The sequence below is a fragment of the Niabella aurantiaca DSM 17617 genome (assembly GCF_000374125.1).
In the GTDB taxonomy this organism is placed as follows: domain Bacteria; phylum Bacteroidota; class Bacteroidia; order Chitinophagales; family Chitinophagaceae; genus Niabella; species Niabella aurantiaca.
Map to the genome: position 1 here is coordinate 57,672 of NZ_KB893644.1, position 57,671 is coordinate 115,342.

General features: G+C 45.7%; 56 protein-coding genes and 1 pseudogene (1 of these 57 only partly in view). 37 read left to right on the forward strand and 20 right to left on the reverse strand.

The window, feature by feature from the left end; all coding sequences use genetic code 11:
- From B160_RS0119445 to B160_RS0119465, 5 genes are all read right to left on the reverse strand, one after another.
- A protein-coding gene (locus B160_RS0119445) for a two-component regulator propeller domain-containing protein (protein WP_018629601.1) crosses the window boundary here: on the reverse strand, positions 1 to 1,077 show its beginning. The gene continues 2,961 nt to the left of window position 1, outside the view; the window shows 1,077 of its 4,038 coding nt (coding positions 1-1,077); it begins with the start codon at positions 1,075 to 1,077; its stop codon lies off the left edge, out of view.
- A 152-nt stretch (positions 1,078 to 1,229) separates the two neighbouring features.
- A complete protein-coding gene (locus B160_RS0119450) occupies positions 1,230 to 2,960 on the reverse strand; it encodes an alpha/beta hydrolase-fold protein (protein WP_169540108.1) in 1,731 nt (576 codons plus the stop codon).
- 368 nt (positions 2,961 to 3,328) lie between these two features.
- On the reverse strand, positions 3,329 to 4,594 hold the full coding sequence (locus B160_RS0119455; RefSeq protein ID WP_018629603.1) for a lysine N(6)-hydroxylase/L-ornithine N(5)-oxygenase family protein: 1,266 nt from the start codon (positions 4,592 to 4,594) through the stop codon (positions 3,329 to 3,331).
- The gene (locus B160_RS0119460) at positions 4,572 to 5,624 is read right to left on the reverse strand and encodes a heparan-alpha-glucosaminide N-acetyltransferase domain-containing protein (RefSeq protein WP_018629604.1); all 1,053 of its coding nucleotides are present in this window, start codon (positions 5,622 to 5,624) and stop codon (positions 4,572 to 4,574) included. The genes B160_RS0119455 and B160_RS0119460 overlap by 23 nt, the downstream gene beginning before the upstream one ends.
- A gap of 18 nt (positions 5,625 to 5,642) precedes the next feature.
- On the reverse strand, positions 5,643 to 6,233 hold the full coding sequence (locus B160_RS0119465; RefSeq protein WP_018629605.1) for a GNAT family N-acetyltransferase: 591 nt from the start codon (positions 6,231 to 6,233) through the stop codon (positions 5,643 to 5,645).
- A gap of 95 nt (positions 6,234 to 6,328) precedes the next feature.
- Between B160_RS0119465 and B160_RS0119470 the strand changes: the two genes are divergently transcribed.
- Positions 6,329 to 7,315, forward strand: a complete 987-nt coding sequence (locus B160_RS0119470; protein ID WP_018629606.1) for an AraC family transcriptional regulator — start codon at positions 6,329 to 6,331, stop codon at positions 7,313 to 7,315.
- Here B160_RS0119470 and B160_RS0119475 read toward each other — a convergent pair.
- On the reverse strand, positions 7,263 to 7,571 hold the full coding sequence (locus B160_RS0119475; protein ID WP_018629607.1) for a sigma factor-like helix-turn-helix DNA-binding protein: 309 nt from the start codon (positions 7,569 to 7,571) through the stop codon (positions 7,263 to 7,265). The two genes, B160_RS0119470 and B160_RS0119475, sit on opposite strands and share 53 nt — an antisense overlap.
- An 85-nt stretch (positions 7,572 to 7,656) precedes the next feature.
- On the opposite strand from B160_RS0119475, the gene B160_RS0119480 reads away from it, so the two are divergent.
- The 24 genes and pseudogenes from B160_RS0119480 (at position 7,657) to B160_RS0119590 (ending at position 26,828) form a co-directional block, all read left to right on the forward strand.
- Positions 7,657 to 7,890, forward strand: a complete 234-nt coding sequence (locus tag B160_RS0119480) for a helix-turn-helix domain-containing protein (protein WP_018629608.1) — start codon at positions 7,657 to 7,659, stop codon at positions 7,888 to 7,890.
- A 155-nt stretch (positions 7,891 to 8,045) separates the two neighbouring features.
- Positions 8,046 to 8,468 (forward strand): hypothetical protein, encoded by a 423-nt coding sequence (locus tag B160_RS0119485; protein ID WP_157558143.1) that lies wholly within the window; start codon positions 8,046 to 8,048, stop codon positions 8,466 to 8,468.
- 381 nt (positions 8,469 to 8,849) lie between these two features.
- On the forward strand, positions 8,850 to 9,185 hold the full coding sequence (locus B160_RS0119490) for a DUF4134 domain-containing protein (protein WP_018629610.1): 336 nt from the start codon (positions 8,850 to 8,852) through the stop codon (positions 9,183 to 9,185).
- A 17-nt stretch (positions 9,186 to 9,202) separates the two neighbouring features.
- The gene (locus B160_RS0119495; protein WP_018629611.1) at positions 9,203 to 10,003 is read left to right on the forward strand and encodes a phosphoadenosine phosphosulfate reductase domain-containing protein; all 801 of its coding nucleotides are present in this window, start codon (positions 9,203 to 9,205) and stop codon (positions 10,001 to 10,003) included.
- A 3-nt stretch (positions 10,004 to 10,006) separates the two neighbouring features.
- A complete protein-coding gene (locus B160_RS0119500) occupies positions 10,007 to 10,315 on the forward strand; it encodes a DUF4133 domain-containing protein (protein WP_018629612.1) in 309 nt (102 codons plus the stop codon).
- Positions 10,316 to 10,355: 40 nt separating this feature from the next.
- Positions 10,356 to 11,702, forward strand: coding sequence for a TraG family conjugative transposon ATPase (locus B160_RS32600; protein ID WP_281163379.1), 1,347 nt, complete (start codon positions 10,356 to 10,358; stop codon positions 11,700 to 11,702).
- 47 nt (positions 11,703 to 11,749) lie between these two features.
- Complete coding sequence (locus tag B160_RS32605) at positions 11,750 to 12,880, forward strand: TraG family conjugative transposon ATPase (RefSeq protein WP_281163380.1); 1,131 nt, start codon at positions 11,750 to 11,752, stop codon at positions 12,878 to 12,880.
- A gap of 10 nt (positions 12,881 to 12,890) precedes the next feature.
- Entirely contained in the window at positions 12,891 to 13,286 is a 396-nt protein-coding gene (locus B160_RS0119510) for a hypothetical protein (protein ID WP_018629613.1), read from the forward strand.
- A gap of 3 nt (positions 13,287 to 13,289) precedes the next feature.
- Entirely contained in the window at positions 13,290 to 13,961 is a 672-nt protein-coding gene (locus tag B160_RS0119515) for a hypothetical protein (protein WP_026309882.1), read from the forward strand.
- Positions 13,948 to 14,607: a hypothetical protein gene (locus B160_RS0119520; protein WP_018629615.1), complete on the forward strand. Its 660-nt coding sequence runs from the start codon at positions 13,948 to 13,950 to the stop codon at positions 14,605 to 14,607. Before B160_RS0119515 ends, B160_RS0119520 begins: the two co-directional genes overlap by 14 nt.
- A gap of 85 nt (positions 14,608 to 14,692) precedes the next feature.
- On the forward strand, positions 14,693 to 15,328 hold the full coding sequence (locus B160_RS0119525; RefSeq protein WP_040680201.1) for a hypothetical protein: 636 nt from the start codon (positions 14,693 to 14,695) through the stop codon (positions 15,326 to 15,328).
- Positions 15,329 to 15,387: 59 nt separating this feature from the next.
- Complete coding sequence (traJ, locus tag B160_RS0119530; RefSeq protein ID WP_018629617.1) at positions 15,388 to 16,665, forward strand: conjugative transposon protein TraJ; 1,278 nt, start codon at positions 15,388 to 15,390, stop codon at positions 16,663 to 16,665.
- Between the two features lie 3 nt (positions 16,666 to 16,668).
- Positions 16,669 to 17,283, forward strand: a complete 615-nt coding sequence (gene traK / locus B160_RS0119535; protein WP_018629618.1) for a conjugative transposon protein TraK — start codon at positions 16,669 to 16,671, stop codon at positions 17,281 to 17,283.
- 11 nt (positions 17,284 to 17,294) lie between these two features.
- Complete coding sequence (locus B160_RS0119540; RefSeq protein WP_157558145.1) at positions 17,295 to 17,792, forward strand: hypothetical protein; 498 nt, start codon at positions 17,295 to 17,297, stop codon at positions 17,790 to 17,792.
- Complete coding sequence (gene traM, locus B160_RS0119545) at positions 17,776 to 19,101, forward strand: conjugative transposon protein TraM (protein WP_018629620.1); 1,326 nt, start codon at positions 17,776 to 17,778, stop codon at positions 19,099 to 19,101. The genes B160_RS0119540 and traM overlap by 17 nt, the downstream gene beginning before the upstream one ends.
- Positions 19,102 to 19,126: 25 nt before the next feature.
- The gene (traN, locus tag B160_RS0119550) at positions 19,127 to 19,951 is read left to right on the forward strand and encodes a conjugative transposon protein TraN (protein WP_018629621.1); all 825 of its coding nucleotides are present in this window, start codon (positions 19,127 to 19,129) and stop codon (positions 19,949 to 19,951) included.
- Complete coding sequence (locus B160_RS0119555) at positions 19,948 to 20,847, forward strand: hypothetical protein (protein WP_018629622.1); 900 nt, start codon at positions 19,948 to 19,950, stop codon at positions 20,845 to 20,847. Before traN ends, B160_RS0119555 begins: the two co-directional genes overlap by 4 nt.
- 144 nt (positions 20,848 to 20,991) lie before the next feature.
- Positions 20,992 to 21,222 (forward strand): annotated as a pseudogene (locus tag B160_RS32610) (DNA cytosine methyltransferase); the annotation flags it as partial.
- 43 nt (positions 21,223 to 21,265) lie between these two features.
- Positions 21,266 to 21,982: a hypothetical protein gene (locus B160_RS32285; RefSeq protein WP_245562249.1), complete on the forward strand. Its 717-nt coding sequence runs from the start codon at positions 21,266 to 21,268 to the stop codon at positions 21,980 to 21,982.
- 144 nt (positions 21,983 to 22,126) lie between these two features.
- The gene (locus tag B160_RS0119570; protein WP_018629625.1) at positions 22,127 to 22,465 is read left to right on the forward strand and encodes a hypothetical protein; all 339 of its coding nucleotides are present in this window, start codon (positions 22,127 to 22,129) and stop codon (positions 22,463 to 22,465) included.
- A 73-nt stretch (positions 22,466 to 22,538) separates the two neighbouring features.
- Positions 22,539 to 23,975, forward strand: coding sequence for a hypothetical protein (locus B160_RS0119575; RefSeq protein ID WP_018629626.1), 1,437 nt, complete (start codon positions 22,539 to 22,541; stop codon positions 23,973 to 23,975).
- 31 nt (positions 23,976 to 24,006) lie between these two features.
- Entirely contained in the window at positions 24,007 to 24,264 is a 258-nt protein-coding gene (locus B160_RS0119580; protein WP_040680171.1) for a hypothetical protein, read from the forward strand.
- A 12-nt stretch (positions 24,265 to 24,276) separates the two neighbouring features.
- Positions 24,277 to 24,576, forward strand: coding sequence for a helix-turn-helix domain-containing protein (locus B160_RS0119585; protein ID WP_018629628.1), 300 nt, complete (start codon positions 24,277 to 24,279; stop codon positions 24,574 to 24,576).
- A 299-nt stretch (positions 24,577 to 24,875) separates the two neighbouring features.
- On the forward strand, positions 24,876 to 26,828 hold the full coding sequence (locus tag B160_RS0119590) for a DUF4365 domain-containing protein (protein WP_018629629.1): 1,953 nt from the start codon (positions 24,876 to 24,878) through the stop codon (positions 26,826 to 26,828).
- A gap of 1 nt (position 26,829) precedes the next feature.
- Here the strand turns inward: B160_RS0119590 and B160_RS0119595 are convergent, their stop codons facing one another.
- From B160_RS0119595 to B160_RS0119615, 3 genes are all read right to left on the reverse strand, one after another.
- Positions 26,830 to 27,768, reverse strand: a complete 939-nt coding sequence (locus B160_RS0119595; protein ID WP_018629630.1) for a DUF5677 domain-containing protein — start codon at positions 27,766 to 27,768, stop codon at positions 26,830 to 26,832.
- 215 nt (positions 27,769 to 27,983) lie between these two features.
- Positions 27,984 to 28,769 carry a hypothetical protein gene (locus B160_RS0119600; RefSeq protein ID WP_018629631.1) on the reverse strand — a complete coding sequence of 262 codons (786 nt, stop codon included), beginning with the start codon at positions 28,767 to 28,769 and terminating at the stop codon, positions 27,984 to 27,986.
- A 1,044-nt stretch (positions 28,770 to 29,813) separates the two neighbouring features.
- Positions 29,814 to 30,908, reverse strand: a complete 1,095-nt coding sequence (locus B160_RS0119615; RefSeq protein WP_018629634.1) for an endonuclease/exonuclease/phosphatase family protein — start codon at positions 30,906 to 30,908, stop codon at positions 29,814 to 29,816.
- 221 nt (positions 30,909 to 31,129) lie between these two features.
- On the opposite strand from B160_RS0119615, the gene katG reads away from it, so the two are divergent.
- The 10 genes from katG (at position 31,130) to B160_RS29740 (ending at position 41,761) form a co-directional block, all read left to right on the forward strand.
- Positions 31,130 to 33,406: a catalase/peroxidase HPI gene (gene katG, locus B160_RS0119620; protein WP_026309884.1), complete on the forward strand. Its 2,277-nt coding sequence runs from the start codon at positions 31,130 to 31,132 to the stop codon at positions 33,404 to 33,406.
- A gap of 366 nt (positions 33,407 to 33,772) precedes the next feature.
- On the forward strand, positions 33,773 to 34,039 hold the full coding sequence (locus B160_RS0119630) for a hypothetical protein (protein WP_018629637.1): 267 nt from the start codon (positions 33,773 to 33,775) through the stop codon (positions 34,037 to 34,039).
- A gap of 48 nt (positions 34,040 to 34,087) precedes the next feature.
- Entirely contained in the window at positions 34,088 to 34,765 is a 678-nt protein-coding gene (locus tag B160_RS0119635; protein ID WP_018629638.1) for a response regulator transcription factor, read from the forward strand.
- On the forward strand, positions 34,762 to 36,021 hold the full coding sequence (locus B160_RS0119640; protein WP_018629639.1) for a sensor histidine kinase: 1,260 nt from the start codon (positions 34,762 to 34,764) through the stop codon (positions 36,019 to 36,021). The genes B160_RS0119635 and B160_RS0119640 overlap by 4 nt, the downstream gene beginning before the upstream one ends.
- Positions 36,022 to 36,126: 105 nt before the next feature.
- Positions 36,127 to 36,543, forward strand: a complete 417-nt coding sequence (locus B160_RS0119645; protein WP_018629640.1) for a PepSY-like domain-containing protein — start codon at positions 36,127 to 36,129, stop codon at positions 36,541 to 36,543.
- A gap of 33 nt (positions 36,544 to 36,576) precedes the next feature.
- Complete coding sequence (locus B160_RS0119650; protein WP_018629641.1) at positions 36,577 to 38,745, forward strand: TonB-dependent receptor; 2,169 nt, start codon at positions 36,577 to 36,579, stop codon at positions 38,743 to 38,745.
- A gap of 45 nt (positions 38,746 to 38,790) precedes the next feature.
- The gene (locus B160_RS0119655; protein ID WP_018629642.1) at positions 38,791 to 39,573 is read left to right on the forward strand and encodes a phosphatase PAP2 family protein; all 783 of its coding nucleotides are present in this window, start codon (positions 38,791 to 38,793) and stop codon (positions 39,571 to 39,573) included.
- 105 nt (positions 39,574 to 39,678) lie between these two features.
- Complete coding sequence (locus B160_RS0119660; protein ID WP_018629643.1) at positions 39,679 to 40,644, forward strand: ion channel; 966 nt, start codon at positions 39,679 to 39,681, stop codon at positions 40,642 to 40,644.
- 30 nt (positions 40,645 to 40,674) lie between these two features.
- Entirely contained in the window at positions 40,675 to 41,004 is a 330-nt protein-coding gene (locus tag B160_RS0119665) for a hypothetical protein (protein WP_040680175.1), read from the forward strand.
- A gap of 208 nt (positions 41,005 to 41,212) precedes the next feature.
- On the forward strand, positions 41,213 to 41,761 hold the full coding sequence (locus B160_RS29740) for a TlpA family protein disulfide reductase (protein WP_018629645.1): 549 nt from the start codon (positions 41,213 to 41,215) through the stop codon (positions 41,759 to 41,761).
- Positions 41,762 to 41,909: 148 nt separating this feature from the next.
- Here the strand turns inward: B160_RS29740 and B160_RS0119675 are convergent, their stop codons facing one another.
- The 3 genes from B160_RS0119675 to B160_RS0119685 form a co-directional block, all read right to left on the reverse strand.
- A complete protein-coding gene (locus B160_RS0119675) occupies positions 41,910 to 43,040 on the reverse strand; it encodes a serine hydrolase domain-containing protein (RefSeq protein ID WP_018629646.1) in 1,131 nt (376 codons plus the stop codon).
- A 103-nt stretch (positions 43,041 to 43,143) separates the two neighbouring features.
- Positions 43,144 to 44,604, reverse strand: a complete 1,461-nt coding sequence (cls, locus tag B160_RS0119680) for a cardiolipin synthase (RefSeq protein WP_018629647.1) — start codon at positions 44,602 to 44,604, stop codon at positions 43,144 to 43,146.
- A 150-nt stretch (positions 44,605 to 44,754) separates the two neighbouring features.
- A complete protein-coding gene (locus tag B160_RS0119685; protein ID WP_018629648.1) occupies positions 44,755 to 45,765 on the reverse strand; it encodes an LLM class flavin-dependent oxidoreductase in 1,011 nt (336 codons plus the stop codon).
- A 519-nt stretch (positions 45,766 to 46,284) separates the two neighbouring features.
- Between B160_RS0119685 and B160_RS0119690 the strand changes: the two genes are divergently transcribed.
- Complete coding sequence (locus B160_RS0119690) at positions 46,285 to 47,514, forward strand: MFS transporter (protein ID WP_018629649.1); 1,230 nt, start codon at positions 46,285 to 46,287, stop codon at positions 47,512 to 47,514.
- Here B160_RS0119690 and B160_RS0119695 read toward each other — a convergent pair.
- From B160_RS0119695 to B160_RS0119740, 8 genes are all read right to left on the reverse strand, one after another.
- Positions 47,477 to 47,902, reverse strand: coding sequence for an SRPBCC family protein (locus B160_RS0119695; RefSeq protein WP_018629650.1), 426 nt, complete (start codon positions 47,900 to 47,902; stop codon positions 47,477 to 47,479). The genes B160_RS0119690 and B160_RS0119695 overlap by 38 nt on opposite strands.
- Positions 47,903 to 48,391: 489 nt before the next feature.
- Positions 48,392 to 48,496 (reverse strand): type II toxin-antitoxin system RelE/ParE family toxin, encoded by a 105-nt coding sequence (locus B160_RS32615; protein WP_018629652.1) that lies wholly within the window; start codon positions 48,494 to 48,496, stop codon positions 48,392 to 48,394.
- A 763-nt stretch (positions 48,497 to 49,259) separates the two neighbouring features.
- Entirely contained in the window at positions 49,260 to 50,870 is a 1,611-nt protein-coding gene (locus B160_RS0119715; protein ID WP_018629654.1) for a Na+/H+ antiporter, read from the reverse strand.
- 402 nt (positions 50,871 to 51,272) lie between these two features.
- Complete coding sequence (locus B160_RS0119720; protein WP_018629655.1) at positions 51,273 to 51,809, reverse strand: SRPBCC family protein; 537 nt, start codon at positions 51,807 to 51,809, stop codon at positions 51,273 to 51,275.
- A gap of 37 nt (positions 51,810 to 51,846) precedes the next feature.
- Complete coding sequence (locus tag B160_RS0119725; RefSeq protein ID WP_018629656.1) at positions 51,847 to 52,353, reverse strand: class I SAM-dependent methyltransferase; 507 nt, start codon at positions 52,351 to 52,353, stop codon at positions 51,847 to 51,849.
- 6 nt (positions 52,354 to 52,359) lie between these two features.
- Positions 52,360 to 52,818 carry a YciI family protein gene (locus tag B160_RS0119730; RefSeq protein ID WP_018629657.1) on the reverse strand — a complete coding sequence of 153 codons (459 nt, stop codon included), beginning with the start codon at positions 52,816 to 52,818 and terminating at the stop codon, positions 52,360 to 52,362.
- Between the two features lie 194 nt (positions 52,819 to 53,012).
- Positions 53,013 to 53,465 carry a DUF1569 domain-containing protein gene (locus B160_RS0119735; protein WP_018629658.1) on the reverse strand — a complete coding sequence of 151 codons (453 nt, stop codon included), beginning with the start codon at positions 53,463 to 53,465 and terminating at the stop codon, positions 53,013 to 53,015.
- A 316-nt stretch (positions 53,466 to 53,781) separates the two neighbouring features.
- Entirely contained in the window at positions 53,782 to 56,925 is a 3,144-nt protein-coding gene (locus B160_RS0119740) for an ATP-dependent helicase (RefSeq protein ID WP_018629659.1), read from the reverse strand.
- A 155-nt stretch (positions 56,926 to 57,080) separates the two neighbouring features.
- Here B160_RS0119740 and B160_RS0119745 point away from each other — a divergent pair, with 155 nt between their 5' ends.
- Complete coding sequence (locus B160_RS0119745; RefSeq protein WP_018629660.1) at positions 57,081 to 57,518, forward strand: nucleoside deaminase; 438 nt, start codon at positions 57,081 to 57,083, stop codon at positions 57,516 to 57,518.
- The last annotated feature ends 153 nt before the right edge of the window (positions 57,519 to 57,671 follow it).

Here is a 57,671-nt window from a genome sequence, read left to right on the forward strand (position 1 = left end):
ACCTAAAATAAAACCACCCTTGTTATCAATCATAATTGCTTTAATATTATTAACCCCGGAACCTGTATAATCCTGTTTCTGAAATTTAAATCCTGAAAAATTAGTATGATTTGTGTTACATATATTAATACCCGAAAAAGAGGTTCCTACAAACAGTATTCCAGTCCTGTTAATGAGTAATGATGTGATACTATTGCTGCTAAGTGAGTTGGGATCATTGACTTCATTTATAAAAAGCGTAAATAAGTTAAAATTTTTATCAAATCTGAACAGACCGGACTGGGTCCCGATCCATATATTCTGTTTTAAATCAACAGCCAGGCAATTTACTACCGTGTTTTTTAAAGCGCCAATCTCATTAACCGTGTTTTCTGAATAAACAAATGCACCTCTATCTGTTCCGATTAACCACTTTCCGGCAAAAAATCTGATGAATCTTACTCCAGTATTAACAAGTGCCGGAAACTTCGTATCAAAACGGCTATATGCACCGGTATTTGTATTAAGAACTCCCAGCCCTTCCGTACTTACTATCCATAATTCTGCGTCACTTTTTAACTGGATATCCCTGACTCTACTTTTTACAGCGGTCTTGACAGGAAAAAACTTTCCATTAGTATATCGAATTAGTCCGGCATTGGTCCCAAACCAAAGACCCTGCCGTTTATCCTCAGCAATACAATAAATATGTCGCTCTCTTTCCGGAATCGAAGAAAAGTAGTCGTAGTGTACGAATTGATCTTTTGAAGGAATATATTTAAAGACTCCGCTATTTTGGGTACCTATCCAGATATCTGAAGATTTACTTTGGTAAAGCGACTGAATTTCATTGGTTGGTATGGACGAAGTATCTGAAGGATTTCTCTTAAATACTTTAAAAGTTTCCCCATCAAACCTATTTAGCCCATTCGTTGTAGCTATCCATATGAAGTCGTTAGCATCTTGAATAATAGCACTAACACTGTTTTTAGACAAACCGTCATTAGAATTTATTCTCTTGAAAAAAACATCTGCGCCTTGGCTATAAACCAAATTTGAAAGCAATAAGACAGTGATAAAAGTGAGCGCTTTATGCAAGATTTACATTTTTAGGTTTTTAAAAATACTTTATAATTACAAAAGTTAGCAAAAACGAAAAATCTTTACATATCAAATGATAACAATCTGATCAGGTTATTAAGATACACAATCTAATCATAGAACATTGTCAGTAAGCAACTGCTGTTTGGTTATTTTTGCGCAATTATCACTGTTATTCTTTTATTACTTTCGAATACAATATTTCTTATAGTAATCAAACCTTTCTCATCTGCCATAACGTAGCCGGTAGTGTTTCCTACTTTAACAGCATAGTTTCTCCCTTTTACTACATGGAAATTTTGCAGCCTTCGAGGTGTTAAATCGACCGATACTTTTTGGGCTGATGCTGTATCTTTTAAATATATTTCCGTACTCCATTTTTCTTTCGTGTCTTGTACGTTTTCCCAATAAAGTCCTCGGTTCATCCCACCTTTCAAATCTCCATCATCTTTATTTCCGTTTCCGGGATCATTATTTTCAGAAAAATTGGAAAAAGCGGGGTAACTCTTGTTAAGAGCCATACGAGGATGGAGTTGAAAATAATTAAGCATATCTTGAGGAGCTTCATGGTACATGTCATGTCCGCCATTATTCCAGTAAGCAACGAACCCAACGCGAGAAGCGTTCATTTGCCTGTAAAACGATGGATTATTAATCCAGGGCATTGATTTATCAGTACGCCCGTTTAATACTACAATAAATGGCAACTCTTTTATGCTGTTTGCAATAAGCTTTTCAGAATTCATTCTATCTAACACGGAGATACCTTCATTGGTCATTATGGTTTCATCACAGATTCTGCCACAAATCCCGTCTAATCTGCCAATCGTTGTTTTTCCATCAATATCCGATTTCCTGGTATATGCGGGTAACGGTACAGTAGCAAAAATTGATGTAAAAACTTCAGGATGATGAAGTCCGATTGAAAGAGCACCAGTGGCACCCATAGAGTTCCCCTCTAAATAGGTTTGAGCGGGATTAGTCCCAAAATACTGCTGTGCCCATTTTACCAGGTAGAGAATATAGCGTTCAGTATAATTAATTACTACGCCATTTTTGGCTTTTTTGGTATCATAAATAAAATTGTTGCAGCCATACCACCAGGTATTGATAGCGCGTACATGATCTCTCTCGTCTGGAGAATAATCTAACGGTCTGCCTACCCATAGCCTGTCATACGGTTCTATTACAATTCCATCCTGTTTTTTGTATACGAAAAATTTTCGGGCCAGCCCCTCTCTCCAGCCCATTGTACTATCTCCAAATAGTAAAAAATTAGATTTACGACTTAATTTTAAGTCCCCGCCCCGTCCGTGTAATTTAATAGTAAGTGATTGACCTTTAGCCGCTCCTGCAGGAGGCGTATTTCCTAATTGAATAGGCATGGGTAAGCCCGATTTAACAATTACCGGCTTTTTAAGTGAATTTTTCCCAGGAACAATACTAAAATCTTCTTTTTCATTGGTAACGGTTGTAACAGCAAAATATACTCCTTTTTCATCGCCGGCACATACAGTATGAACAAACAGGCCAGAAGCAGGATTTAACAGTCTTTGTGGACGAATAGTAAATCCGTGGGATCGGTCAGGTTTGGCATTTTTATCAAAAGAAGCGGGATCAAGCCACCAATCGCAAGCAGAATAAGGTTCAACGTGGTGGCCTATTTGCTTTGCCATTTTAATATTCTTGGCAGTTATTGGATCATCATATTCATATATATTATAATATACATTACCCTTTTGTTCAATTTCGTTCCAGGTTAAAAAAACCTGACCCTGTTGATATATTGCCGAAAGATTAGAAATTTCTAAAGAAGCATTGGCGGGTAAAACACAAAAAATAGAAAATAAACATACAGACGTAGTAGATAACAATCGCATAAAAAGCATTATAGTTATAATAAAAAACTAAATTATAATGCCATTTCTGTAACAATTGTATCAACCGTATCAATTTCTAATACTCTTTTCTCAAAATCAATCAAGATGACCCAAAAAACAAAAATTTTCTTAAAGTTACAGACCTAATATTTCTAATAATGATACAATAGATATAGTCTTTGAGAAATACCTTACAGCCCCGATATTTCCGTTGTCATACTTTCACAAACATTTGCAATTATAAAACCACCTCATAGTGGCGAAATTTAAAAATTTACAACCGCTCTTTGAAATACATATGATTATACTCTTATTTAAGTCACTGCTCAAACCGTTCATTTTTGGATTTTAAAACAGAATTTTCGGTGCTAAATAATCCCAAATTTTTGAAATATTATTTTTCTTTTTGTTTTAAAGTATGCTTTTTTAGATATGGTATTTAGGATTATCGTATTTCGATATGGTCCGAGACTTAGGTCGGCAGCATTAAAGCCATGTGTATCCTGCTCTGCGTTCTGAATAAAAATACTGTCGTACGCATCGATAGAATAATTACGTTTAGCATTATATGTATCATTGGCATTGAGTTGAAGCTGACTTCTCATTGGTGTTAAAAAGTCAGGGAACGTTGAATGGAACCCTGTAGCAAGAACAATTGCGTGTGTATTATGCTCAATAGATTGGCCCAATAGTCGGTGATAAAAATTACAGGTACAATTCCGACCATGCTTTTTTATATCAGTCAATTCGCAATTTGCCTCAATGTGAATCGGAGAAGAATTTTCTTCAATCCATTGTTCATATAAAAGATTATAAATTTCATTAATTAGGTTAGAATTAATTCCTTTATATAGAACACTGTGTTTAGGAAATAGCTCGTCTCGTTTTTCTTTATTCAGCGAAAAGAAAAAATCAATGTACTCCGGCGTGGACATTTCAAGTGTAAGTTTTGAATATTCCATCGGGTAGAAACGCTCAGCCCTTGTAAACCAATTTAATCCCTTTTTAAAGCGATCGCGTTGATGCAGCAGATCATAAAATATTTCTGCTGCACTTTGTCCCGAACCGATTATAGTAACAGAAGGCTGAGATAATAGCCGTTTCCTGTAAAACAGGTAATCTGAGGAATGGATCACATTTTCATGTTCTTCAAGATTAGTGATTTTCGGAATATAGGGAATATCGCCAATTCCAATTACAATATGCTTGGCATAGTAAAAAGTTTTATTAGTTGTTATCTTATAATTCTCCCCGGAAGGCTCAATCAGCGTGCAGATTTCATTGAAGTGAAGATTTTTTAAAAGAGAACAGACCCATTGGCAATAGCCATTATATTCCTTTCTTGTAATAAAAAGCTGCTCGTTTATTCCAAAACGGTACATTCTATTGTTTTCACATAGATAATTTAAAAAGGAATAACGACTGCGGGGATTTACAGGGGTCACAAGATCCGCGTAAAAGGGCACCTGCATACGAGTACCTGGGATCATCATACCTGGGTGCCAGTCAAAAGAAGGCTTACTGTCAATAAAAATGCATTTTAATTGGGATATGTCATCACAGAGTGCTGCAAGGCCTAAATTAAAGGGGCCTATACCAATGCCTATAAGGTCAAAAACTTTTGTTGTGTTCATAGCGTTGTTTAATGCGGTTAATAAAAAAGGTGAGGATATAGGTATCGGCTGTGGTTACCGTCATTACTATTGCGGAATGTACTGCATCCAACTCACGGAAACCGAACACTGGCAGCAGCCAGCAAATCATTACCCATTGGATAAGGTAGATGAGCGTAATATTTTTGCTGGAATAGCTCAGCAGGTCAAAGAACAGGTTGCTTCTTATTCTTGTGGCTATTAGATGCCAGCAACTAAGGCATACCAATACAACGCCCAGATGCCAACAAGTAACATTAACCGGTGTACGGTAAAACCCGTCCGGGTCAACAACGGGATTAAAAAGTTGCCATACAAATCCGCCTGTAAGTAATATAATACCTGTAATTCCACAACGCTTCATTGTTTCGGGTTGATCCTGTTTTAAATAATACCCGATGCAAAGACCGGTTAAAGGATAAACCAGCCAGGGAAAGAGCGGGAAGAATACCTTTGGCGGGCGCCCCGTTGCCAGTCCCGCCAGGTAGTGCAGCACAGGCAAAGCCGGCTGCCTGTCCCAGAGCAGCGGGCTGAGGACTGCAATGGTTGCAGCGCCTACAAAAGCCCACCATTGGTAATTTCTAAGACGGTACAAGCCGTATAAGATACACTGTGCAATAGCTGCAAAGTGCAGGATATCGCCCATGCTGAAAAGCCTTTGAGTAACTGAGTCGCTTTTATGGATGCCGAGCGCTTCCAGCACTCCTGCCGGCAGCCATCCGAACTCATAAGGCCATACAAATTTTAAGGTATTTAATAAATAGCCGAGGATCAACAACCAGAATGCCCTTGCTAATATCGATTTAAAAGTATGGTCTGACTTAAGCGCGAAAGAAACGCCCATCAGCAGCATTAGCATTTGTCCGCCAGGGCCTTCGGCAATGGCGATCAGGAAAATGCCTAATACAGATTTATGTACGATTAACCGGCTGTAGAGCATGCCGGTATGGATAGCGGGTATAAAGAAAACGGTAAAGCCCCGCGCCAGGTCAAGAGAGCGAATACGATTCATATAGCAATGGATTAAGTTTTAAAAGAAAGGATATTGGTCTTTTTTGATGAGGTACAAATGGGCAGATTTATAGGAGAGCTTAATGGGTTTCAGAAAAGCAAAGCCCACTTTCCTTGCCAGCAAAATAGCCTTTTCATTACCGGCGTCCGGTTCTGCATATAGCTTTCCCGCTTCGGGCATTGAAAAGTAAAAGGAAAGAAAGGTTTTCAAAGCGGCTTCAGACAGGCCTTTGGCGGACTGCCTGGGAGGCTGCATTATGAGGTGCAGGCCGCAATCATTATCCCCCGCATTTACATGATCCTGCAATTCATCTGTATGTACCATGTATAGGTCTACCTGGCCTATAAGCTGTTCATTATAAAGAATGACAAACGGATGCGCCCAGGGATGACGCAGCAGCATGTTGTAGGTATCTTCTAATAGTTTCCGCGAACCGTTCATTTGCCAGAACCGGATCGCATAGCTTTCATTGACCCAACCGTATAATATATCCAGGTCCGTTTCCGGGCACAGGCTGCGAACAGAAAGAACGCCCATTTCGGATTGGATAGAAAACAGAATGGACTGCTGTTGAGTTGGTTTGAACCAGGCTGATTGATTTGTGAGCATTGTTACAATTTTTTGGTAAAGGCTGCAAGCTATCTGCACCCTTATCAAAAGTTTGTACTTAAATCAATTAAAAATCAACCTAAATCTATTTTGTTATGACTTTGGAAATTCATGATGGGAATGGAAATCGGATAGAGATCCTGACTGAAATACCCCATAACCTGAAACGCTATGTACTTCCTTATACTAAGCCTTTTGCAATAAAAGGCGACACGTTTAAAGCCCTGACGCTGAAATTTAAGGGGAATGGTTTTGCAGCCTGGTATTCGCGGTACTGGATGGACGATTATACAGTACTTAAAGCCAGGGACGCCATGCCGGTATTGGAATTGCGACTTTCGTTGAGAGGAAGCATTAAAGGCACCTGGGATAAGGTAGATGACCCGTTGCTCCCGGTGCATTATTTTCAAATGAGCTTTGTGCCCTATATTATTACGAAAGCAATATTTGAACACGCTATGGAGTATCACACTTTCGACATTCACTTTGAGCTTCCCTTTCTCCAGGAACTGGGCATTGATTATAACACTTTAGAGCGTTTTATCCATAAGGTCGTTCATGAAGAGCCTGCGGCCATCAGCGACTATCCCCATCGTTGCACTCCTTTAATGATAGCTGAAGTGAATAATATCCTGAATAATTCTTTTACGAAAGCGGGTAAAAAGCGCCTCCTGAAAAATTGTGTGACCAATATTTTGATAGCGGCGCTGGAGGAGGTCGGTAAACAGGAAATGGAAACATTGCCGCTTAGCAAAGATGATATTGAGGCGTTATATTATGTCCGGTCGCTGATCGAACAGCATGTACCGATATATCCGGGAAATGATGTGCTCGTCAGCAAAGCCCGGCCAGCTCTCAACGCTTTTAAGCTCAGTTATGGGTTTAAGCGGCTTTTTCACACAAGCCCGAAAGAATACTACCTGCAAATCAGGTTCAGGATGGCTAAGGAAATGCTACGGGAAGGCCAAAGCGTTTCCGCTGTCGCCGCCAAATTATATTATGAAAGCCCCTCTACTTTTATCAAAGAGTTTAGAAAGCGATTTGGCTATACTCCGGGATTTTATCAAAAACACGGGGATTAAAATAGGCGTACAGCCTGAAGATGCTGATGGTATAATGATTACGCACCACGGAAACTGATTTATTCATAACCCTGGCGATTTCTTTAAAGGAAAGCCGGTTTCGGCAATGAAGGTCTAAGACCTTTGCTGCATCCGGCTTCAGGGTCGCCAGGGCTTTTTCCATCTCTTCATCTGAATAATGACCGCAAAGGTATTCCCAGTAAGCATCTCGCTGTTTATTGTTGTTCAGCTGCACATTAAAGTATTCGTATTGCATAACAGCCGCTTTAAGGCCCACTTAACTATAACTAATTGTCCGCTGCCTGCAATTACCGGAATTTAGCTATCACTAAGTGAAATTAATGAAGCCGGTATCCAAAATTGATAGGTATGCGATCAGGAAAGTGAAAGAACGTAGGATTGCCCTCGGTAAATCTCAATTAGATCTTGCCAATGATATGGACGTATCTGTTGGTTTTATCGGACAGGTAGAAAGCGATAAGTTCAAAGCGCATTATTCCCTTGAACGACTCAATCAACTGGCTAAAGTTCTTAAATGTTCCCTCTACGATTTTCTTCCTAAAGAGCCTTTATAAATCCGGCGCTTAGCCAAAGATATATTTTTTTGCCCATTTCGCTTAGTTATAGATAAGTGAAAGTAAAATAATAGAAACAGGTACATTTTTTCTTTTTATTGGTCTATACTTCGGCCGTTTCACGGCTCATATTTGTGTTCTAAATGACAAACAATATGCAAACGATTATGACCTGGGGGCAGCTACTGACCTGTCTTTTTATATTTCTTGTATGTTATTACGCGGCTGTGCTGGCCTTATGCTATCGCCATGATCTGGTAACGCTGGGCAGCCGCTTTATGAAGCAGGAATTGCGGGACGCGGAAAATGAAAGCTCCGGCGAAGAAAGCGACTATGAAGCCCTGTATACCAGCGTGCATGAGTTAATGAGAGATTGCAAAGATGTGTTTACAAATGTAACCAATGCGCCCATAGATAAAAACCGGTTGATCTCGGATTTGAGCCGCAAGGTAAAGTTACACCCTGACATAAAAGGAACCGCTTTCCAGGTATCAATGTCCAACCATATAGCGCAGGAGGCATCGCACCGGCTGGGGGTTGAGCTGGAAGATGACGAGCTGGAAAGGATCTGGCAGTAGCCGGGAAGATAAGGCCTCCGTTTCCCTTATGTGCGGCATTCGGATAAAGTGGGAAAGATCGGGAGCGGAGGCCGCCTAAATCCTGTCCGCAATGCCTGTCCCTCCTTACGGTGGTCGTCTCAGCCATTGGGATTGGGCAGCGGCAGGTTTTTAAAGAATAGATAATGCCTGGGTTCCGTTTAAGTCGTATTGGTTCAACGGAATATTTAAGCCCAAAATAGTCCTGCCGGCAGCTTTGCCTCTTTGGTTTCTGATCGTCTCTTAAAGACGCAGGTTGCGGCAGGTTTTTAAAAAAGTATCACCTGCTTATAGTTTATAAGACAGTGTGTGAGAAAAAGTGCAGAATGAAGTTCTTATTAATTATAAAAAGCAGATGTGTATATGAAAATGTGGAGCGGGGCTGCTTTTGGCAGCAGGGAGGTGAAGCTATGTGCGGTAGCCTGTGGAGTTCTTTTGCTTGGTAGCGTGCAGGCGTTGGCGCAGGATGGCTCGGCTGGTATTGAAGAAGCCAACACACTGGTGCGCCAGTATTTCGATACCGGCATCAACCTGATGTACGCGGTTGGGGCCGTGCTCGGGCTCATCGGAGCGGTTCGCGTATATCAAAGATGGAGCGCAGGCGATCCGCACACCGGGCAGATTGCAGCTTCGTGGTTTGGAAGCTGTATTTTTTTGGTGATCGTGGCCACCGTGCTGCGTAGCTTCTTTGGCTTATAGACCCCAATGCGCATATTATGAGCCAGATAATAGCAGATGCGATGGAGAAATATAAGCCGGTTAAGATCCTGTTGATGTTTTCAGGTGGGCACGATTCATTGTGCAGCACTCATTACAGCGCGGCTTTTTTGCAGGCCATCGGTCAGGAGTTTACGGTGTATCATGGTAATACGGGTATTGGTATCCGGCAAACAAGAGAATATGTTTACTCCCTAGTGAACAGCTTTAGATGGAGTTTTCAAGAAGGGCATCCCCGGCTGGGAGAAACCTATGAAGATTTCGTCAGGAAGTGTGGCTTCCCCGGACCAACCCGACAAATGCATCAAATCATGTGCACCCGGCTTAAAGAAAGAGCGCTCAGGCAATATGTTACGTATGGTTGTAAGTCTACTCCTCATGCCAGGGAAAACGTGTTATTGATCACCGGGATCAGAAAGACCGAAAGTAAGATCCGCATGGGCTATACACAGCATACACAAAAAGATGGCAGCCGGATCTGGTGTAATCCTATTTTCCATTGGAGCAAACGCGATTGCGATGTTTATATGCAACAGTTCGGGCTACCCCGTAACCCGGTAAAAGACAAAATCTGCATCAGTGGAGAATGTTTATGTGGTGCTTTTGCCCGGAAGGAAGAATGGGCGGAAATCAAAGCGTCCTACCCCGAAGCAGCAGACGAGATTGAACGATTACACCAGATAGCCATTGCTAACGGGCATCCGTGGCCCTGGGCGTCAGGTCCTGCTACGTATTATAAACATAATCCACCGGGGCAAATGAAAATGTTTATGTGTGTTGGATGTGAAAGTAAAAGATGAGTTATGGCAAGTGTGTATCAAATCAACCGAGGCGTTAATCAGCCGGTAATGTTTAAGGGCCTGAAGGCGCAGTATATCTGGTACTTAGGCGGTGGGCTGGTGATACTCCTGATCTCATTTGCCATCCTTTATATCTACGGCGTCAATATGTTTGTCTGCCTGGGAATAATCTTTACCAGCGGCGGCGTCCTTTTTAAAAGAGTATATAGCATGAGCCGTAAATACGGTGAATATGGGCTAATGAAAAAGATCGGCAAACGCCAGGTGCCGAAGCTGATCAAGAATAACAGCCGGAAGATTTTTATAAGATAAAGTGGGCAACCACCATTGTGAAGTAAAGAAAAAAGTGTGTATGAAAAAATGGTTAGGCGACCTCCTGCCCATTATGGATGTGGAGCATGACGCAATTGTAAGCAAACAGGGAGATATCTCTATCGTATTTAAGGTAACGCTTCCAGAAGTGTTTACACAGTCGGATGATAATTATGAAGCATTGCACCAGGGTTTTATTAAAGCCATTAAGGTGCTACCAAAAGAAACAGTGTTTCATAAACAGGATTACTTTGTACAGTCGAAGTTTCAAGCAATTAAGAAAAAGGATGATACTTCTTTTCTTTCGCAAAGCAGCGATCACTTTTTTGAGGGCAGGCCATATCTGGAGCATGACTGTTATATCACGCTGACCAAAAAACCGGCTGGAAGAAAAATATCCAGTTCTGTGTTTTCCAGTTTGCTGCGCCCGACGATTGTCCCGGAGCAAACCGTTAGCCGGAGTGCCTTGCAGGATTTTGAAGACAGCGCCGGGCAGTTTGCAAGAATACTGTCTGATACCGGTGTGCAGCTCGAACGGATCAGGGACAAGGATATTCTTAGTGAACGCGGGCGTGTGGGACTGATTGAGCGCTACTGTACACTGTCAGAACAGCCGGATCATCTGCTGGTAAAAGACCTGCAATTAAAAGACGGGCTGAAGATCGGCGACCAGCATTGCCAGCTCTATACTTTGGCAGATGTTAGCGACTTACCAGCATTATGCGGTTCACGGATCAATTATGATAAATACAGCACCGACCGGACAAAGTTCTCTATTGGTTTTGCTTCCACGCTCGGATTACTGCTTCCCTGTAACCATGTATATAATCAATACATATTTATTGGAGACGCAGGAGTAACCATGAAAAAGCTGGAGAGCAAGCGACTGCGTTTACAGTCATTAGCCGCTTACTCCCGCGAAAATGCGATTGCAAGGGATGCCGTGGGTGATTTTTTAAATGAATGTGTGAGCGAACAGCGATTGCCGGTAAAAGCGCATTTTAATGTGCTGGTGTGGACGGACGAACCCGATGAGCTGAAAGACATTAAAAATAAGGTTACTTCTGCGCTGGCGCAGATGGAAGCGGCGGTAAAGCTGGAAACAGCCGGGGCCGCGCAGATCTGGTGGGCGGGCATTCCGGGCAATGCAGCGGACTTCCCCATGAACGATACATTCGATACATTCTGCGAACAAGCGTGCTGTTTTCTCAACCTGGAAACCAATTACCGGGACAGTGATAGCGAAATAGGCATTCGCCTGGGCGATCGGTTAACCGGAAAGCCTGTGTTTTCGGACATCAGCGATGAGCCGGTAAGAAAAGGTATTTGCACGAACAGAAATAAATTCATATTGGGGCCCTCCCCGTGCCGGGCCATTCTTAACTGAGTGGCCCGGCATATTCTGGATCAGGCAAAAGCTTCTTCACCAACCACATGGTAAGAAGCTATTACGAAGCAGGCGCTCATGTTGTGCTGGTAGATGTGGGGCATAGCTATAAGGGACTATGCGACCTGGTAGATGGGTATTATTTCGCTTATAGCGAACAAGACCCGATCCGGTTCAACCCTTTCTACATCGGTGAGGGCGATAGCCTGGACATCGAAAAAAAGGAGAGCATTAAAACGCTCCTGTTAGCTCTTTGGAAAAAAGATGATGAATCTTTCTCGCGAAGCGAATACGTGGCGCTGTCTAATGCGCTTCAGGGATATTTTGAAAAACTGGCCAGCCCATCCCCAACCCTTCCCGAAGGGAAGGGAGGAAACCCGATCTTTCCCTGTTTTGATACTTTCTATGAATACGTGCAGACAGATTTTATGGAAGCGCTGAAAAGGGAAAATGTTCGGGAGAAATATTTTGATATTGACAATTTCCTTTTTGTACTCAGGCCCTTTTACTCTGGTGGTGAGTTTGATTATCTGCTGAACGCGACAAAGAACCTGGATCTGCTACAGCAACGCTTTATTGTCTTTGAGCTGGATAACATAAAAGATCACGCCATTTTTCCCGTGGTCACGCTGATCATCATGGAAGTGTTCATTTCCAAGATGCGCAAACTAAAGGGTATCCGTAAGATGATCTTAATCGAGGAAGCGTGGAAGGCACTGATGCGGGATGGGTTTGCGGCTTATATCAAGTATCTGTTTAAGACGGTAAGGAAGCATTTTGGAGAGGCCATTGTCGTGACACAAGAAATCGAAGATATCATTTCTTCTCCTGTTGTGAAGCAGGCGATCATTAATAATTCGGATTGCAAGATACTGCTTGACCAAAGTAAGTATCAAAATAAGTTCGATGATATACAGGCGCTGTTGGGATTAACCGAAAAAGAAAAGGCTTTGGTACTCTCTGTCAATAAAGCCAATGATCCGACAAAGAAATATAAAGAGGTCTTTATTTCACTCGGTGGCACTCTTTCAAAAGTCTATCGAACCGAAGTATCGCTGGAAGAGTACCTCGCTTATACAACAGAGGAAAGAGAGAAAGTAAAAGTGCAGCAGTATGCCGCTGAATACGGCAGTATTGAAAAAGGGATTGAAGCACTGGCTTTGGAAGTGACTCAATAAAAAAAAGTTTATGGAAACAAATCAGGTTATCAGGCAATGCCCGGTTTATTTAAGTTTTCTTGTATGTTATATGATGAGCTGCAACCGCATTGCCAATCGTGAAATTTTGGATTTTATTCCCGGCACGTATGTCCGAACTATTGATCATGAATTTGCGACCGGTAAGGACACACTTATTATTACGCCGCTGGAAGGCGCGATGTATAAGATCGTGAAGCGTTCGGGTTTCCGGCGCATCCATAATGGTAAAGAGCTTCCTTACGAACATAAGAAAGAAACCTGGTCCGGGCAGTATGACGTTAAAACAGGTGCCATCCAGGAATTGCAAAACGGCAAGGTCATTTCCTTTAATCCGGATAAAGATCAACTGTTATTAGGAGGCGTAACATATAATAAAGTGAAATAAGTTATGAAGAAAATAGTACTAATGATGACGCTGTGCTTAGGTCTTACATTGATGCCTACACAAAAAAGCCATGCCATTGTTTGGGTGGTGGTAAAAGCTGTACTCGTAAAAGTGATCAAAGCAATGGACCTCGCAGTGCAGCGATTGCAGAATAAAACGATCTGGTTACAGAACGCCCAAAAGACATTGGAGAATACGCTGTCCAAAGTGAAGCTGGACGAGATTTCCGATTGGGTGCAAAAAAATAAAGAGCAATATGCCAAATATTATGATGAGCTGGCGCAGGTAAAGACGGCTATCAGCGGCTACCGGAAAGTGAAAGAGATTATCTCTAAACAGATACGCCTGATAGATGAATATAAACAAGCCTTTGGCCTGTTTAAGCAGGACCCTCATTTTACGCCGGAAGAGATTAATTATATGACCAGGGTTTATACCGGCATCGTGGATGAAAGTGTAAAGAACCTGGATCAGCTCTTTTTGGTTGTTAGCAACCTGGAGACAAAGATGACGGACGGCAGGCGTTTGGAGATCATATCAAGGACTGCTGAAAATATTGACGCCACGCTTTCCGACCTGCGGTCTTTTAACGCGCAGAACATTAAACTCAGCCTGCAAAGAGCAAAGGATCTCAAAGATGTGGAAACGGTAAAAGCATTGTATGGTATTGAATAAATTTTTTATGAAAGTCATTGTGATATTGTGTATTAGTATGATGACGGCATTGGGTTCGCAGGCGCAGGGTATCAAGCAATGGTTCAGCCAGAAGCAAACGCAGACCGAGTACCTGGTCCAGCAGATCGCGGCGCTTAAAGTTTATACGGGCTACTTACAGAAAGGTTATAAGATCGTCCAGGACGGGTTAAATACAATTGGCGATATCAAGGACGGGCATTTTAAATTAGACCAGGCTTTCTTTGACGGGCTGAAAATGATCAATCCTAAAGTCCGTAATTACAGCCGGGTAGCGGATATCATATTGCTGAACATACGATCGGTCGAACTGTCCGGCAAAGCAATGAAGAGTGCCCGTGGTAGCAAACTGTTTTCCGGTGAAGAGCTGGATTATGCATCGCAGATATTTAATAAGGCGCTGGACGGTTGCGCGGAGCTGACCGAAGAACTTACGCAGATCCTGACGCCGGGTGAACTGCAACTCAGCGATGACGAGCGTATAAAAAGGATTGATGGGGTCTATGCAGCAATGAATGACCGGTACCAGTTTATCAATCGTTTTTATGGCGATCTGCAATTATTGCAGGCGCAGCGAAACAGGGAGTTAACAGACGCCAAAGGCGTTCAAAAAATGTATGGGCAATGAAACAGAGCATGAGAAATTTCTTTTTCGGATAAATAAAATTAATGCGATGTTCCATCCGACCATTAAAAACATAAAAAAGATACGGATGAAAAAATGTATTTTAATAATAACGATATTCTTTTGCTGGATAGCATTTGTACCCTCTGCATCGGCGCAGGCGGCGGAGCTGGAGCAACTGGCTTTGAATATTGAAAAGCTGGCGCAGTTCAAACAGATCCTGTCAGATATGAAAAAGGGATATGAAATCCTGACGGGCGGTTATAATACGGTAAAGAACATTTCGGAAGGCAATTTCAAATTGCACCAGGTGTTTTTAGACGGATTGATGCAGGTCAGCCCCGCAGTGAAAAAATACAAACGGGTAGGCGACATTATCAATTACCAATTGCGGCTGGTAAAGGAATACAAGGCTGCCTTTAACCGTTTTAAACAAGCCGGTTGGTTTAAACCCGACGAGATCGACTATATGGGTAAGGTGTATGGCAAGCTGGTAAACGAAAGCCTGGAAGCCCTGGATGATCTGTTGGTCATTGTTACGGCAAACAAGTTAAGGATGTCGGATGAAGAACGGCTTTCAGCCATCGATGATATTTATAAGGATATGTCGGACAAGCTTGAGTTCCTGCGCCGGTTTAACGACCAGGCGGAAGTACTCAGCTTGCAGCGGGCCAGGGAAATGAAAGACGTAAAGACCCTCCGGGGCATGTACGGCAACCCCTGATCATTTCGGGTTGTGTGTGGATGGTATGGATAGTGGAGACTGGTAAAATTTGAAATGAAATGAGGAAAGTTTGGAAAGCTGCGGCTCTCACCGCAGTAGTGGGCATGTTATTGCCATTGACAGGAAATGCACAGAGTGAGCTCAGTGATTGGGCAGGTGAAATTCAAAGCCTGCATAGCGTGTTGGACCAGTTGCACGCGGAAATGCTGCCGCTTTGCTCGGAGCTGATCGGTGTGGGACGGGGCATTGCAGGCTTTGCCGCATTATGGTTTATTGCCGCCAGGGTATGGGGTCATATCTCCCGTGCGGAATCTATCGACTTCTATCCTTTATTCAAACCGTTCGTGATAGGGTTCGCGGTGGCTTTTTTCCCCGCCTGTATTGCGCTCATCCAGGGCGTGATGCAGCCGGTTGTTAATGGCACCAAAAACATGGTCGAAAAATCAGACGCTGCCATTGCGGTATTGCTTAAACAAAAAGAGGAAGCCGTCAAAAATTCCAAATACTATGAGATGTACGTGGGACCATCAGGCGAAGGCGACCGCGACGCCTGGTATCGCCACGCCTACCCGGACGAAGATCCATCAGGAGAAAGCTGGATGGAAAAGATCGGTAACAATATCCGGTTTGCGATGGCAAAGGCAAGCTATAATTTCCGCAACAGTATTAAAGAGGCCATAGCTGAAATTCTTCAATTATTATTTGCCGCTGCCTCTCTTGCCATTAACACTATGCGGACTTTCAACCTGATCATTCTTGCGATCCTGGGGCCGCTTGCTTTTGGATTAAGCGTATTTGACGGGTTCGGCAGTACTATCCGGCATTGGCTGGCCCGTTATATCAATGTTTTTCTTTGGCTGCCTATCGCCAACATTTTCGGCGCAGTCATTGGAAAGATCCAGGAGCAAATGCTGCAAATTGACATCAACCAGATTGCAGACGCCGGTGATACTTTTTTTAGCCGGACTGACCTGGGCTATATGATCTTTTTGATCATTGGTATCCTGGGATATTTTTCTGTGCCGAGTATTGCCAACCAGATCCTTTGGGTGGGCGGCGGCGATTCGCTTACCGGCAGGGCTACCGGCGCAGCCGGTATGGCGGCAGGCGCTGCAATGGCCGCAGGTGGTATGGCGACCGGTGTAACCGAAGCTGTTGCCGGCAGGGCTGTCGCCGGAGCCGGTAATATCCTGAAAGCGCCTTACAATATCCACCAGGGTTATTCCGGTAACGACAAGGGTTCAGGTACGGCTGCTAATATCGGCAGCAAGGTAGGGAAAGCCGGGGCGTATATGTATGATAAATTAAAAGGGGGCGATAAAAAGGAAAAAGAATAAGATATGTTCAGGAAGATGAAAAATATTGATACGGCGTTCCGATATGTGCGTTTGTTTACATTGGTTATTGTAACCGGGAACCTGTTGTTATGCGGATATATTGTTTACCGTACTAATGTTACCCTTACAGCAAATAAAGGGAAAGTGTATGTGATGGTAAACGGCAAACTGGTAGAAGCTGTCGCTATGGAACGCAATATACCTGTTGAGCTCCGGGACCATATCAGAACTTTTCACACGCTTTTCTTTACGCTTTCTCCCGATGAAAAGGCGATACAGGCGCAGATCACTAAAGCGCTGTACCTGGCGGACGGTTCCGCCCGTAGGGAATACCAGAACCTGAAGGAAGCAGGTTATTACAGCAATCTTATTTCGGGCAATATTTCTCAAACAATAGATATTGACAGTATCGAGCTGGATATGGGTGTAACCCCTTATAAGTTCCGGTGCATCGGGCGGCAGTATATTACCCGGCCTACTTCGGTGCTTACCCGCAGTATCGTTACACAGGGGTATGTGCGTACCGGGATGATACAAAGTGATAACAATAGTCATGGGTTCCTGATTGAGCGTTGGGAGATCGTCAGCAACAATGATATTAAAACTGAAAGCAGGTAAAATAATGAGCCATGTTTAAATTATTCAGGAGAAGAAAGGTCAGGACTTCGGTGATGTATGGGGCGTTTCAAAAACTGGGACAGGTTGTGGAACGAAAGCAGCGCAAAGCTGCGGACTATCTGAACCAAAAAACAGCTACGCTCTCGCGCAGGCAGGCGGTTACGGGCCTTATTATTTTCTGCCTAATGTTTGGCGGCAGTTCTGCCTTTACCATTTGGCACTCTTTGAGCTCGCCCGGCAGCGCCATAAAAATACAGTCGATGTCTGTATCCCGACATTCAATGACTCCTGTTAATGACGCACGTATGCGGGTAGAGCTGACCAGCAGCGAAATGGAAAGTATCCGTCTGTTCCGTCGTTACCTGGACAGTTTACAATTAACCAGGTCCGGGCGCATGATCTATGACAGTATTGTAAGGGTTCGTCCAGGGTTATTTGACAGCCTGGCTTTTATCGAGCAGGCATATCATGAACAATTAAAAACAAATGAAGATGGAAAAGAAAAATGAGGAGAACGGAAGTCCGCAGTATTCGGCGAAATTCCTGCGACAAAGAAAGTTTTTATTGGTAGCGCCGGTACTGGTCGTGCCATTTTTGATCCTGCTCTTATGGACAACCGGCCTGGTCGGAAATGCCAAAGCAGAGACGAAATCCGGAACAGCGTTCCAGGGGCTTAATCTAAACCTGCCCTCTGCTGCACCCGCTAAAGACAGCAACTGGAACAAGCTCAAATATTATGAGCAAGCCGATAAGGATTCTGCGAAACTAAAATCGCAATTACGCAGCGATCCTTTTTATAACCAGTTGGACCAGGAAGATGAAGAACCGAGTATGAAGGGCGTATCAGAAGCTGATTACAGCGAGATGTTGTACGGCCATGAACCAACAGGTTCTTATAACAAGCAAGACAAAAATGAGCGAAAGGTTTATCAGAAACTGGCAAGGCTGCAGCAGGAGATTAACCGGGAACCTGAAAGCGGGGCTCTCGTTCCAGCGGCAACCGCATCCCCGGTTAGCAGCGATATCAGCCGCCTGGAAAATATGATGCAGCAAATGCAAGGCAGTAAGGAACCTGATGCAGAGCTGACTCAATTAAACGGGATGCTCGAAAAAGTGCTGGACATACAAAACCCGGAGCGGGTACAGGAAAAAATACGCCAGCAATCAGAGCAAAATAAAAAGCAGGCGTTCACCGTGCAGGCCCCGCAAGAAGATGTGGTCTCCGTCCTGGAATCCAAAAAGAATGTATATGACCGCACAGATAGTTTACCGGGACCCATGCGGGAACTGGTTAACGGTAACCGGTTTTATTCTTTGGATGAGGCCGCTGTGCAAACACAGGCCCGGCGCGCTATTTCAGCAATGATCCCGGAAACCCAAACACTGGTAAGCGGAGCGACCGTGAAGATGCGGCTGCTGGAAGATGTATATATAGCAGGCATCAAAGTGCCCAAAAATCATTTCGTATATGGCAAGGCCACGTTAAATGGGGAACGTTTACAAGTAACCGTTTCTTCTATTGGATACGATAATAATATACTTCCTGTTGCCCTTGAAGTATATGATAAAAAGGACGGTCTTGCGGGAATAGGCATTAAGGGCGCTATTACACGGGATGTTGCTAAAAACTCGGCCTCGCAATCATTGCAAGGGCTTGGTACGCTTAATACTTTGGACCCGTCCTTTGGCGCCCAGATGGCCACAGCCGGGTTAAATATGGCGCAGAACCTGGTAGGCAGAACAGCGAAGCTGGTAAGGGTCACGGTTGAAGCGGGCTACCCGGTACTGCTAAAAGACGATAATCAAAAAGACAAATAATTTTTAAAATCTAAATAGAATTGTGATGAACAGAATTTGTGCAGCAGGGTTAATGAGTGTATGTTTTTTATTTGCCCACAAAATAACTAAAGCCCAGGACGCTGATCCAACAACGGCAAGTATAAAGCCTTATGAGATAGCCGTTGGTTATAACCAGACCACCAACCTGATCTTTCCTTATGCCGTTAAAAGCGTGGACCGGGGTAGCAGTTCAGTATTAGCTCAGAAAGCCAAAGGCGTGGAAAATATTTTACAGTTGAAAGCGGCGGATGAAAATTTTGCTCCTACTAATGTATCGGTGGTTACTGCCGATGGTCGGTTCTATTCTTTTGTATTAAGCTATGAAGACCGGCCGCTGCACCTGAATATCAGTTTTGCAGGCGATAGGCCTGTTCAGCTTGCCGGTGAAGCGACCAATGCGCATGAGTTGGAAAACGAGGCTTTCCGGGTTATGGGTACGGCCCGGTTTATGGGATTAAGGCAGAACAATCAATCGCTTCGGTTACAACTTCAGGGCGTTTTTCTTTCCGATAACAATCTCTGGTTAAAGCTAAGAATGGATAATCGCTCGCAGGTAGATTTTCAACCGGCCTATATCCAGTTTTTCCTGCGCGATAAAAAACGTTCCAAACGCACGGCCCTCAATGAAACTGAGATCACACCGCTGTACCTGCCAGACTATAAAATGGTGAGGGGCAATAGTTCGGCAGCATGGCCGGTAGGCTTTAATGCGTTCACGGTGCCCCGCCATCAGCGTTTACTCATGCAGGTTGCCGATGCAAGCGGCGGGCGTATGATCGTGTTGCCTATAAAAAGTCCGCGTTTCCTAAAGGCCCGGAGATTGCATTGATCCTTTCAGTTCAAAGCAGCAATAATGCTGCCTTTAAAGTATTTTTTATTCACTGCCGGGTTCCGGCAGTCGCCGGGACAATTGGCGCAAATCCAATTAAAATGAAGATATTTCAATCTATTATAATAGCATGTATTGTAGTTGTTTTTTCCGTTGGTTGTCAGAAAAATGAAAATGCAAAACCGCCCATTCCGGTACCTGACAATGAACCGACCAATCAAATGAACCCTTATGATGATTTTGGGTACTGGCATAACGTTATCCTGGATTCTATTGAACAGGAACGGAAGACTGGCAGGTGCGGCGGTTTTACAGGTTCCTGCAATTATATCCGAAAGTTCTACCGGATGAAAAACTGGCCGGAGTTGGCGCAGGACCATTTTAATGAGATCCCGCAGATAGTGGTAGATGCTTCCGCCGATATCTATGGGTTTATTGACCGATCACAGTGGAGCGATGCAGTTAAGACAAAGCTGGTGCAGCTTATTCAAATCCTGGTAGATGAAGGGGATGATAGCTGCACTTATGCCTGCCTGAAAAATAAAGTCAAAGACTTCGAGGAAGAGGTATTGCAAACTAACTTATCAGCTATTGATAAAGAAGTGATCTTAAAAGCTGCTTCCGTTGCAAGGTACTCTGGATACCGGTGGATGCAACGTCCTGAACTAAGAGAAGGTTACGATCATAATGTATTGCTCGCACAATTTCAATCCAATGGGCTGGCCGTTAATAGAGTTAACGCAATGGGAGACCGCAAGCCTAATATCTTCCAAAGGATCGGTAAATGGATAGCAGTAACGGCAATGGATGTTGCCGGGGCAATTGGCGATCTAAGCATTGCCAGCGGCGCGGAAACCAGCGATTACATTTCTCACATGATAGATATGACGAGTTAAAAAAGATGGGAATTGATAGCAATGCGCTGACGATAAAGGATAAAGTTATTTTAAGCAAGGATAAACAAACGAGGAAAATGAATAGTGATGCGACATGGAAGTTTATTCAGCGGGATCGGAGGGTTCGACCTGGCCGCTTCCTGGATGGGATGGGACAATGCGTTCCATTGCGAGAAAGACCCGTTTTGCAGGAAAGTGCTGCAATACTACTGGCCGGAGGCGGTAAGTTATGAAGACGTCTGCCGCTTCGATGCAACGCAGTATCGAGGAACTGTTGATATTATCAGCGGGGGCTTTCCCTGCCAGCCTTTCAGTACAGCCGGACGGCGAAAGGGCACGGAAGATGACCGGTACCTCTGGCCGCAGGCTCGCCGCATTATTGAACAGGTCCGGCCTCGCTGGATCGTTCTTGAAAACGTTGCTGGACTGTTCACCATTCTGGAGCCGGAGGGTTTATCTGAAGTGGAAATCAAAGCGGTTGAGCTTTTTTGTGCGGACAAAGCACAGCCGCAGACCAGCGCCATTGTCCGGCTTCAAAAGCGCGTCATTGGAAGCATTATATCAGAAATCGGGGCAGCAGGATATGTACTACCGCAGCTCACCGATGGCACGCCAGTCGTTTTGTGTATTCCAGCTTGCGCCGTCAACGCACCGCATCGGCGCGACAGAGTATGGTTTGTTGCCCACGCCGACGGCGCAGCAGATCGACAGTATTGTGATCAACCTAGAAGAAGGGATGATCAGCCAGCGGACGAACAAGCAGGGCAAAAAGCGGCAGCAGTCGCTGAAGGACGCGCTGATCGAGCATACCCTGCGATGGGGCCTGATCCCTACGCTGACAGCGATGGACAGCAACGGTGCGACCGCCCGGATGAAGTCGACACGCGTAAGGCCGGGATATATGGCAGGGGTAACGCTCAGTCGGCTGATCGCTATGCTGCCGACCCCGGTAGCCAGGGACTGGAAGGGACCGAAGGCCAGGGAGTACAACGGAAAGGTGGACAGTCTTCCCGGTTCGCTGCAATTCCTGGCTGGGATGAATGGCCCGCTCAACCCGCAGTTTGCGGGGGAAATGATGGGATTCCCCGCGAACTGGACGGTATTACCTTTTCTAAGTGGCGAACGGAAAGCGTAAAGGCATACGGCAATGCTATCGTGCCGCAGATCGCACTGGAACTGTTCAAAGTGATCGGGCAGTTGGAAAAGGTATTTAATCATTAAAAAAAGTAATTGTCATGGACGGGAATGAAATGAGACGATAAATAATAAAAGATATGCGATGGAAAGGAAGTTGTTGGAAGGGAAATTATCCCGTGAGGAGGCACAGGAATTAAAAGAGATGCTCCGTATTGAAAGAGAAAAAGGGAATAGGTTGGCCGTAGTACCGACAGAAAAAGACCCGATAACCAAAGGAGATATCACGTACTATGCAACGGCTTTCGATGCGTGGCAATACATCGAGCGACAGCCTGGGCAGGAAGACTTTTATGTTCTTCGTTTGGTGATCCTGCTGCAAGATGAGGTTGACCGGATACTTGGAATTAAACAGGCCTGGTTGCAGCAGCAACGACAGGAACCCAAAGAAAATTCATCGCATAAACGTCGCTTGTCACGATAGTCGGGCAAATTATAATGGATATGAGATCAACCGAGGGTTGGAATGTTTTACCGTTTCACCAAAATGAAGAGCTATGTTAATAGAGCAGGAGGATTTTAAAAGCATCTATGATCTTTTAAAACAACAGCAGCGATATGGCGCATCGGATGTTTTTTATATACCGGAACGCGCGGTCACATCCGAAAATCTGACATTTTGTAATGGATTGGGGGATATCGCGTTGTTCTATCATCGTCATCCTCGCGACGCAGATTGGTATGATTCCATAAAGGTTGATTCCGCAGTTGAGGCAATGGAAAAGATTGAAAATGGTAAGATCGTTCCAAAATTAATTAGCGATGATTTTACCGGTGAGCAGTTTTTGGACCTGCGCAGTATTGTAAATAACATGGAGCTGGTTAACCAGTTACGGTACAAAATGCAACATGCCGATTGGCGCCATGAATATTCGGATGATTTTAAGGTGGCCGACAGGGGAAGAAAAGAGTTGATGGGCATACAAACGGACCTGAAGAAATTAAGCAGCTCTCCTGAAGGCCTGGAAACAGCGGTTAAAATGTGGAGGCAGTATGTTCCTCCTCATAGCGTAAATGCACCAGATTTTCTAATAAAAAAAATTGATATTATGGACGAGAATGAAAAGAGCTTTAACGAGAACCAGTTTCGCCGGGTAGGTGCGGACGAAGCGTTTACACCGGACGTAATAAAGCAGATGCAGGACGGAGCGCCGGTGATACAAAAGTCTTTCGTTAAGGAGTATGAGGATGGGAATATGGAGGGAACGCTTCATTTAAAAAAGTCTCAGACATCGGATCATTATTTTATGAACAAGATAGAGGCGTCGACGCAAAAGAACGGCGAAGACGCGCCCCGCAGCCAGACCTTCTATCTTTCTTCCCGCAGGCAGCCCGATGGAGATAACAAGGGCGAGCAGATCAAGGTAGAGAACCGCTATACGCTGAAAGCTATTTTCAACGCTTTGCAGGGAAGGCCGATAGGCGTTCTGCAAACGACAAAAGATGGCGATGCCGAAAGGGTCTGGGAGCGGATCAATTTTAAGAAAAAGCTGGAGAACGGCAACCACGAGGTAAAACGGCATTACCCCAGTTATGGCTTTGACCTGGACAAGACCCTGGCAAATTATTCCATTAAAGAGATGCGCAATGAACAATATGCTGATTCACTGAAAGATTCACTGTACAGAGGGAACCTTCAAAAAGCGACATTCATTGATAAAGACGGTTATGAAGAAAAGCTGTACGTGTCGCCTAATATCAGTCTGGGTTCTATGAATGTTTATGACGAAAACAAAAAACGGGTACCGGATGAAAAGCTGGTGGAAAAAGGATATATCTCGCAGGAGTTTGCGCAGCAATTAAAGGAACGCATTGCGGAGATTAACCGGGAGCTAAGGCCGGAGCGGCAACAAGAAAAAGAAGCTGCGAAGCAAAAGGAAACGCAGCAGCAGGAAGTAACGCAAAAGAGGGTTCCCAAACAAAAGGTCCGCTAAAGTGCAATTGAGTGATCTTATATACGGGTTTATGGATGCGGTTAGCGATGATCCGCGGATCAGCCCTGCCCATATTAGCCTGTACCTGGCGATACTGCATTTTTACCGGAAGCAGGATTGGCAGAACCCGGTCTGTGTTTTTGCAAGGGAGCTGATGCAGCAGGCCAAGATCGGCTCTTCACGGACTTATCATGCCTGTTTAAAGGATTTAAAGGAAGGAGGATACATTAAATATGTTCCTTCCTATAATCCTTTTTTGGGGAGTTTGGTTTATTTGAAAGATATATAAAAGAAAGATAGGATGCAGCGAATGCAAATTTTAATACCTGTCGATATAGATGAATTCTGGAAGCAGATGAAGATTTTATTAGGTGAAGTGCTTTTGGAAAAGAGTGTTACTTGTCCAGATGACCAGAGCGACAGGAATATGAAACTAATAAAAATCAAAGATGTCTGCCGGTTGTTTCAGGTTTCAAAGCCCACCATTTACGATTGGATGAGAAAAGGGCAACTGCGATCCGTAAAAATTGGATCCAGGCGTTTCTTTTTGGCAAGCGACATTAAAGAATTGATTGCGAATAACAGCAACTCCAACCACTAATTTATCAAATTTAGGAGGTGCATTTGGTTCAATCACTGCTATCTGTTTCTCATACTAAACATGTACCAAGCATTAACACCACCGGGTTCCGGGATTTGGTGTGTCAGACCTTCAGGTAATGGATCTGGATTCTTTAAACCGTCATCAATACCTGCATCCGATTTTTGCCGTAGTAAGGTATGAGACAAATATTCTCAATTTCTTTTCAAATCCGCACTCTGCTTTCCGCAAATTTACCATATACCTCCAAAACTACCCTATCCGTTGATGATACTATCTTCGTATTTAAAAGAGGTATTATGGCAATTAATGACAAGCCAAAGGTTGACCCTTCTGCTATGAACTCTGCTCGATCAGAGCGCAAATTGAACGATTGGCTAAATGAAGATTTTGGGTTTATTCTGCGAAAAGAAACTCCCGACAAGGGATGCGACTATATGTGCGAACTGATGGAAGGTGATGAAGCTACAAATTTAAAATTTCCCATTCAGCTAAAAAGCATTCAATCCCCGGAGCTGGCGCAGAATAGTACTTATATTTCCTACCCCATGCTGACTTCCCGCCTTGGGTATATGCTAAATTTGCTGCCTACCACAGGAATCATTGTACTGTATGATGTTTCTTCGGAAAAACTATACTATGATTTCTCCTGTAAGATTTTCGACAGGATTAATAGCGACAGAGGTTCTGGGAAATGGACAAGGCAAGAGTTTGTCAATATCCATGTGCCTATAGCTAATCAGATAACGGAAGAAACGATCAAAAATTTGCATGTATCCTTAAAAACTATATTTGATAATGCTGCGAAAATGCAGTTAGCCAACGGCGGAAAATATGAACTGCCGATAGTTGATATTCCAGGTGATAGGCCTTTTGATTGGAATAACAAAGAACACCTGAAAGGTGCATTAAAGCAATTCGGACTAGCGCTGCTTACCCACTTTGATTTAGCTCCTGTTTTTCACTCTCTTTGCCAATTCACCCAGCAGGAGATCGAAACCAATAGGGATCTACTTATATTAGCTTGCATAGCATATGGGGAGACAGGTCACTTTTACCAGTCAGATCTTTTTATCAGAAAGCTGAAACGAAATTTTGATCTTGATGAAGCAGAAAGAACGATGATCGATTATGCCGAAAGCAAGAACTTGATGCAATTGGGCCGCATTACTGCCGCAGATTTTATTCAGAGGTTGGAAGAAAACAAGCCACAGATACGTGATATCCATAATAAATTAATTATGCGGATCAATCTGCAGCGGCTTCATATCATGGATATTAAAGAATTGAATCCAACGCCACCGGACATCACCGCTGAAATGGGCAGTATCTTTGAAACGATTGAGATGAGTGGGCTTGACGAAGAAATAAAAGATATGCTTACGCTTTGGAACGCAGAACAAGAATCTCACTTGATCACACATCAACTTCACCTTGATTTTCTTTCCTATACGCTTTCGCAAACAGTAAACAGTGACCTACCGATGGAAGAACGCAGACAAATGGCCGATCGGTTCATAAGCAGTGAGACCCTATTTCTAAAAAGAGTAGACGCGATTTACAAGCGAGCATTTGACAAGCAGCATAAACATATTATGGCTACGGCGCTTTCACTACTCGCAAGGCATTTCATTTACAAGCTATTTGCGTTCATCAGTCAAGGCGCACCGTTTCCTGAACCAGAAGAACAGCACAAGAAGTTCTTTAATTTTGCTTTTCAAGCTTATCAACTTTTTGCAGAAATTTCACAACTTAAGGATGCGCACTATTGCCTGTCGAATGCGCTTGAAATTATGTATTCAGCAAAATACTACACCAATGCCCCTGTCGATGAAGATTTTGAAAACCTGATGGCAGACAAAGACCGGATTGAAAAACATCTGATGTTGGACACCTATCCTCTTCAGATACCGATCTTAATCGAAAAGGTAAAAAAGAATGCAGAAGAAAAAAAGGATAATAGCCTGGTTGGCCTCTCGGATAACCAGATTCAACAATTAGCCAAAGTGCTTTTTGCTCCTTTCAGATTTCCTCAAGGACGATTTATCCATCTTCTCAATGAACTCCGCGCTACTCAGTTATTTCAGCAGCGCTGCAGTGCCTCAGATATCAGCCTCCTTTATTCCTATGATGACAACCCCAATAATCGTTACAGTGAACCGGTGTCATTTGTCCTCAAAAATAGAACGACAGGGTTAGAATCCCTTCCATCAAAAAATATAGATGCCTTACTTACATCGTGGGGGTTTTGAGTCAATTAATTTTCATCCCATAGCTGTTATTGTCCTTTAAGTACTGTTTTAATTCGGGGTGAATGCGGACTACCTCCTCATCGAGGTAATTCTGGATAAATGGCGCTATTTCATATTGACAGTTTTCGGGTGGTTCCATTCCGCAATTCATATAGTCAGCCATATCAGACGATGAAATTAAAGTCGCATCTACCATTATCATTAATACCAAAAAGAATGTGGTTATATAGGAAGTTCGGATGCATACATTCTTAAAGTAAGTATCAAGATCCTTATCCCAAGGGCGAATCATATTGTGTGCTGTAAATTGCCAACCATTATTGTGAACATAATTATTTAGCTTTTGGCTAAGTTGTTCCCAGTATCGCTTAAGATTGTAGCTAGAAAGTATTGTATCGATATTGTCGTTCTGCTTCAACACCTTCATATAATTTTCGAAACTCAAAATCCTTGTTCTTATCTTAGAGGGCAGTTCATTTACCTTATTCCTCAACCAGGCCGAAACCGCCTTTTCATCATCGGTCATGTTGGGATTAAAGCGCAGATTTGAAAATGACGATAAAAACTTGTCGGAATCTGTCGTGTTAATATTCTCTACATCTGCCTCAACAAAAGATTCACGTCGATTTATAACACTTAAAACGTAGACAAACATAACCAGGTCATCTCTTAGCCTTCTGATCAGCATATTGGCATCGGCAAAACTTCCTATCGAACAACAAAGCTTGATACTCCTTAATGTTTGAACGGCGTTATCTAGCAGATCTATATTGAAAAAGTGTATTTCGCTATCCGTAAATAGGGAAATAATTCGGCCATTGTAATTTATTAGGTTGGAAAGGCTATTCAAGAAGGATGTGCTTTTATCAAACTCTTCAACAAATGTCTTATAGCTTTCAGTATCGCCAACTTGTCTTTCGGGACTTAACTCGAATTCCATATTCTAATATTTATTAACCTATCAGCTCCGACAGAATGTTCAATTTAATGGATTAATTCGAATATAACGAAACTAACTACTCCAAACTGCATCTTATAATTCCACCTGTCTACTTTCCAACCCATTCTTTAACAGCTTCGCTCTGGCTGATGATTACCAGTTCCTTCGGGTGGCTCAATGATAAGCGAGCAGTTCCAATAGATTACTTTAGCTTTTTAGCGAAATTTCCGAATGACTGTGCAGGCGTAAAGTAAACCTTCCAATTCCCCCCTTAATTTGGCACGATCAAGGGTCGAATCATTATCGTTTTCAATTAAGCGTTTTTCAAGTTGTTCTTTTCTTAGGATCAATTGTTCCAAGATAGTTTCAAAAGACTTTTCAGAGCTCATCAAAAGACCTTGTATTTCACGCTCTCCTTTTGCTAGGAAGTGCATGTTTTTTATGTAATCGTCAAGAAGCACTAGGAAACTGTCTGAATCGTAAAGAAATTGAGTTGTAAGATGCAGGAATTGCTGAAACTGCTCTAATGTAATTGGAGTACCGTTCTTTCGAGAATCCGGCCTGTTTTTATGCCCATGCTCGGTGTTCACCCTCATCCAAAGATCTTCTACGCTGTCTCGAAAATCTATTTCAATTTTAAATCGCTGCTTTTCATTTCCTGAAAAATACCGAACAATGATCCAATCTTTTGATTTCAAATGAATATAACACTCGCCTTCATCCAACTTGGACTCATAAATATGTTTCACTGCAAGCGAATAGTGGTCCATAAAAACTTCACGGAGAATCTGTTTCACTTTTGTAAATTGATCGCTGGCCGGCTTTCGTATATCTCCCTGCTTTAGCTTGGTCACTGCAACAGATATGTATTGATAATGTTCTACCTCTTCGTCCACTTCCACTTGATAGTCCGGGTTCCACCGGATCAACTGCGGCATTTGTCTCGAACTCCATCCGTCGTCCACTTTTCTTGAATAATAGTATTTGTCTTCTTTAGCCATGTATCGGGTTTGGCAAGAAAGTTAAATATTATTTCTTGCTTTAGAAAAGAGTAACAGGCCTTAGTTAATCCTTGATAGCAGTTACAACAACTGAGATTTTTTCACTAATGACCCGCCAATAAATATGGTTATAGGATACTGATTTTTTCTTGGACAGTATGTCCGTTTTTTTTATCTTGCAAGCACTGCCTGAAAAAGGGTAATTGTAGTAAGTTCTTGTAAAATAAGGTTAAATAACCCTTACTTTTTTTGTTGGATTTTTTTACAAAAAAGTACGTTTACTTTTTGTACCCCGCCTTTCCAAACCCAACGCTAACAAGGGTTTGTACTTTCTGTATCGGAAAGTGAACGGGTTATTTCAGTTGACGCCATTTTACATCATTTTTATGGATGTCTTGTACCTCTTTTGTACCTTTTGCCAAAAGTTCATTGAACAAAAAGGGTATTTTGGAAAGGTTGGGTAGAGGACGGCAGCTACAGGCAGTTCCAGTCATTAACTGGCAGTTCGCGGCAGTTCAAGTCATTTAGCGATCTACTAGCATCCTAAAGGAACGCATCAGAAAGACAATGATGTTCAGGGCAAGAAAGAAGTTCCTTCCGTCTGTCAGTTCTGCAGCCTTGTATATCTGGTATCTGCACTTCATCCGGACTCCTCCGCTTTGAAAAGTATCCGGAATGGTTTCTAGAATAATAGGATCTCCGGCAGATGAATGCTGATCTTTGGCGGAATGCTTTTGGTTTGTTGTCCTTAGAAGCTGTTTAAAAACAGATGGGTTTAATTATTTCCTGGGAGTTCTATCTTTGGAGTTGCTTAAACTTTTTCGGGCTGTAGCAAACAGGCAGCCCGATGGAGCTTTGTACCGCCTCGTTGATCCATGTTATCGGCATAATGCCCTTAAAGGGCCGGCCCCTGGGAGCCTCTACTGATAAAAAACCGGGAGTACAATTTTTGACCCCCATCGGGTCGGTATATTGAAAAAGTCGAAGCAGCTTCTTGGGGTTCTGGTTATACGGAACCTGTTTAGCGGTGAATATTGGATTGACCTAAGAGGGACTTTCGCTCTGTTGCGGCGGGCGTTGCCGGGAGTCCAGATAATCATCGGTATAATCGATGCAGATCTCTACCCACATGGGCAAGTGGTCAGACATTTGGTAAGTGCGCCAGTAGGTCTTGTAATAGGCGCTCTTGTTGGCACGGGGCGTGCCTGCTGCCGTCGTCTGGTAGGCTTCGCCCATATCTTGGACATATGTTGTTTCATCGGCTTCCCGGAACACTACATCATAGTAGTCAAATACACCCGCCTTTCCGGTGGTATTAAAGCGCCCCGGCCTTACTTTAAAAGCGATCTGATCGTAAAATTTGTTCTTTAAGGCATTGGAAGGCAATTGCTGCAATTCCGGAGGAATGACAAATCCGGCATTGACAATGGCTGCATAAGTGGAGTCGGCAGGCCGGTAAATATTGAAGTCGCCCAATAGTATATTGTTGTTGGACCACTCCGTTGTACCGTCTGCCCGTTTGGACAGGGTAGAGGCGATCGTTTGTATTTCACGGACCCGGTCGGGATTATCCGGTTGGTCCTCGCCGTATAAAATATGCACTGTGGTCAGCTGGAAGTTGGTCCAGCCGGCTGTAAAGCCGCAGGTGTAAGGCGTACGTGCCAATTGTTGTATGGGTTCATAAACTGTCTGTCCTGTTTCTGGGTCCTTTCTCTGGAAGGGCGGCAGCACCAATTCTCCCGCCAGACCGCCAAATTTTACTTTCCGGGTATCAAATACAAAAGCCAGCCGTTCTTTGTTGCCCTGGCTGCCGGCTGTAACATCGGTAATAACATAGTGCCAGTTGCTGCCTAAGAGCTGTATTAATTTTTTGAGTGCCTGCAGATCATCCCGTACTTCCTGGATAGCAATGATGTCAAAATGGGCAACGATCTCCGCGATATAATAAAAGGATTCCAGCAACCTTGCTCCATAAGCAGGAGAATCAAATTCCCGGATGTTCCAGGTTGCCAGCAGCAGGTTCCCTTCCAGCTGTTTGGCGGGCACTTCTGCTTTCAGCTTCTGGCGCAGTGCCAGCAGGCGTTGCAATGTGCGTTTGCCGGCAGGAGTGCCTGCCTGAATATACTGATAGAACGGCATAGCAGTGATTTCATGCAAAGGTAGTCATTCGGCTATTTCGATTCTTTATATTTCAGTTAATATATACCTGGTGGTGACCTCTTTTGCTAATAGATTACGATGATGTGATGATAAATTTAATCGATAAAATTTATCACGTAAATGCCCTAAGTTTGTTTTGCCTTTTACAGGGAACGATCACTGTAAGGGAGGACACTATCAATAACAAAAACTTTATAAAAATGGAAAAAGACGCAAAGGACATCAGCAAATGCCCGTTTCATAATGGCGCCTTAAAGCAACACGCTGGCGGAGGAACCAAGAACCGGGATTGGTGGCCCAATCAGTTAAGACTGAATATTTTAAGACAACATTCTTCCCTGTCCAGCCCAATGGAGGAGGATTTTAATTATGCGGAAGCCTTTAAGCGCCTCGATCTGGAAGCGGTGAAAAAGGACCTTCATACGTTAATGACCGATTCGCAGGACTGGTGGCCGGCTGACTTTGGACATTATGGAGGATTATTCATCCGTATGGCCTGGCACAGTGCCGGAACCTATCGCGTAGGTGATGGCAGGGGCGGAGCCGGCTCCGGGCAACAGCGTTTTGCGCCATTGAACAGCTGGCCGGATAATGTAAGTCTGGACAAAGCCCGGCGTCTGCTCTGGCCCATCAAACAGAAATACGGTAAAAATCTGTCCTGGGCCGATCTGCTGATCCTTGCCGGCAATGTGGCGCTGGAGTCAATGGGCTTCAAAACCCTGGGTTTTGCTGGCGGGCGCGAAGATGCATGGGAGGCGGCCGAAGATGTATATTGGGGATCGGAGACCACCTGGCTGGGCGGAGATATACGTTATGGCCATGACGGTTCTGAAGGAGTGGAAAAAAGCGGTGGTGTTCTGGTAAGTGACGACGATGCAGATGGACAGATCCATTCCCGCAACCTCGAAAAACCGCTGGCAGCGGTACAGATGGGTCTGATCTATGTAAATCCTGAAGGCCCTGACGGAAACCCGGATCCGATTGCCGCCGCAAAAGACATCCGCGATACTTTTGGCCGTATGGCTATGAATGACGAAGAAACGGTGGCCCTGATCGCCGGCGGTCATACATTTGGGAAAACACACGGTGCTGCTCCGGCCACGCATGTAGGTAAAGAGCCCGAGGCTGCCGGCATAGAGGCCCAGGGACTGGGCTGGAGCAACAGTTTTGGTAAGGGTGCAGGTGCGGACACGATTACAAGTGGACTGGAAGTGACCTGGACGCAAACACCCACAAAATGGGACAATAACTTCTTTGAAACCCTTTTTGGCTTTGAATGGGAGCTGACGAAGAGCCCGGCCGGTGCCCACCAATGGGTGGCCAAAGATGCAGAAGCCATTACGCCCGATGCCTTTGATCCGGCTAAAAAGCACAGACCCACCATGCTGACCACCGATCTTTCCCTGAGATTTGATCCTGCGTATGAAAAGATATCGCGGCACTTTTTAGAAAACCCGGATGCCTTTGCAGATGCTTTTGCCAAAGCCTGGTTCAAGCTGACGCACCGCGATATGGGACCACGTAGCCGCTATCTGGGCCCGGATATTCCGGAGGAGGAATTCATATGGGAAGATCCCATCCCGGCAGCGGATCATGCGTTGATCAATGCGGAAGACGAAGCGGTGCTGAAGGCAAAACTATTGCAGTCCGGTTTGAGCATCGCCGAGCTGGTATCCACCGCCTGGGCCGCTGCCTCCACCTTCCGGGGTGGTGATAAGCGGGGTGGTGCCAATGGCGCCCGGATCCGGCTGGCGCCGCAAAAGGACTGGCAGGTGAACAACCCGGCACAATTGCAAAAAGTGCTGCAGGTGCTGGATGGTATCCAAATGGAATTTAATGCCGCGCAAACAGACGGTAAAAAAGTATCCATAGCGGATCTGATCGTGCTGGCCGGTGCAGCCGGTATTGAGAAAGCCGCAAAAGAAGCCGGACATCCGGTTACGGTTCCTGTAACACCGGGTCGTATGGATGCATCACAGGAACAAACTGACGTGGATTCCATGGCCTTTCTGGAACCGGCAGCGGACGGCTTCCGGAACTACCGTAAGATCCAATACCCTGGTTCTACAGAGGTACTACTGATCGATAAAGCACAGCAACTGACGTTTACAGCGCCAGAGCTGACCGTGCTAATGGGTGGCATGCGGGTACTGGACACGAACTTTGACGGGTCAAAACACGGCGTGCTTACAGAACGTCCGGGACAGCTGACCAATGATTTTTTTGTAAACCTGCTGGATATGCGCACCGCCTGGAGAGCCGCATCAGAAGACCGGGAATTATTTGAAGGCTACGATCGTGGCACAGGCGCAGTTAAATGGACGGCAACCCGGGCCGACCTTGTATTTGGTTCTCATGCCGAGCTGAGGGCCATCGCTGAAGTATACGGAAGCGCTGATGGCCAGGAGAAGTTTGTAAACGATTTTGTGGCGGTGTGGGCTAAAGTGATGGACCTGGACCGGTTTGACCGGAGATGATTTGAAATACCTCTGTTTGGATTTTATAAAAAGGCAGTCTGGAAACAGATCGCCTTTTTTATTGGCCGACCATGGTGCTATATTTAAAGATCAAGAGCAATAAACCATCTTTATTTCTATGTCGTGCTTTGCCGCCGGGTAACAAAGAGAAGCGTACATATGGTTTCCCCGCCGGCAGGACCGGAACCGTGGATGAATAGCCCGGAACGGGCTGTCATGGAAGGCTCTGGGGCTTTTACAGACTACTTTTTTAATTGTAAACGTACGGATGTTTTTACGGAGAAGGGCAACGCCGTTTGTATAATTTTTTGAATATAAAACAACAAATACCAGTAAATTTGGGTAGAAACGATTAAACGATATTCTATGTTTGAAAAGTTGATTCCCAAGGAGGCGATAGAGCAATATCATATTATCCAGGCAGAGGAAGACCGCAGTATTCATTGGAAACAACATCTGAGTTATGCCGTGCGGCTGGGTAATGAATTTAAGAGCAAAACGACCGTTACATTCAATACAACCGAGGGGCCCCAGTCTGTGGAAACAACCGTATGGTCACTCACGGAAAATCATATTTCATTAAAAGGGGGCATCCTGATTCCGCTGAAGAGCATTATTGATGTTCATTTTTAGTGCCGGAAATTCAGTTTTCCTTCAGCATTATTAGTCAACTTTGAGGGTATGAATATCCTGATTGTTGAGGATGAACCTGCATTGAGCAAAAGTATCGTTACTTACCTGAAGCAGGAGGGTTATGCCTGTGCGGTAGCGGTAACCGCGTCGGATGCCCTGGCGAAAACCGAGGTATTTGATTATGATTGTATCCTGCTGGATATTATGCTGCCCGATGGAAGTGGCCTCGACCTGCTCCGGACCCTGAGGCGGGATAAACGTATGGATGGGATCATTGTGGTTTCTGCCAGGGACGCGTTGGATGATAAAATAGCCGGGTTGCAGCTGGGTGCGGATGATTACCTGGCTAAACCCTTTTATCTGCCTGAACTGAGTGCGCGCGTGGCTTCCGTGATCCGCCGCCGGAAATTTGAGGGCAGCAATGAGCTGGAGCTGAATGAAATCAAAATAGATACGGCTTCCCGCATGGTAAGGGTACATAACAATGTGGTGGACCTTACAAAAAAAGAATTTGATCTGCTCATTTATTTTATCGTTAATAAGAACCGCGTATTATCCAAAACCGCTATTGCGGAACATCTTTCCGGGTCGGATGCCGATCTGTTCGAAAACTTTGACTTTATTTATGCGCATATCAAAAACCTCAAGAAGAAACTGGCGGCTGCGGGTGCAGATGACTACCTGAAGTCGGTTTATGGAATGGGGTATAAATTTGAAGTGCTTTGAAGCTGATCCATTATATATCCACGCGGTACAGCCTGTACACGATCTTACTGGCCATTTTATCGGTACCGTTATTTTATCTGCTGGTGCAGCGTATCATGATGTATAACCTGGATGAATCGCTGGGATACCAGAAGAACTGGATCCAGAAGAAACTGGAGACCGGCCCGCCGGAAGATTTTACTTCCTATAATAATAGCGTGATCATTGTTCCTACGAAAGATACTGTGGTCCGGGACAGCTTTTACAACAAAGATATTTTTATACCGGATGATGATGAGATGGTAAAGCACCGGGTATTGGAATCGGTGATCGGTGTAAATGGGGTGTACTATTCTCTCCAGATTCAAAAATCCATGTTAGAGGATATGGATCTTGTACAAAGTATCTCTGCATTGCAATTTGTTTTTATTCTTTTCCTGCTGGCGGGCCTGTTTCTTATTAACCGTAACCTTTCCCGCAATATTTTGAGGCCCTTCCAGGATACCTTGCGCAAGCTGGCGGATTACCGGGTAGACAAACATCAAACCCCTCAGTTTGAACGGACGGCTATACAGGAGTTTGGCGAATTGAACCGGTCGCTGGACGCACTGTTATTGCGGAATGCCACCCTTTACAAGGCGCAAAAAGAATTTACGGAAAATGCAGCCCATGAAACACAGACGCCATTGGCCATCATTCAAAGTAAGCTGGACCTGTTGCTGCAAACACGCGTAAACGGGGAACAGGCGGGACTTATTGAAGAATTGACCATTAGCATTCGAAAGCTTCAGAAGTTGAATCGTACCTTATTGTTGTTAACAAAAATCGAGAACAACCAGTTCCCGGAAACGGAATCCATTGATATTAAAACGGTGGTCATGCACACGGCCGATCAATTTGCAGACATGGTCACAGAGAAGCAGATCCAACTCGAAACCGGTCCGATGGAAACCTGCCGGGTAGAAGCCAATGGACCGCTGATCGATATCCTGGTCAGTAATCTTTTTTCAAACGCGTTTCGGCATTCGACATCGGGGGGTACAATCAGGATGTCATTGACGCAACATACTTTTACGGTAAGCAATACCACCTCGGGTTCTGCATTGAACGGGGAGCAGATCTTTCAGCGGTTTCAAAAACAATCAATGGATTCAAGAAGTATGGGGCTGGGATTGGAGATCTGCAAACAGATCTGCGAGTTGTACGGGCATCAGCTTCAATACCGTTTTTTGGAGCAGCAACATTATTTTTCAGTTTCCTTTCTTAGCGCCTCCTAATTTTTTGTTAACGGAGAGCCAGGTTGCAGAAATTCCATTTTTCTACAGAATCACTTCCCAATTTTATACCGTCCGATTTTTATCCTACGCTAAAAAATATTAAAAATGAAAACGAAGATCTTACTGGCCGGCCTGTTTGCCGGCATCAGCCTCATGGGCTTCTCTCAATCGAAAAATGTTCCGGCTGCTGTAAAAACGGCTTTTGAGCACCAGTATCCCGGCACCAAAGCCAAATGGGAACAAGAGGATGGCAATTATGAAGCGGCATTTACCAGCAAAGGCGTAAAAACAAGTGTGGTATACGACAAAGACGCCAGGCTGATCGAAACCGAAACGGCCATATCCGGAGGTGCATTTCCCAAAGCTGCAAAAGATTATATAACCCGGAAAAAACTGGGCACTGTAAGCGAAACCGCTAAAATAACAAAGGCAGATGGTACCGTAAGTTATGAAGCTGAAATAAAGAAGACGGATTATTTATTTGATGAAAAAGGAACTTTTTTACGTGCACAAAAAGATTAGCCGGTAGACGCATAATAAAAACGAACGCATACGATGTACAGGATTTTTGTTTTGTTGGCGGGGTGTTTTTTTAGTTTGAATATCCATGCCCAGTCAAAACTGCGGTTTCAGTTTCAACACTCGGTTTCGAATAAGGCGGTTCCGGGCGTTACCGTTTCTGAGGACGGAAAAGCAACAACCATTGCAGATACCAGTGGCGTTGCTGCTTTACAGGTTCCTGCAGGAGCGCATCATTTTTCTTTTTCTGCGGTAGGGTATGAAAAAGCACAATTAACCATCCATATCACGCATGACACAACGCTGGTCATAAAAATGGGTGCTCTTGCTAAGGAAATGAACGAAGTGGTGATAGTGGCTACCACCCGCAATAAACAATCCATTGAGAATGCGCCTATAAAGGTGGAAGTATTGGGAAAAGAAGAAATGAATGAGGAAAACGGCATCCGGCCGGCCAATATCGCCAGTATATTGGGGGATGTAAGTGGTGTGCAGATCCAGCAAACCAGCGCTACATCGGGTAATTCCAATGTGCGTATCCAGGGGCTGGACGGAAGATATACGCAGATCCTGCGCGATGGAATGCCCCTGTATGACGGCTTTAGCGGCGGGTTTGGAATTCTTACCATTCCGCCGCTGGATCTGCAACAGATCGAACTGGTAAAAGGATCGGCTTCTACTCTATACGGTGGTGGCGCTATTGGAGGATTGGTCAATATTATTTCGAAACGGCCAACGGCGGCGCAGGAAGGAAGCATTACGCTGAACCAGACCACCTTGAAGGAAACCGATGTCAATGTCTATTTGTCGAAACGGTATAAAGGATTTGGGTATACGCTTTTCGGAGGGTATATACATCAGAACCCGGTGGATGTAAACAAGGATGGCTTTTCGGATGTGCCGAAGCTGAATAGTTATAATATACATCCGCGTTTGTTTTTCTATCCAAAAAATACCACCGTTATCCTCGGTTACAACGGGAACGTAAATAATGCGAAGGGAGGGGATATGCAGGTGTTAAAGGGACACTCCGATGCCGTGCACCAGTATTTTGAGCAGAACAATACCACCCGTCATACCGGCGAACTGGTAGTGGAGCACCATTTTGACAGTGGCAAAAGCCTGTATTTTAAAAACACGGTCAGTGATTATACCAATAATTTTGCCGATGCCCAATTGAACTATAAAGGCGATCAGCTAAGCTATTATAGTGAACTGTCCACACTGATCCCTTATGGGAATAAGAGCAGCTTTGTAGGCGGGGTAAACGTAACCGGCGACCTGTTCAAGGCAACGCATCAAAATCAGTTCATCCCGATCGCTTCGCTGAGCAATAATACCATCGGGGCCTTTGCGCAAAATACCTGGACCATAAAGGATCAGGCTGCGTTGGAACTGGGTCTGAGGGATGATTATCACCAGAAATATGGCAACTTCTTTTTGCCAAGACTGGCTTTTTTTAACCGGTTTAATGCGCATTGGGCTGCACGTCTGGGAGTAGGTTGGGGCTATAAAGTGCCCAATCCTTTTACACCCTGGTATATGGATTATACCCCGGATAAAATTGCTGCCCTGCCGGCCGATATCACGCCTGAAAAATCGGTGGGGTATAATGCGGAAGTAAATTACAAGCTCGACTGGGATGAGGGAAACAGCCTGTTCATAAACCAGGCCTTCTTCCTTACACAGATCAAAGATCCGATCTACGGAACCATTAACCCGGATGGATCGCTGTTATACCAGAACGGGAATAAAAATGTACTCAGCCGCGGTTTTGATACCTATGTAAAGACCAGGCTGAATGAATGGGAATTGTATGCCGGATATACCTATACCGTAGTAACGCGGAACTATCTGCCACAGCAGCAATTTATGCCGCTGACGCCCCGGAACCGGATGTCGTTTGTACTGGCCCGTGATTTTGAAACGGCCGGATTAATGGCCGGACTGGAAGGCTCTTATAATGGAAGCCAAAAACGGCTGGACGGATCCGGTAATCCCGGTTATATGTTTATGGCAGCGGTGATTCAAAAGCAGCTGGGCGATCATGTAACCGTGGTGTTGAACTGTGAAAACCTGCTGAATTATAAACAAAGCAATGTGGAAGCCCTGTATACCGGGTCTGTAACCGATCCTCAATTCAAACCGTTATGGGCGCCCATTGACGGAAGGGTGGTCAACCTGTCACTCCGTCTTAAATTGTAAGCACCAAAAGTTACATCCGGCTATTAAACCCATAAAAATTTACGGATGAAAAAAATCATATTCCTTTGTCTGTGTTTTGGTTTCTCCTTTTCGCTGTTAGCCCAGCAGGATTCCACGGCATCGGTGGCAGACACTGTTCCGGTGCGATCCCGGGAGTTGCCGGCCTCCGGCAGCCGGGTCCGGTTAAAGCAATTTGTTGCGCCGGCTATGCTGATCGCATTGGGCGGACTGGCAGATGGCACGAACCTGCTCAAAGGATTGAATCAAACAACAAAGAATGAAATTGTAGAAGATCATCCCGGTTTTGGAACACATATCGACAATATGCTGGAATACTCGCCCGGCGTTGCGGTATTTGCATTGCGGGCACTGGGAATAAAAGGAAAAAATACGCTGGGGCATGAAGCTATTCTATATGCCATGTCACTGGGTATAAATGCGGCATTGGTTACGCCGTTAAAGCATATTACCAATGTAGAGCGCCCGGATGGCAGCAACCGGTTATCCTTTCCTTCCGGCCATACGTCAACCGTATTTGCCTCGGCGGAGTTTCTCCGTAGAGAATACAAAGATGTATCACCCTGGTATGGTATTGGCGGCTATTTGGCTGCAACGGCAACCGGTATGCTCCGGATGTATAATAACCGGCACTGGCTAGGGGATGTGGTGGCGGGCGCAGGGTTTGGCATTGCCTCCACTAACCTGGCCTACCTCTGTTACAATAAGCTGCATATCGGACAGAAAAAGGGCCGGCAGGGCAGTACCACGTATTTTTATCCCGCCGTTTCCGGCAGGTCGTACGGAGTCGGGCTGGTAAAGAACTTTTGATGGGGATACCCGTTCGGGGTTTGATCTTATCCATTGCGAGCCATCGTTTTTTTCATAAATGCAGCTGGTGCCCCATAATCGGATTTATTTCAATAATTTCACCCTATGGCAATGGGAAGAAAACGGGCACGGGGCACAACGGTCGACAATACCGGGTTGAATACTGCGGTAACGGCAAAATATGCCCGCTTTATCAATAAAGACGGAACGGCCAATGTGATCAACCGGTCGGGTTCCATGTTTGATAAGTACAGCATTTATAACTTTTTGATCAACCTCAAAAGCTGGAAATTCGGCTTGCTCATCATTGGGTTTTATACAACCATTAACCTCCTGTTTGCCATTATCTATTACCTGTTTTGCATTCCACACCTGCAGGGACTGGTAAGGGGAACGCCGCTTGAGACTTTTGAAGAGGCCTATTTCTTTTCTTCGCAAACATTGACCACGGTAGGATATGGCCGTATCAGTCCGATCGGATTTATCACCAATACCATTGCTTCTATTGAGGCCCTGGTGGGCATCCTTACCCTGGCCATTATTACCGGGTTGCTGTATGGCCGTTTCGTAAAACCCCGGGCCTATATCCGTTTTAGCAAACATGCGGTCATTGCTCCGTTCCGTGAGGGGAAGGCGATCATGTTCCGTCTGGCACCAATAAAAAATGCCATGCTCAGCGAGGTATCCATGCAGGTTACGGCAAGCATGCTTGTAAATGAGAACGGTAAGGACAGCTACCGGTATTTTTCCCTGCCCTTGCAATTCAATACCATTAATTCGCTGCATATATCCTGGACGGTAGTGCATCCGATCAATGAGGAGAGCCCGGTGTACAATATGACCATGGCGGAGCTGGAACAGGCCGATTTTGAAATGATGGTCTATCTGAAAGCCTTTGACGAAGACTTTTCCAATACGGTGATTGCGCGTACCAGCTATACGTACAGTGAGTTGGTGAATGGTGCGAAATTTGTTCCCGTATATTATGAATCTGCGGAAGGAAAGGGGACGATTGTGGAGTTATCGAAATTGCATGAATACCAGCGGCACCCGGAGGCTTCCATCGGATGATATGCCGTATTTCTTTACATTTGCGTGGTCTTGAAAATACTGCACCATATTATCTTATATAGTTTGCTGGCAGCAGGCATCCTGCTGTTCAGCATACCCCTGCTCAGACCGGCCTGCAAGCGGCTGATGCACCAGGTGAATACGACTGTTAAACACCGTGTTCCTGCCGGTGATATGGAAACTCCGGCCTCTTGTGGTGTTGCGGGTATCGCGATTGAACCGGTTGTGGTAGAATATGCGCTGCCGCTGATCGCGTTGATCTTGAAGCAAAACTACCCGCCGGCCAAGACCCGCTTTCCCGCAGATCCGTTTCCCGAATGCATTGATGCGCCTCCGCGGAGTAGCGCTGTTATGGTATAAAATATGAAGGGTTGCCAATGGTCGCCTTATGGAGCATAGTCATTCTGCCCCCGATAGCGATCGGGGGTGTTTCAGAATCTATTAACAGATAACCATTTTTAGAGACTGGAACAATCCCGAATCTTCGGGCCGGCACGACAAAGTAGAAGGCTTTTGATACGGCATCCGGACATAAATCGATCTTAATTTAACAAATAAAAAATAATTAATGAAACTGAATACAATTATACTGATGATGGGCTTGGGTATGGGCACCCTTACAGCCTGTAAAAATGAAGCAAAGCAAGATGCGGCAGATACGGCAGCCGTGCCTCCTAATGTGGAAATGAATACCGCACCGGCAACACCTGTGGTATCTCTGATGCCGGCATTTAAAATGTCCGACGAGAAAGGGCAGCCGGTAACCCTGGAATCCCTGAAAGGGAAAAAAGTGGTGGTAAATATCTGGGCCTCCTGGTGCCCGCCCTGCCGCGCGGAAATGCCTTCGATCCAGAACCTGTATAAAAAAACGGATAAAGAAAAAGTAGCCTTTGTATTACTATCGGTAGATGATCAGATGGAAGATGCCGCTGCGTTTAAGAAAAAGCAAAATCTGAATATGCCGATCTTTTTCCCAGGAGAGCAATTACCGCTTTTATTCAATGTACAGGCCATTCCTTCTACCTTTATTTTTAATGAAAAGGGGGAGCTGATCAAGAAAATGGAAGGCATGGATGATTATGATACCCAGGAATATGTAGATCTGCTGAAGGGGTAGGAACGAAGATACAACAGCTGAGCGGTTAATAAGGAAATGACGTTTTCCTTATTAACCGTTTACTTAAATATATGTTACTAGTAAAAAACCTATGCCCAATCTCCCTCAGTCTTCCCATCGCCCAAAACTGCAAAGCTGCCAATAACAATTATTTCACCATCCCGTTATAAAGCGCATTAATAATATCATACAACAACGCCACCATTGATTTCTTATACTGCGGAATACAACCATTGGTAATGACCACAAACCCAAACTTCTTTTCCGGTTGGAAAAACATGCTGCTGTACAGGCCATAGGCGCTGCCGGTATGGCCCACCATTTTTTCGCCATCGATTAAATTTTCGGTAGACCAAAGCGCAAGGCCATAGTTTTCTTTATCAGACAGTTTGGTCTGCATGGTCCTGCTGCTGGCTTCGCTGATGATGCGTACATTGTTGGATGTGCCGTAGTTCATATGCATCATCATATACCGGGACAGGTCCAGCGCCGAGATCTTCATGCCACCGGTAGGGGAAAATATGGGTGTGTTGTATCCCCTGGTATAACTGGCCAGTTTTGCTTTGGGCGATGCATAGGCTGCCGGCGCCGCTTCAAATGCTTTTGTAGAATCATTGTACTCGTAAAGGGGAACCAGACGGTCGCGCCCCAGTGAATCCACTACATAACCTCCGTATAAATGTAAGGGCTGCAGGATATGGTTTTTTACGTACTGATCAAACCGCTCTCCGGAAATCCGTTCCAGGATAGCCCCTGCCATATTAAAGTTCAGGTTACAGTACTGGTACCCTTCCCCGGGTTTGTAATCATTATAGCACCGGGCCCAGTCCGGGTTTTTTTCGGGATTGATAGCATCCAGTGTAAAATAGCCATTCTTGTCATTAATGCTCGAAGTGTGGGACAGGATCATCTCCAGCGTAATGGGCACATCTGGGTACTTTGGATTGTTTACCTTGAAGCCCACCAGCTTGGTCACCTCATCTGTCAGACTGATACGGCCCTGCTCCACCAGCTGCATCAGTGAGGTGGCTGTAAAAGATTTTGAAATAGAGGCGATGCGGAAGATATCGGTGTTCCGGACAATGGTTTTATCATCGGGGTTTTTATATCCGAAAGACTTATTGTATATGATCTTATTGTCTTTTACTACAGCAACAGATAAGCCCACCGCGCGGTATTGTGCCATTAATTTCAACAGCCTGGTTTCTACCGGTTGCTGGGCTTTGGATTTTAACGGTATTATGCAGGCGGCAGCGGCGATCAGCAGGAAAGATTTCATTATTGACGATGGTTTTGAAAAGAAAGATACTATTAATATGAAAATTGAGCAAACAGACAGGAGCCGATAATGAAAATGAAGAAGCATTCCTAAACCCGGCATATTATAACAACGGAGATAACAACCGGCAGGTTTTTTCAAATAGTTGTATATATAGCGGCCGGTTCAACCATTTTTCAGCATCGATCTGTTCCGCATCCAGCAGGTCGTTTTCAAATGCCTGTGCCAGCTGATCGGCAATGCGGGCATCATAGACGAGCGTATTGACTTCAAAGTTCAGATCAAAGCTGCGGTGATCCATATTGGCCGTGCCCACCATTGCGAGGTTTCGGTCCGATACCAATGTTTTGGCATGAACAAAGCCCTTCTTATAGCGATAGATCTCCACGCCTGCCTCCAGCAAGGTGGCATAATAGGAATTGGCGGCCGTATTCACCAGCAAAGAATCAGAGATCCCTGGCACCAGGATCCGGATCCGGATACCGCTGTAAGCCGCTACGATCAGGGCCTCCATGATGCTTTCGCCCGGGATAAAATATGGAGTAGTGATCAGCAGTTCCTTTTTAGCCAGGCTGATGGCGCGTAGAATGGCATAAAGAATGGTTGGCTGGTCGGAGTCCGGGCCACTGGCCGCCGTTTGTACAAGAACATTCCCCGGGTGGTATAGGGTATGCGGGGCGGGAAAGAACTGTTCATTGATCGAGAGCCGGTCGCCGGCGCAAAAATTCCAGTCGGCCAGGAACAGGTATTGCAGGTAATAAACACCAGGTCCGCGGATCATCAGGTGCGTATCGCGCCAGTACAGTTTGTTATTGAACGCGGGCTTGTTCCAGTATTTATTGCTGATATTGATGCCGCCTACAAATGCCGTATGACCGTCAATGATGATGATCTTCCGGTGGTTGCGGTAGTTCAGCCGGTTGGCAAAGGCAATAAAAATGATCTTGTGAAAGGGAAAGGCTTTTACACCTGCTTGGCGCAGGCGTTTGACCATTTTTCTCCGGATGGAGTGACTGCCAAAATCGTCATAGATAAAGCGGACTTCCACGCCCTGTTGTACTTTTTCAATGAGCAGATCAGCAATGGTATTCCCGGTTTCGTCGTTCTCGTAAATATAATATTCGATGTGGATATGGTGCGTGGCTGCGCGCAGTTGCTCCAGCACCCGGGGAAATTTTTCTTCACCGTTGAGCAGGAGCTCTACCTGGTTTCCACCTGTGAGCGGACTACCTTCTTTTAGCAGGTAATGAAACAGGCGGTCGTTATTGGCCACGGATACCTTGCCCTGGTCATATGCTTCCAGAGAAGTGGTCTGTATCCGGTTGTTTAGTGATCGCTCCATGGTCTCGTTCATCTGCAGCTTTTTGCTATAGAGCTTTCTTCTCCGGTAGTTGATGCCAAATGAAAAGTAGGTAAACATGCCGATCACCGGCAGGAAGATGATCAGCAGCAGGTAGGCCAGTGTTTTGGTAGCGCTGCGCGTGTCGTAGATCACCCGCATGCAAACCAGGATCACCAGGATCACATACAATACTTCCGCCACAAGAAGCCAACTCCAGTTCATAACTGTAAGTTAGCTCAAGGAATTTAAAATAATGCATGTAAAATGTAAAAAGCAAACGGTCTACAGTGCAGGAGCTTCCTTTTTTGAAAGCTAGTCAACACTTCTATATTCCGGTGTTCCCTCAGTCTCCCCGTCCCCTCTTAAGAAAAATCACCCCTCACTAAAAATATCCTTCAGCAACGAATAGGACCGCAGTTTCTTTTTCTGATCGAATACCTGGGAAATCACCATCAGCTCCTGTATTCCGGTCTGCTCAATAAAATCAGATAGCTCCTCTTTTACCTTTTCTTTACTTCCAAAAAAGGCATTGGACAGCATATGCATCACTCCGTATTTCTGTTCCGGGGTCCAGAGTTTTTCCAATGCTTCATGGGTAATAGGAGGTTGCAACGGCGCGCGGCTATTAGTAAAAATGCCCAGGAACATCCGGTAAAGCGAGGTGGAGAGCGCTGCTGCTTCGGCGGTGCTGTCAGCAACAATGACGTTTACACAGGCCATCGCGTAGGGCTTGCTGAGCACTGCGGAAGGTCTAAAGCGACTCTGATAGATCTCCATCGCCTGCATCAGTTGCGCGGGGGCAAAGTGCGCGGCAAAGGCATAGGGCAGTCCCATTTCCGCGGCCAGGTAGGCACTGTCGGTACTGGATCCCAGTACCCATAAAGGAATATCCACGCCCTCGCCGGGGAGCGCCCGTACTTTGGAGTGACTGTTCTCTTTACTGAAATATTGTTGCAGGGCTTCAATATTGCTTTTAAAATCATAGGGTATGTTTACCGGTGCCTGGCGGATGGTCATGGCCGTGAGCGCGTCGGTACCGGGTGCCCGTCCCAGCCCTAGGTCAATCCGGTTAGGGTACAGAATACCGAGGGTGCCAAATTGTTCGGCGATGATCAGCGGTGAGTGGTTGGGCAGCATAATACCGCCGGATCCTACGCGAATGCTTTGCGTGCCGCCGGCTACATAGCCAATGAGGATCGAAGTAGCAGCACTGGCCACGCTTTCCATATTGTGGTGCTCGGAGAACCAGTACCGGGTATAGCCCAGTTGTTCGGCATGGCGGGCACTTTCCAGGCTGCGTTCAAAGCTTTGTTGTAAGGTATCGCCCTGGCAAACGGTAGCCAGGTCCAGGATGGAATACCTGATGTTTTGTAAACGGCTCATATCTCCGGTTTTACTGTTTGCACCCGGCTTTTCCGGGAAACAGGCAAGTAAAAGAACAGTTGGGGAAGAAAAAAGTTTTAGGCCACGAAGACTCAAAGGCAAAAAGCAGCGCAAAGCGAGGCGTTATGCTTCATCCCTCTTTCTGCCCTGTCTCATCAGTCTCCCCGTCCCCAAACAAAATACCTGGCTCCCAAATACATGTTAAAAGCACGCTCATAATATTACTTTTGTCCGCTGTTTTATCCGCATTGGCAGTAACGGCATCTTTGCAACTCCATAAATGATTTTCTCAATTGCCTTTCATTTAACCCATTGTGAATGAGTAATTAATAAGTCGTTTTCTAATATCTATAACGACACCCACCACCCATAATAGCAGTTGGGTATCATACTGCCGGTGGTATTTTGTACCCGTAAAGCCAGCTATTAAAAGTACTTTGCGTAGAGTGGTTTATGTTTGACGAGTGATAATGTGTACTAACTACACATTTTATTAACAGACGATCTTCATTAAAAGCAATGAATAAAAAATTATTTCCCCTGGCCCTCGGTGGTCTGGCTATTGGAACAACAGAATTTGTGATTATGGGACTGCTTCCGGACGTGGCGCAGTCGCTGGGCGTTGAGATCCCCGTTGCGGGCTATCTTATTTCCGCCTACGCGCTGGGTGTGGTGATCGGTGCGCCGCTGTTAGTGGCCCTGTCCGCCAAGTACCCGCCCAAACGGATCCTGATCGGGCTCATGGTCCTGTTTACCCTGTTTAACGGACTGTCGGCATTAATGCCTGGTTTTTACAGTTTGTTCTTTGCTCGGTTCTTTTCCGGTTTGCCCCATGGTGCGTTCTTTGGGGTAGGGGCTATCGTGGCTTCGCGGCTGGCACAGGAAGGCAAGCAGGCCCGGGCCATTGCCATGATGTTTACCGGACTTACCGTAGCCAACCTGGCCATGGTGCCGCTGGTTACCTTTATCGGGCACCAGTTTAACTGGCGACTGGCCTTTGGAATGGTATCTTTTATCGGTGCGCTCACCATCCTGTTCCTGCACCTGTGGCTGCCCGCCATGCCGAGTATGAAAACCACCGGCCTGCGGGAAGAACTGCAATTTTTTAAAACAAAAAAATCCTGGCTCATTATTGCCATTACGGGTATCGGTTTTGGCGGATTATTTGCCTGGTTCAGTTATATAGCCCCGCTCATGACCCGTGTATCCGGTTTTAGCGAAAGTTCCATTTCCTATATCATGGTGCTGGCTGGTGGAGGCATGGTGGTGGGCAACCTGGTAGGCGGTTATATGGCCGACCAGATGAAGCCCATTAAGGCAGCGGCGATCCTTTTTTCGTTAATGGTGGCCGCGCTCATTGCCGTATTCTTTTTCTCCGGTAACCAGCCGGTATCCCTGGCGCTTACCTTTATCTGCGGGGCGCTGTCCATGGCGGTGGGTACCCCGGTAAATGTGCTCATGCTGCGTTCGGCCAAAAAATCGGAGATGATGGCTGCTGCTATTATGCAGGCGGCTTTTAACGTAGCCAATTCATTAGGCGCCTACTTTGGCGGTATCCCGCTGAAGCATGGATTCGGGTACCAGTATCCTTCACTGGTGGGTGCGGTAATGGCCTTTGCCGGCCTGGGGCTTTGTTTTATTTTTATCCGGCGCTACCAGCAGGAACGGGCCGTTAACAAGGTGCCCGCAGCCGTAGCTGCTACCACCCGCATCATTGCTCCAGAAAGCCGCGAAGCGACCTGCCCATAATTTCCTTCCAGCCCTGTTCATAGTTTTCTTTTGCAAAGGCCTCGCCCCCATCTGCCAGTTGCTCAATGCCCGAATGGGTAAGCAATACGCGGGTCTTGTCCCCATCCGGGAACAGCTCCCAGGTAAGCAGGGAAATGCCCTTGCTTTGCTCCGGGTGCGTCCAGGTATGCTGAAACGTTTGCAGGGGAACGATCTCTGTAATGGTGCACCGGTGCAGAAATTCTTGCTTTTCACTTTCGTAAAACTCAAAGCTGCTGCCCACTTCATGCCGGAAATCAGGGATGTTAAAGTACCAGCTTTTCATCTGGTCCTTATCCGTAAGCGCCAGCCACACTTTTTCTACCGGCGCGTTATAGGTTTCTTCATGTGTTACGGTTTGCGGCTCCATTTTTTTTATAAAGTTAACACGAATCCGGAAAATGCCCCGGTCAGGCAGGAGCGTTGTTCAGTCAGGGGATTATTTGGGCGTGTCCCCGGCCCTTCATCGCATCCCCATAAATCGTGCCCAACATACGGCCGGGGTCGGGCCATGCCGGGGTTCCGTGCTGCGCACCGGCTGCTGTTAGCGGCCGCCCTCTATATCCCTCACACGGAACTGCCCGTTCCCTTAACCCGGTTTACGGATGAAGAACGATCCGTATGTCACGCTGCGCTTGTCGAAGCGTGAGCCTGCAGTAGAGTCAAACATTAGAAATATACAATTTCTGACACGCTTGTTTTAACCACTTTCCAGTTTTTGATTAGTACTCCCAATCCATTTTCTATTCCCAGGTACAATCAAACTCAATTGCTATAGTTCCTTCTTCGCAATCCTGTTTATTTTGAATATGAACAATTGCAGGCGTTATAATAATGATCAGGAAGGGTACAAACTAACTCATTTATATTTTTTTCCGGGATCCCTGCTGGTATGGAAGATAGACACGATGGTAACAATCTTTTTCCTTCGGGCTATTTTATAAATCAGCAAATAGGGGAACACATCACAAATTTACTGCTTTTCCGGTAAGTATTTTATCCTTGAAAGTGGGGCGGTATATTGTTCATTTTCAGTGCTGTTAAAGTTCTCAGGTTCCCAGCTACCGGTGAAAGGCCAGCCTCCTTTGTATTAGGCTGTTTGATATACCAACGCCGGATTCGCAAGGCTCGATATACCTGAACCAGGACCGGAGATCCCCCTGACTGAAATGTACCGTGCCTACGGCACTCCGTCACTTATTAGTGGGTTGTATCTCCGGAATAAATTCCGGAGTTGAAAGAAGGATCAGGCCGATGGCCTTCTGTATTCCATTCGAAGGGTAAGAGGCATCGCATCGGCTGAACCATCACCGCACGGGGCACGGGCTTCCAGGGATCTATGTAAAGATCGGCCACGGGGAAATAAATGCCTTCTTCTTTGAATTGGAGCATTGGTGTTTGTATTCAATTTCTTCCTGCAAATGACTGGCCAATTTATGGGTTGCGGTCATGCTGAACTTGTTTCAGCATCTACATGTCATTCACATAGACCCTGAAACAAGGGTGACCATAATCGTGTTTGTGATCCACTCATTGATTTTATGCTCTACGGCATGGCAAAGTGAAGGTTTTGAGCCAATAGCCCGAGGTCGAAATTTATCATCGCCCCAACCGTAGCGGAGCGGCCCTTACGGAATTATCCAAGCAAAGCAATTTTATGAATTCACCTATTGAGGATGATCAGCAGGGTTTTCCCGACTACGCTCGAAAAGACGAAGTTTCTACCATTAATGTTCAAACCCCGTGATCTTGGCTTCCTCCAGGTCCAGCTGCATTTCCTGGCTACGGATCACGGCGTCCTCAAATTGCTGTTCATGCCGCAGGCGCAGCAGCTGGTGCCGTTGTACCTGTATCAGCTCACGCGCAATGTCTTTATTCACCGTGGCCACTTCTGCATGATGCGCAGATGTGGCGATACACTGAAGTTTATTCGATAACAATTCCAGGTCGGTCTCCAGTTTTCTTTTCTGATGGTTCACTAGGGAGTTTTGTGCCACCTGCTGCTGGTAGTTACTGTTAATGGCCGTAAGCGCGGCATGTTTCAAACTGGCCTGTATCATTACCTCCTGCTTTTCCCTCGGCAGCACTTCATCAATTTCTTTAATGTTCAGCCATTTGATGAACAGGGGCAGGAGCAGACCTTGTCCAACCAGCGTGAGTACAATGATCACGAAGGTTACAAACAGCAGGATATCCCGGTGCGGGAAGGCCTCGCCGGAAGGGAGCAGCAGGGGAATGGCCAGTGCCGATGCCAGCGATACCACACCCCGCATGGCCGCAAAGCTCATGAGCAGGGGCGCACGCCAGCCCGGATCGGGTTCCGTTCTGCGGATCTTTTTTGAGAACCAGCGGGGGGCGAAGGCGATGAGGTAACACCAGGCAATGCGGGTGGCTACAATAATGCCGCCCAGGATCACGGCGTATTTAATGCCATCGGCAATAGAGTAATTCTTCATGCCCTGCACCACAACCGGCATTTCCAGGCCGATCAGGATAAAGATAAAGGCATTGATCAGGAAGATCAGGGTACTCCAGACATTCACAGCCTGTATGCGGGTGGTATGACTCAGGAAGCAATGGGAGTGGTACGACATCATCAGCCCGCCGGCTACCACGGCCAGTACGCCCGAAAAATGAAGGCGTTCCGCTACAATGTACATCACATAGGGCACAACAAGGGTAAGCACGGTATCAATATTGGAGTTGGACCGGATCCGGTTGAGGAGCCAGGCAAAAAGAAAGCCAACGGCCAGTCCTATCAGGATGCCCCCGGACGCCATAATCAGCAGGTCCTTGAGCGCATGATACCATACAAACTGGCCGGTCATTACGGCGGCTAAAGCAAATTTAAAAACGATCAAACTGGAAGCATCATTCACCAGGCTTTCACCTTCCAAAATAGTAATATCGCGTTTGGGGATCTTCATATGCTTTAAAACCGATGTAGCGGCAACGGCATCGGGAGGTGAGTTGATGCCGCCCAGCAGGAATCCGAGCGCGAGGGTGATCCCGGGGATGAGAGCAGATGAAGCCAGGGCTACCACCAACGCGGTAAGGAACACCAACCCGAAAGCCAGCAGGAAGATCGGCCTGCGCCATTTCCAGAAATCCTTCCAGGATGTGAACCAGGCTGCTTCAAAAAGGATGGGCGGCAGGAAGATGAGGAATACGATATCCGGGTTGATCTGCAACACGGGCATACCGGGAGTCAGACTGATGAGCAGCCCGGCAATGACCAGGAAGATGGGATAGGCTACTTTTAACCGCTGGCCCAGAATGACCAGCAGCATTACGGCTATTACAACCCCGATCGAGATGAGTAGGTAGTCATGTATCATATATTCTGTTTGATTGGCGGTTCGTGTTTTTAAACACCTGAGGTTTTAATAACCACGGGCGGTATCTTTTTGTTCAATACAAATGTAGGGAACCCGCTGCATCAAAAAAGAGCACGGGTTTTTGTCATCAAACTGTCTGTAAGTGCCACATAAAAATATGCTGCTACCTGTCTGCCCGCCCGGGGTCCAGGGCACTGTTGATAATGGAGATATTGTAAAGGGTATTATAATCTGAAGCGGGACGCATAAAAGAGCGGGTGATACATCCGTTAAGGTTACAAAACAGTCACGAGGCGCGGCTCATTTTTGATCCTGCGATAAAAGAAAGACGAATGAAGTATTTTCCATCCGCTTCTGCGTGATTATTTTGAATATTCGGGTGAACTTTCCGGACGGCTTTAACTACTGTTCTGCCAGTTTTTTCAGTCGCTCTAACCCCGTTGTAAAATCCGGATCCATCATTTTCTCCATGTTCATAAACAGTTTTACAATGCGGAACGGATAAGGCATCTCGCTGCTAAATCCCCAGGTGGCCTTGGTGCCGGTACCAGCTGCTTCCAGCTTTACGTAAGCCTGTGCGTCGCTTTCGTAAGGCGTATAAAATTTAAGATCGGTTTCGATCAGTGATGGAGCGTTCAACGAGCGAATGGTCTGACAACCCCTGCCTACATCTTTTCTTTGGCTCTCCCAGCAGAACCGGGCGCCGGGGGTGCCATCGGTCCCTTCATTTGTTTTCTTCATCGCCGGATCTTTGCTTACAAAGGGGCTCCAGGTGTTCATGGCTGCAAGACTGCTGACATGGGGCCATACCTTGTCAACAGGGGCATTGACGGCTACTGATTTTTCAAATTTGATTTTGCCGTCTACAAACGCGGCTACCAGGAGTACCAGCAAAATGAGGGCTACGATCGCCAGTAGGATTTTTTTGAGAATACGCATGTTTTGACTTTTTATCGTTAGAAAATGAATTTTTGCCTCAAGCCGCGAAAGCAATGGCGTACATGCCTTCTCCATGATACACAGAGGGCCTGGTGCCCAGCAGATGAAAATGTTTAAAGCCACATTGAGCAGCCAGCTGCGCTGCCTTCGAAAATGGAATGGGAAAGGGCACCCAGCTGCTGGAGATGCCGGTGTTGTATTCCACCAACGCGATTAAGCCTTCTGGTACCAGTTGCTGCCGGAGTCTTTTTATCAACGCCAGCGGATCCTTGACGTAATGCAGGGAATTGGCCATCAGGATACCGGAAAGCGGAGGTACCGGGAGGTCTTCTTTCTCAAAATCGAGCCGGAAAAACCGGATGCCGGGCGCATTAAATACCTGCTTGCTTTTATCAAAGGCATAAATAGTGCTGTTTGCGGGGAGGATTCCGGACAAGGCATGGGTAAAGGTGCCGGTTCCGCAACCGAGGTCTGCCCAACGCAGAGGTGCCCCGTGGGAAAACGGCAGCTGTGCGATCAGATTTCTGGCCTCCCGGATGCTCATTTCTTGTCAGTGTTTGTTTTTTTGGACCTGTTTGTGAAAGGGGAGATACATGGGCAGTGCGGCAGACCCGTACCAGCTATAGATACTGGCCTTCAGCAGCCCGGCTTTAATGGCCGGGTCCGCTTCCAGCAGCGCCAGGGTTTCTTCTTTGTTTTGAGTCGTGAAAATAAACAGTCCCCTGTATTGCTCGGGGTTTTTTGCAAAGGGACCTGCAATGATCAGTTTGTTGGCAGTAACCAGTTTGTCTATATTTTCCATATGTCCCTTGAAAAGCGCCGACAGTTTTTCTTTATCGGTAATAAGGCTGTCGCCGGTTTTCAGCAATACGAACTGGTACGCACGCATGCCGTATGCATCAGCACCGAGGCTGTCTGCCAGGGATTTGCGGTAACTGGTATCCTGTGATCCTGTTTGAGCACTGCCTGCCAGCGGCAGCATTGCCAGGAAGAATAATAATCGTAGCATGTATGCAAACGTTTTTATGAACCTGCTTTCGTGTGAAGGACTCCGTACTACTAAATTACGTTTTTCTGCAGGACTTCCGTTGCATTTTCCCATAGTTCGTTGTTCCCCTGGGGTGAAGGAAGGCCCTGCGCCTGAAAACCTGGAATGCCGGTGCAATTGTAAAAACTCCCGTAGCTGTAGTTTAAAATCTGCGGTTATACTGCAAATTGGGTTAAATGATGATCCAGGTGCTTGGCAAACAAATTGTTCCATTCTGCCTTTGTAAGGTCCCCAAAGGAATGAGATGCTTTGCCATCAAAATAGGCTTCTCCCAGTTCCTCCGTCTGGCGGATATAGCCGGTCAGCCGTTCTTTTTCTTTTTCAAAATCGTGTGGACCGGTGATCAGAAAGTGCGGGGCTGTTCTTATGTTGCGTTTATACGGGACCTCGTTTACGACTGCTTTTTTGATAAAAGTTTTCATAATCCATTTTAAAAAGCCTTTTGGTTTGGGATGTTTTTCTGTGTAGACTGTTTCGTACATCACGCAAAGGTGTGCTAGCATCTGGTCTACGCTCATTTTACCCCATAAAGGCTTGCTTTCAGGTGTTAATTGCTCAATGCGGCTGATCATATATTGTGCGCCTTCGGGGGAAAAGATATCGGTCATAAGCGAAATGGATTTAGGGTGTAAAAATAGGCATTCTTTGAATAGGCAGGCCATAGCGGGGCACCCGGGTGCATCTCAAATTGTCGCAGTCCTGCTGAATTTATTTCAGCATCTATGCATATGGTCGTTCCATAGACCCTGAAACAGGAATAGATCCCGGGACAGGCCCGGGATGACATCTTGGGTGACATTGCGTTTATGCGAGCGCGACAATTTAAAATGCACCCGGGCACCGTGCCGCGTCCACCGCTTCTTTGCGTCATTGCGTGAAATAAATGAGCCGCAATGGGGGTGGACTATTGGTTCTTCGTGGTAATCATTCTTCATCTTCATCAATCGCTTCCAGATCGGTATAAAGCTGGTTATCCTTTACAAAATTGCACCAGTGACAATCTTTTTTTCCGCAGCCTTTGTAGAAATCACGGTTCTGGATATGTTGCCAGGTTTCCCGGATCTGCTTCCGGACGATCTCAAGATGCTCGGGAAGAATATGGATCTTTTGTTTAATGAAGTTCTTTTTCTCATCCGGTTCAATAAAATCAAACTCGCTACTGGCAACGGTCCAGCTCTTTGCATCATAATGATCTACCAGTAGTTTGTAAAAAACGGCTTGCCGCCAGTAATCACCCCCGTTCGGATCTTTTTCGGATGGGGGCAGCAGTTTGGGCCGTGCATATTTAACATTACCGGTTTTATAATCCACTACATTGACATCCTTGCCATTGAATTCCAGTTTATCTAGCTTGCCTTTTAAGGGAACACCATCTACCACCACGTTCTTGATGTTTAGCTCCACTACCACCACTTTATTCCAGGCATCGATATAGTTGTTGTAGTATTCCGGTAAGATGATACCGCCCTGCTCCATCCGGCGTTTGAAGGATTCCCTTGTAAAGTTCTGCCGGTGACGTTGCATGTACCATTTAAAATCTTCATAGAGCGACTGCACCGGCGGAAAGACATTGTTGGCGTTCTCCCGCATCTTCCGGAAAAAGCGTTCCAGCGCAAAGTGGATGGCGCTTCCGAACTCCGTATTCTCATTTTTACCGGAGGGAATGCGGATCAGGTTCTGGTAGTAAAACCGCAGCGGGCAGTCCAGGTAGCTGTTGAGCGCTGTTACATTCATCACGAACCGGTCTACCAATGGAGTAATGAAATCTTCTTCGCGTTGTTCAATAGAAGGTGCCTGGGCCGTAAATTGCAGCATCCGGAATTGAGTCATATCGGTTTCCGGTATGGACCGGTTCCGGATCCCGAGCTCGTGTTGCTCCAGGATCTCCGCTATAAACATGGAGGGTTCCAGCTCCTTTCCGGCATTGTTCCGCCTGGCCCAGGAAATATGCAGATGCTTTTCTGCCCGGGTAAGTGCTACATAAAATAGCCGGCGTAGTTCTTCGGTGGAGCTTCCTTCCGGTTGCGTGCTGAAAATGGTATCGGGAAGTTTAAAGATCGCGGGAAAGCTCTTCTTTTTTTCCCAATAGGAAGCGTTGGTGCCGGCCAGGAACACATATTCAAACTCCAGCCCTTTACTTCCGTGTGCCGTTAGCAGGTTTACACCTTTATCATTACCGATGGTGCGTGTCATGGCCAGCGGAACTCCTTCTTTTTCCATGAGGTCGATGATTCCGATCAGGCCGTCCAGACTGAATGCGGGGTTGCGGCTGTTCTCTTCTTTTACAAAATCAAAAAAGGCGGAGAGGAACTGCATCAGCTCTATTTTCTCCGGATGCTGCATCACATAGAACAGTACACCTGCATTCCGGATCACGCTTTCTACCAGCTGCTGCAGGGTAAGGTTAGATACATCGCTGATCAGTTGTTCATACGTAATGCTGAACTGTTTCAGTTGCGGATGAATGCCGGTGTCAAAAAGATCTTTTGGCGGCCGGTTGGCTTTCTCGGAAAGCAGCTGGCGAAGGGAAATGGCTTCGCCTTTAAATTGCCGGTTATTCACTTCTACATTGAGCTTTGCAATTTCAATAGGCGGGATCTTATAAAAATCGTAATGCAATAATTCAAACAATAACTCATCGCCACCGTAAGGGATATCATGCTCGGCATTGAGGTAGCGGAGGGTGGTGATCATTTTTTTGATGAGCGGATCCTGCAGCAGGTTGACGGGGCGCTTACTAAAAACAGGCACCTGCATCAGCTGGAAGTAATTGGATAGTTCTTCCCCGTACTTGTTTTCTTTATAAATGACGGCAATGCGGCCGGGTGCTACCCCTTCCCGAATCAGGCGGTCCACTTCCATACAAATGCCGGCCATCTCCTCTTTTTCGCTGTTGTATTCAATCAGTTCCGGTAGGGTGGTCAGGTGATTGATGGTTGCGTTAGCGGCCGCCAGCTCTTTGCTCAGTCCGGGGAGTTGGGTTACCAGTCGCTCTCTGTTCCCGGAGATGACCGATTTGGACACATCCAGTATGGGCTGGATGCTCCGGTAGTTGTTGGTCAGCACAACGGTCTTTAATGCATCTTGGTATTGCTGTGCAAAATCGAGCATATTCTGCACGTTGGCGCCCTGGAAGCGATAGATGCTCTGGTCATCATCGCCCACCACAAACACATTGGGCTGTTCCCAGTAATTGATCAGCAGCTGTACGATCCGGTTTTGTGTACCGCTGGTATCCTGGAACTCATCTACTAATATATATTGAAAGCGCTCCTGGTAGTTGCGCAGCAGCGATTCATTTTCTTCAAAGGCGCGGATCACCCAGTTGATCATATCATCAAAATCATACCGGCGCTTTTCATTCAGCAATTGCTGAAAGGTATCGAACTCATTTACGGCTGCACGTACCTTTTCTATTTTTTCTGTGGCTTCCGCAATTTTATCCGTGCGCAGATCCCCTTTTTTAAAATCTTTGGTGGCCCGCTTGGTAATGTATTCGTCCCGGTTGGGGAGATCCTGGATATAGGCATCAATTTTTTCATTGATAAAGGCGGCCGTCCAACCCTCGCGTTTCATTGCCGAGAATAGCTGCTGCAGGTGCGGCGCATCAAAATAGACGTCGCCCCGGTAGCGTTTCAGGGGATGGTTTTTGGGGAAGGCGTCGATCAGCTTTTTAAAGTATTCGATCCGCTCCAGCTCTGAAATGGGGTCCAGGGAGTTTTTCTCAAAAAGAGAAAGATTGTCCTGGATCACGTCGTTGCAGAAAGCGTGGAAAGTGTAAATGTTTACTTTATAAGCATCGGCGCCAATGAACTGCTGCAGGCGTTTGCGCATGGCCACCACGCCCGCATCGGTATAGGTAAGGCAAAGGATGTTTTCAGGAAGCGCATCTGTTTCCAGCCGGATCTTCCCGATCCGGGCAGCCAGGATCTGTGTTTTTCCTGTACCGGGACCTGCGATCACCATTACAGGACCTTCCAGCGTATCTACGGCAATGCGTTGCTGGTCATTGAGCTGCTGGTATATTTCTTTATATTTTTCTTCCAGTTTTTGCTTTGGAAATGCCATCTGTGTTTTTATTTATAGCCTGCAGCCAGAAAACGAGGCCGCGGGTTTGTCTTCTTATATTTAAAAATACAAGGTAGGAAAAAATCAACGCTTTAGAGTATGGATTCCCGCATTCTCGTTTGTTATTTCTAATTTTATCGCTTCAAAGCAGATCAATGACGGATGAATATTTTATGCAGCAGGCGCTGAAAGAGGCGCAACGGGCATTTGAGGAAGACGAAATCCCCATCGGGGCTGTAGTGGTGCAGAATGATCGCATCATTGCACGGGGATATAATATGACGGAAAAACTGAACGATCCTACCGCACATGCAGAGATGATCGCGTTAACTTCTGCATTCAGTTTCCTCAATGCCAAATATCTGCCGGATGCCACGCTTTTTGTTACCGTAGAGCCCTGCGTCATGTGTGCCGGTGCACTTTACTGGAGCAAGCTCCGCCGCGTGGTATGGGGTGCTTCGGATATAAAGAATGGTTTTAGCCGCGTGAAGCCGGCAACCACCCCCTTTCATCCAAAAACAGAGATCGTTACCGGCGTGCTGGAAGAGAAGTGTGCGGCCCTCATGAAAGCTTTTTTTAAAAATAAACGATAAAAGGCCTTCGGAGCAAAGAGATCGTGCCTGATAACAGTTTATTGTTTAAACCATACCTTCAATTTTTTGTTATGATGATGAGTGCCTGGAGCACATGGCTGAATTTTTGCGGTACAACCGTATGAATGGCAGCAAGAATGGTTTAACTTTGAA

Bases quoted from the DNA above. Each gene is read 5' to 3' on its own strand.
- B160_RS0119450 (WP_169540108.1), bottom strand. From the start codon at position 2,960: ATGCGATTGTTATCTACTACGTCTGTATGTTTATTTTCTATTTTTTGT.
- B160_RS0119455 (WP_018629603.1), bottom strand. From the start codon at position 4,594: ATGAACACAACAAAAGTTTTTGACCTTATAGGCATTGGTATAGGCCCC.
- B160_RS0119460 (WP_018629604.1), bottom strand. From the start codon at position 5,624: ATGAATCGTATTCGCTCTCTTGACCTGGCGCGGGGCTTTACCGTTTTC.
- B160_RS0119465 (WP_018629605.1), bottom strand. From the start codon at position 6,233: ATGCTCACAAATCAATCAGCCTGGTTCAAACCAACTCAACAGCAGTCC.
- B160_RS0119470 (WP_018629606.1), top strand. From the start codon at position 6,329: ATGACTTTGGAAATTCATGATGGGAATGGAAATCGGATAGAGATCCTG.
- B160_RS0119475 (WP_018629607.1), bottom strand. From the start codon at position 7,571: ATGCAATACGAATACTTTAATGTGCAGCTGAACAACAATAAACAGCGA.
- B160_RS0119480 (WP_018629608.1), top strand. From the start codon at position 7,657: ATGAAGCCGGTATCCAAAATTGATAGGTATGCGATCAGGAAAGTGAAA.
- B160_RS0119485 (WP_157558143.1), top strand. From the start codon at position 8,046: ATGCAAACGATTATGACCTGGGGGCAGCTACTGACCTGTCTTTTTATA.
- B160_RS0119490 (WP_018629610.1), top strand. From the start codon at position 8,850: ATGAAAATGTGGAGCGGGGCTGCTTTTGGCAGCAGGGAGGTGAAGCTA.
- B160_RS0119495 (WP_018629611.1), top strand. From the start codon at position 9,203: ATGAGCCAGATAATAGCAGATGCGATGGAGAAATATAAGCCGGTTAAG.
- B160_RS0119500 (WP_018629612.1), top strand. From the start codon at position 10,007: ATGGCAAGTGTGTATCAAATCAACCGAGGCGTTAATCAGCCGGTAATG.
- B160_RS32600 (WP_281163379.1), top strand. From the start codon at position 10,356: ATGAAAAAATGGTTAGGCGACCTCCTGCCCATTATGGATGTGGAGCAT.
- B160_RS32605 (WP_281163380.1), top strand. From the start codon at position 11,750: ATGGTAAGAAGCTATTACGAAGCAGGCGCTCATGTTGTGCTGGTAGAT.
- B160_RS0119510 (WP_018629613.1), top strand. From the start codon at position 12,891: ATGGAAACAAATCAGGTTATCAGGCAATGCCCGGTTTATTTAAGTTTT.
- B160_RS0119515 (WP_026309882.1), top strand. From the start codon at position 13,290: ATGAAGAAAATAGTACTAATGATGACGCTGTGCTTAGGTCTTACATTG.
- B160_RS0119520 (WP_018629615.1), top strand. From the start codon at position 13,948: ATGGTATTGAATAAATTTTTTATGAAAGTCATTGTGATATTGTGTATT.
- B160_RS0119525 (WP_040680201.1), top strand. From the start codon at position 14,693: ATGAAAAAATGTATTTTAATAATAACGATATTCTTTTGCTGGATAGCA.
- traJ (WP_018629617.1), top strand. From the start codon at position 15,388: ATGAGGAAAGTTTGGAAAGCTGCGGCTCTCACCGCAGTAGTGGGCATG.
- traK (WP_018629618.1), top strand. From the start codon at position 16,669: ATGTTCAGGAAGATGAAAAATATTGATACGGCGTTCCGATATGTGCGT.
- B160_RS0119540 (WP_157558145.1), top strand. From the start codon at position 17,295: ATGTTTAAATTATTCAGGAGAAGAAAGGTCAGGACTTCGGTGATGTAT.
- traM (WP_018629620.1), top strand. From the start codon at position 17,776: ATGGAAAAGAAAAATGAGGAGAACGGAAGTCCGCAGTATTCGGCGAAA.
- traN (WP_018629621.1), top strand. From the start codon at position 19,127: ATGAACAGAATTTGTGCAGCAGGGTTAATGAGTGTATGTTTTTTATTT.
- B160_RS0119570 (WP_018629625.1), top strand. From the start codon at position 22,127: ATGGAAAGGAAGTTGTTGGAAGGGAAATTATCCCGTGAGGAGGCACAG.
- B160_RS0119575 (WP_018629626.1), top strand. From the start codon at position 22,539: ATGTTAATAGAGCAGGAGGATTTTAAAAGCATCTATGATCTTTTAAAA.
- B160_RS0119580 (WP_040680171.1), top strand. From the start codon at position 24,007: ATGGATGCGGTTAGCGATGATCCGCGGATCAGCCCTGCCCATATTAGC.
- B160_RS0119585 (WP_018629628.1), top strand. From the start codon at position 24,277: ATGCAGCGAATGCAAATTTTAATACCTGTCGATATAGATGAATTCTGG.
- B160_RS0119590 (WP_018629629.1), top strand. From the start codon at position 24,876: ATGGCAATTAATGACAAGCCAAAGGTTGACCCTTCTGCTATGAACTCT.
- B160_RS0119595 (WP_018629630.1), bottom strand. From the start codon at position 27,768: ATGGAATTCGAGTTAAGTCCCGAAAGACAAGTTGGCGATACTGAAAGC.
- B160_RS0119600 (WP_018629631.1), bottom strand. From the start codon at position 28,769: ATGGCTAAAGAAGACAAATACTATTATTCAAGAAAAGTGGACGACGGA.
- B160_RS0119615 (WP_018629634.1), bottom strand. From the start codon at position 30,908: ATGCCGTTCTATCAGTATATTCAGGCAGGCACTCCTGCCGGCAAACGC.
- katG (WP_026309884.1), top strand. From the start codon at position 31,130: ATGGAAAAAGACGCAAAGGACATCAGCAAATGCCCGTTTCATAATGGC.
- B160_RS0119630 (WP_018629637.1), top strand. From the start codon at position 33,773: ATGTTTGAAAAGTTGATTCCCAAGGAGGCGATAGAGCAATATCATATT.
- B160_RS0119635 (WP_018629638.1), top strand. From the start codon at position 34,088: ATGAATATCCTGATTGTTGAGGATGAACCTGCATTGAGCAAAAGTATC.
- B160_RS0119645 (WP_018629640.1), top strand. From the start codon at position 36,127: ATGAAAACGAAGATCTTACTGGCCGGCCTGTTTGCCGGCATCAGCCTC.
- B160_RS0119650 (WP_018629641.1), top strand. From the start codon at position 36,577: ATGTACAGGATTTTTGTTTTGTTGGCGGGGTGTTTTTTTAGTTTGAAT.
- B160_RS0119655 (WP_018629642.1), top strand. From the start codon at position 38,791: ATGAAAAAAATCATATTCCTTTGTCTGTGTTTTGGTTTCTCCTTTTCG.
- B160_RS0119660 (WP_018629643.1), top strand. From the start codon at position 39,679: ATGGCAATGGGAAGAAAACGGGCACGGGGCACAACGGTCGACAATACC.
- B160_RS29740 (WP_018629645.1), top strand. From the start codon at position 41,213: ATGAAACTGAATACAATTATACTGATGATGGGCTTGGGTATGGGCACC.
- B160_RS0119675 (WP_018629646.1), bottom strand. From the start codon at position 43,040: ATGAAATCTTTCCTGCTGATCGCCGCTGCCGCCTGCATAATACCGTTA.
- cls (WP_018629647.1), bottom strand. From the start codon at position 44,604: ATGAACTGGAGTTGGCTTCTTGTGGCGGAAGTATTGTATGTGATCCTG.
- B160_RS0119685 (WP_018629648.1), bottom strand. From the start codon at position 45,765: ATGAGCCGTTTACAAAACATCAGGTATTCCATCCTGGACCTGGCTACC.
- B160_RS0119690 (WP_018629649.1), top strand. From the start codon at position 46,285: ATGAATAAAAAATTATTTCCCCTGGCCCTCGGTGGTCTGGCTATTGGA.
- B160_RS0119695 (WP_018629650.1), bottom strand. From the start codon at position 47,902: ATGGAGCCGCAAACCGTAACACATGAAGAAACCTATAACGCGCCGGTA.
- B160_RS0119715 (WP_018629654.1), bottom strand. From the start codon at position 50,870: ATGATACATGACTACCTACTCATCTCGATCGGGGTTGTAATAGCCGTA.
- B160_RS0119720 (WP_018629655.1), bottom strand. From the start codon at position 51,809: ATGCGTATTCTCAAAAAAATCCTACTGGCGATCGTAGCCCTCATTTTG.
- B160_RS0119725 (WP_018629656.1), bottom strand. From the start codon at position 52,353: ATGAGCATCCGGGAGGCCAGAAATCTGATCGCACAGCTGCCGTTTTCC.
- B160_RS0119730 (WP_018629657.1), bottom strand. From the start codon at position 52,818: ATGCTACGATTATTATTCTTCCTGGCAATGCTGCCGCTGGCAGGCAGT.
- B160_RS0119735 (WP_018629658.1), bottom strand. From the start codon at position 53,465: ATGACCGATATCTTTTCCCCCGAAGGCGCACAATATATGATCAGCCGC.
- B160_RS0119740 (WP_018629659.1), bottom strand. From the start codon at position 56,925: ATGGCATTTCCAAAGCAAAAACTGGAAGAAAAATATAAAGAAATATAC.
- B160_RS0119745 (WP_018629660.1), top strand. From the start codon at position 57,081: ATGACGGATGAATATTTTATGCAGCAGGCGCTGAAAGAGGCGCAACGG.